Here is a 55,450-nt window from a genome sequence, read left to right as displayed (position 1 = left end):
GCCGCCACGGCGGAGCAGTTCGGCATCCCCGCCCGCGACATCGTGGGCGACAAGCGCCAGAAGAACATCGTGCAGGCGCGCCAGGTGGCCATGTTCCTGTGCCGCGAACTGCTGGGCAGTTCCTTTCCGGCGCTGGGCCGGGTGTTCGGCGGCAAGGACCATTCCACCGCCATGTACGCCGTGCGAAAAATCAAACAATTGCAGCAGAGTGACAAAGATATGCAACTTCTGGTGACCGACCTCAAACGAAAGTGCCTAACTCGGGCCGAATGAGCCCTCGCCCCCTTTCGGCTGTTCCTTCGGTTCCCACGCGGTGCATTGTGATGTTCCCGGAAATTTCAATTCATTTCCGCATGTTGAACAGGTTGTGCACTTGGACACAGGCCCTGCTACTACAACAGGAGATCCAGATATGTTTCTGAGAATCCAGAAGGAAGATGTCATCGAAGGCCTGCAGAAGGCCGCCAGCATCATCCCCGCCAAGACGGGCGCGGCCTACCTGCGCTCCATCTGGCTGAAGGCCGAGAACGGTTCGCTCAGCGTGCTGGCCACCGACTCGAACATCGAGTTCCGGGGAGCCTACGCCGCCGACATCGAACAGCCCGGCCTGGCGGGCGTGCAGGGCCGCGCCTTCGTGGACCTGCTCCGCAAGCTGCCCGGCGGCCAGATCACCCTCAAGCTGGACGGCGAGAGCGGCAACCTGCTCATCGAGCAGGGCCGCCGTAAGTACAAGCTGCCGGTCAACGACCCGGTGTGGTTTCAGAACTTCTCGGAATTCCCGGCCGACGGCTCGGTGATGTGGTCCGGCGACTACCTGCAGGAACTCATCGAGCGCATCGCCTTCTGCATCAGCGACGAGGACGCGGTGGAGGCCATCGCCTGCCTGTCCCTGAAGCCCGGCGCGCAGAACGCCATCGAGGCCTGCGGCCTGAACGGACACCAGTTCGCCATGCTGCGCTTCACCCATGACGAACTCATGGCCCTGCTGCCGCCCGAAGGCATCCTGATTCAGAAGAAGTATCTGGGCGAACTCAAGAAGTGGCTGGGCACCGACGAGGTGGAACTGAACATTTCCGAAAAGCGCCTGCACTTCCGCACCGGCGACGGCAAGGAAACCTTCAGCCTGCCGCTGTCGTACTACCAGTACCCCGACTACATGAACTTCCTGGCCAAGCTGTCCGCCGATTCCGTGTCCAGGCTGGAACTGCCCCGCAAGGACGCCATGGACGCCCTGGACCGCCTGCTGATCTTCAACACCGATTCCAACCGCTGCACCTACTTCGACCTGAACGGCAACGGCGGCGCGGGCGAAGTGATGCTCTCCGCCCAAGGGCAGGACGTGGGCTCGGCCACCGAAACCCTGGAAGGCGCCTACAGCGGCGACATCAAGAAGATAGCCTTCCCCACCCGCAACCTCATCGAGATCATGGGCCACTACCGCTCCGAACGCCTGGCCCTGACCCTGACCGGCAGCGAAGGCCCCTGCGGCATCACCGGCCCCGACGACAGCGAGTACACCGTGATCATCATGCCCATGAAGATCGTGGAAGAGACGTATTACAGCGAAGAGGAAGTGTAGCGCGCAGCGCCGCTTTGGTATCTTCGCAGGCCGTCGGAGGAAGGGGTTTACGTTTTTTTACGCCTCCGGCGGGCAGGGGCTGCCGCCCCTGCACCCTGCAAATGGAGTTTATGACGTGCCGTGCCGGATGCGAGGAGTATTCGTGCGCCCCTAGTGTCTCATTTGTGAGACAAGTTCACTAGAGAATGGGGTGCAGGGGCGGCAGCCCCTGCCCGCCGGAGGCTGAAAAAAATGGCGCGCCGCACGGTTAGAACATCCACAAGTTGGAGACGATCCCAAAGATGACCACTCCCACGGGACAGACCTATACCGCGGACAGCATCACGATCCTCGAGGGTCTTGCCGCTGTCCGCAAGCGCCCCGCCATGTACATCGGGTCCACCGATGCGCGGGGCCTGCATCACCTTGTGTACGAGGTGGTGGACAACTCCATCGACGAGGCCATGGCCGGGTATTGCTCGCGCATCGTGGTCAAGCTGCACCTCGACAACAGCGTGACCGTCAGCGACAACGGGCGCGGCATTCCGGTCGACCTGCACCCCAAGGAGGGCAAGCCCGCGGTCGAGGTCGTCATGACCAAGCTGCACGCGGGCGGCAAGTTCGACAACAACGCCTACAAGGTGTCGGGCGGCCTGCACGGCGTGGGCGTGAGCTGCGTCAATGCGCTGTCGGAATGGCTGGAAGTGACCGTGCGCCGTGACGGCAAGCGCCACCGCATGCGTTTCGCGCGCGGCGCGGCGCAGGGCGCGCTGGAATTCCTTGGCGAATCGGCCAACCACGGAACCACGGTGCACTTCAAGCCCGACGAGGAGATCTTCGAGACGTTGCAGTTCTCGTACGAAACGCTGCGCAAGCGCTTCGAAGAGCTGGCCTACCTGAACAAGGGCCTGGAAATCGAGTTCACCGACGAGCGCAGCGCGGAAACCCACGTGTTCCGCGCCGACGGCGGCATCCGCCAGTTCGTGAAGGACCTGAACTCCGGCGAGAGCGGCATCCACCCCATCATCGACGGGGAAGGCATGACCGACGGTGTGACCGTGGACTTCGCCCTGCAATACAACGCGGGGTACAAGGAAAACGTGCTCACCTTCGCCAACAACATCCGCACCAAGGAAGGCGGCACGCACCTGGCCGGGTTCAAGACCGCCCTCACCCGCGCCATCAACGGCTACATCAAGAGCCAGCCCGACCTGACCAAGAAGCTGAAGGGCACCGCCCTGTCCGGCGACGACGTGCGCGAAGGCCTGACGTCTGTGGTCTCGGTGAAGCTGCCGCAGCCCCAGTTCGAGGGCCAGACCAAGACCAAGCTCGGCAACAGCGAAATCGCGGGCTTGGTGGCCGGCATCGTGTACGACAAACTGAACGTGCACTTCGGCGAGAACCCCAAGGACGCCCGCCTGATCATCGACAAGGCCGTGGACGCCGCCCGCGCCCGCGACGCCGCCCGCCGGGCCAAGGAACTGGTGCGCCGCAAGGGCGCGCTGTCCGACAACTCGCTGCCCGGCAAGCTGGCCGACTGCCAGTCCAAGGACCCCGCAGAATCGGAACTGTTCATCGTGGAAGGCGACTCCGCAGGCGGTTCGGCCAAGCAGGGCCGCGACCCCTCCACCCAGGCCATCCTGCCGCTGCGCGGCAAGATCCTGAACACCGAGCGCACCCGCTTCGACAAGATGCTGGCCAATAAGGAAGTGAAGGCCCTCATCACCGCCATGGGCGCGGGCATCGGCGAGGATGACACCGACTACGACAAGCTGCGCTACCACAAGGTGGTCATCATGACCGACGCCGACGTGGACGGCGCGCACATCCGCACCCTGCTGCTGACCTTCTTCTTCCGGCAGTACCAAGAGCTTATCGACCGCGGCCACCTGTACATCGCCCAGCCGCCTCTGTACCGGGTGCACAGCAGCCGCTTCGAAAAGTTCATCAAGGACGACCCCGAACTCAACGCCTTCCTGCTGGAACGCATCAGCAACGACATCACCATCCGCACCGAATCGGGCTGCGCCTTCACCGGGCCGGATATCGTCTCGCTCATGAAGGCCATTGAACTGGTGTCCGGCAAGGTGTCCGACGTGGAGAACATCGGCATCGCCCGCGAACTGTTCCTGGCCTTCATCGAGTACCAAACCCGCATCGAACCCCAGTGGTTCACCGAAGAAGACCCCAACGGCCTGCGCCAGTGGCTGGCCGACCGGGGCTACTCAGTGTCCGCCGAGCACGAGGAAGCCGACGAGGGCAGCCGCACCTTCGTGGTCTTCGAGGACGCCAACGGCCACCGCACCCGCGTGGGCGCCGAGTTCTTCCATTCCAAGATGTACCGCCAGGCCTGGGATGCCCTGGCCGATATCCGCACCCGCTGCGGCAGCCTGCGCTGCTCCGTGGACCGCAAGGGCGAAACCACCGAAGCCGAGGACATCTTCGACCTGTTCCGCATCGTGCTGGACGAGGCCCGCAAGGGCATCAACATCCAGCGCTACAAGGGCCTGGGCGAAATGAACCCGGAACAGCTGTGGGTCACCACCATGAACCCGGAAAACCGCACCCTGCTGCGCGTCAACGTGGACGACGCCGAAGAAGCCAGCGAAGCCTTCGAACAACTCATGGGCGACCGCGTGGAGCCCCGCCGCGAGTTCATCGAGCGCAACGCCCTGTCCGTGCAGGAACTGGATATCTAGGGGAAGTTGCCTATGGGGAATGCGGGGCGCTGCCCCGCACCCCGCAAGGGGGCCGCGCCCCCTTGACCCCTTGTATGGGGAGTGCAGGGGACGGCAGCCGTTAGGTGAGCGCGTAGCGCGAACCTTACGGATGGCGATCGCAGCGCGCGACAGCCCCCTGTCCGCCGGAGGCGTATAAAAATCTGTTCTCTCCGGGCATAGCCGCAACGGCAACCGTCCATCGAGAAGCGAGGCAAACCAGTGTCGCAACAGGTCAGCATAGAAAAGGAGCTCAGGAAGTCGTACCTCGAGTACTCCCTGAGCGTGATCATCGGCCGCGCCATCCCGGATGCGCGCGACGGCCTGAAGCCGGTGCACCGGCGCATCATGTTCGCCCAGCACGAGCTGGGCAACGGCTACACCCGCCCGCCCAAGAAGTCGGCGCGCGTGGTCGGCGACGTCATCGGTAAGTACCACCCGCACGGCGACTCCGCCGTGTACGACGCCCTGGTCCGCATGGCGCAGGATTTCTCCATGCGCGACCCGCTGGTGGACGGGCAAGGCAACTTCGGCTCCATCGACGGCGACGCCGCGGCGGCCATGCGCTACACCGAAGTGCGCATGTCCCGCCTGGCGGGCGAATTCCTTGCCGACATCGACAAGGAGACCGTGGACTTCCGGCCCAACTACGACAACACCCTGCTCGAACCTTCGGTGCTGCCTACCAAGGTGCCGAACCTCTTGCTGAACGGTTCGTCGGGCATCGCGGTGGGCATGGCCACCAACATTCCGCCCCACAACCTGGGCGAACTGTGCGGGGCTCTGCTGCATATCGTGGACGAGCCGGGCTGCACCGTGGAAGACCTGATGGACCACGTGAAGGGTCCGGACTTCCCCACGTCGGGCTTCGTGTACGCCGGGCAGGGCCTGTACGACGCCTACACCACCGGGCGCGGCACCGTGAAGGTGCGCGGCCGGGTGGAGATAGAAGAGCGCAAGAAGGGCCTGCAAGCCATCGTCATTCGGGAAATCCCCTTCGCGCTGAACAAGTCGAGCCTGGTGGAGAAGATCGCGGCGCTGGTCAACGAGCGCAAGATCGACGGCGTGGCCGACCTGCGAGACGAATCGGACCGCAAGGGCATCCGGGTGGTCGTCGACCTCAAGCGCGGCACCATTCCGGACATCGTGGTCAACGCGCTGTACAAGTACACGCCGCTGGAAACCTCGTTCGGCATCAACATGCTGGCCGTGGTGGGCAACCGCCCGCAGCTGCTGAACCTGAAGCAGGCGCTGGAAATCTTCCTCGAGCACCGGCGCGAGGTGATCATCCGCCGCACCCGGTACGACCTGCGCAAGGCCGAGGCGCGCGCCCACATCCTGGAAGGCCTGCGCATCGCCCTCGACAACATCGACGAGGTCGTCGCCCTGATCCGCGCGTCCAAGACGCCGCAGGACGCCAAGGACGCCTTGATGGGCCGCTTCGACCTGTCCGAGGCGCAGGCCCAGGCCATCCTGGACATGCGCTTGCAGCGCCTGACCAACCTCGAACACGAGAAGTTGGTCGAGGAATACAACGAGCTGCTCAAGAAGATCGAGTTCTTCAAGTCGGTGCTGGAAAACCCCGAGGTGCTGCGCTCGGTCATCCGCGAGGAAATCAGCGAACTGCGCGACACCTTCGCCACCAAGCGCCGCACCGAAGTGCTGGAAGAAGAGCTGGACGGCATCGACATCGAGGACCTCATCCCCGACGAGGACGTGGTCATCACCCTGTCGCGCCGCGGCTACATCAAGCGCACCACGCTGGACAACTACCAGCAGCAGCGCCGGGGCGGGAAGGGCATCGCCGGGGTGCACACCTCGGAAGACGACTTCGTGCAGGACTTCCTGACCACCACCAACCACCAGTACCTGCTGCTGTTCACCAACCACGGCCGCATGCACCAGATCAAGGTGCACCGCGTGCCCGAGGGCAGCCGCACGGCCAAAGGCGTGCACATCGCCAACCTGGTCCAGCTGGACAAGGACGAACTGGTCACCAACGTGCTCACCGTGCGCGAGTTCGCCGAGGACCGGTACTTCCTGTTCGTGACCCGGCGCGGCATGGTCAAGCGCTCCAGCGCATCGCTGTACGCCAAGTGCCGCAAGACCGGCCTCATCGCCGTGGGCCTGCGCCCCGACGACGAGCTGATCATGGTGCGCGAGGTGGACGAACATTGCCACATCGTGCTCACCACCGGCGACGGCATGGCCATCCGCTTCCAGTGCGAGGACGTGCGCCCCATGGGCCGCAGCGCCACCGGGGTCAAGGGCATCGCCCTGCGCGGCAAGGACCGCGTGGTGGCCTGCGTCATCCTGGCGGAGGAAGACACCACCTCCATGATCATGTCCGTGTCCGCCAACGGCTTTGGCAAGCGCACCAAGGCCGACCTGTACCGCGTGCAGTCGCGTGGTGGCGTGGGGGTCAAGAACTTCAAGGTCACCCCCAAGACCGGCGAGGTCATCGGTGCCATGCCCGTGCGCGACGACGACGCCCTCGTGCTGCTCACCTCCACCAACAAGATCCTGCGCATGGGCCTCGACGACGTGCGCAGCGTGGGCCGCGCCACCCAGGGCGTGCGCCTCGTGCGCCTGGACGAAGGCGCGCTCGTGGTCGGCTTCGATCGCATCGACGAACGCGAAGTGGTGGACGGGGAAGAGTAGCCGGGAAGGGAAGAGGAAACGAATCGGGGGAGAGGAAGGAAACTTTTGGAAAAGTTTCCTTCCTCTCCCCCGTACCCCCTCCACTCCCTTCAAAACTTTTTAATAGGCTTCAGTATCGTCCCCCATTGAAGGTGTGCCCATGACCAGTGCTGTTGAGTTCCGGGCAACGCCCTTGGCTACCCCCCAATCAAAAAGTTTGGGAGAGGGAGCGGCAGCCGTTACACGAGCGCACAGCGCGAGTGTTACGGATGGCGACCGCAGAGCGTGGGTACGGAGAGGGAGAACCTTTTTCAAAAGGTTCTCCCTCTCCGTGATTCTGCCTTTGCTCATATTTCCCATTTTTTTCCTCACTGCTTGCGAGAAGGCGGCGCCGCCGGACGACATGGCGGACGCGCGCAAGGCGGCGGTGGAGCGGCGCTACGGCGAGGCGGAAAAGTTGCTGGAGCGGTACCTGCGCCTGAATCCGGAGGGGGAGGAGCGTTGGGAGGCGTGGCAGCGCCTGGTGCAGATCACCCTGGACGTGCGGGGCGACGACAAGGCGGCCATGGAACTTCTGGAGGCCATGTACCTTGAGTTCGGCATGGACGGCGACAAGGCGCGCGAGGTTCTGGTGCGGCTGGGCGGACTGCTGGAGACGGCCCGGCGCTGGGACCGGGCGGCGGACGTGTGGCGCAAGCTGATGGAGGTGCCGGACCTGCCGGGCGACGAGAACGCCCGGACGCACCGGCGTCTGGCGCGCATCCACGCCTCGCGGCGCGAGTTCGGCATTGCGGAGGACGTGCTGCACCAATGCCTGCAACTGAAGGCGGCGGAGGCCCGGCGCGCGGAATGTTTGTATGATCTGGCCGACATGCAGATGTCCATGGAACACTACGCGCGCGGGGCGGACCTGGCGCGGCAGATCCTGGCCATGCCCGGCGCGGACAAGGATTTGAAGGCGCTGGCCGGGTTCCTGCTGGGCGACGCGCTGGAACAGCAGGGCAGGACCGCCGAGGCCTTGGCCATGTTCGAATCCATCCGCGAGGCGTACCCCAATGAGATGGTGGTGGACACACGCATCCGCCAGTTGCGCAAGGGGCGTTAGGACGAGCGACACGGCCCGCAGGGGCCGCCACGCGGTGCGACCGCCGTTCCCCTTGGGGGGAGCGGCGGTCGCGTCGTTCGGGGCCGGGAAAAGGAGTTGGCGGCGGGCATGCCGGGGTTCGGTCTAGGACGCCACCATCACCGTGCAGGGCGCGGCGCGCACCACGTGCTCGGCGGTGCGGCCCACGTCCGGTTCGCCGGCGTTGCCGGTGCCGTGGCGTCCCATGACGATGAGGTCGCAGCACTCGCGCTGGGCCACGCCCAGGATGGTTTCGGCTGCCGGTCCTTCCACGGTGTGCTCCATGTACCGTACCTGATGGTCCTGAAGGATGTCGCGCGCGGGGCCCATCCGCTCGTGGGCGGATGACGCCGGGCACGCGGCGTACTCCGGCATGGCTCCGGCTCCGCCCGCCGGAAAGGGCAGGGCCAGCGAGGGATGCGGGTCGGCGCAGTGCAGAAGGATGACCTCCGCTCCGGTGAGGTTGGCGATGAGGGCGGCGTGGCGCGCCGCGCGGAATGATCCCTGGGTTCCGTCGATGGCCAGCAGAATGCGTGAAGGCTTGATCATGTATTCCCCCTGTCCGCCCCTGTTGGGCGTCCGGCGGCATGACGGCGCGCGGCAACGCGGCGGCACGCTGGGCCGGGCGAACGGACTTGGCTTTACCATACCGCGCGGGCGCGGGTACGGCAATGGGGGTGCGGGAAAAATGGCGTCAGTGCAGGGCTTCCGGGCATCGGGCCGGGCGCGGAAAAGGAAAACGCGGCGCAGGGTTGTCCCCGCGCCGCGCGCGTGAGATTTTTTTGAGGAAGTTTAGAATTCGAGATTGCCGGGCGTACGCGGAAACGGCACCACATCGCGGATGTTGGCGATGCCGGTCAGCAGCATCAACAGCCGTTCGAAGCCCAGTCCGAAGCCCGCGTGCGGCACGGAGCCGAAGCGCCGCAGGTCCAGGTACCACCAGTAGTCCTCGGGGTTCTGGTTCATCTCGCGGATGCGCGCCTCCAGCACGTCCAGCCGTTCCTCGCGCTGGCTGCCGCCGATCAGTTCGCCGATGCGCGGCACCAGCACGTCCATGGCGGCCACGGTCTCGTTGTCATCGTTGCAGCGCATGTAGAACGCCTTGATGGATTTCGGGTAGTTGTACACGATGACGGGCTTGCCGAAGTGTTCCTCGGCCAGGAAGCGCTCGTGCTCGGTCTGGAGGTCCAGCCCGAAGGACACGGGGTAGTCGAACTTCCTGCCGGAGGCTTGCAGCAGTTCGATGGCCTCGCGGTAGGGCACCCGGGCGAAGGGCTGGCCCGCGATGGTGCGCAGCCGGTCGATGAGCCCGTTGTCCACGAAGCGGTCGAACAGTTCGATGTCGGCGGCGCAGCGTTCCAGCACGCGGGTGACCACGGTGCGGGTCATGGCCTCGGCCAGGTCCATGTTGTCGTTCAGGTCCGCGAAGGCGAATTCCGGCTCGATCATCCAGAATTCGGCCGCGTGGCGGGCGGTGTTGGAGTTCTCGGCGCGGAAGGTGGGGCCGAAGGTGTACACCTTGCCCAGGCCCATGGCCAGCGCCTCGGCCTCCAGCTGGCCCGACACGGTGAGATTGCATTCCTTGCCGAAGAAGTCGGCCTCGAAGCGGTTGCCCGAGGGCGGCAGCGTAGCCCCCGCCACCGGCAGGGTGGTGACGCGGAACATCTCGCCCGCGCCCTCGCAGTCCGAGCCGGTGAGGATGGGCGTGTGCACGTGGAAGAAGCCGTGCTCGCGGAAGAATTCGTGGATGGCGAAGGCCGCTTCCGACCGGATGCGGAAGGCCGCGCCGAACTTGTTGGTGCGCGCGCGCAGGTGGGCGATGGTGCGCAGGAATTCGTCGGAATGGCGCTTCTTCTGCAACGGATAGGCTTCCGCGTCGGCCCCGCCCAGCAGGGTCAGGGCGGCGGCGCGCACTTCCCACTTCTGGCCCTTGCCGGGCGATTCCACCAGTTCGCCGCGCACGTCCACGGCGGCGCCGGTGTGCACGTCCTTGATCACGGCGTAATCGGGCAGGGCTTCGTCCACGATGCACTGGATGTTGGCGAGGCACGAGCCGTCGTTGATTTCGAGGAACGAGAAGCCCTTGGCGTCGCGCCGGGTGCGCACCCAGCCGCAGATGCGGATGTGGGCCACGGGGGCCTGGGCGGTAAGGGCATCGGCCACGGGCGTGCGGGCCATGGAGCTGGCGGAAGCGGTCATGCGGCGTCTCCTGGGTGGTCGGTGTGGCGGCCCGGCGTGTGGTGTGGCGGGCACGGAGCAGGCGCGCGGTGGGCGCGGCGCACGTGCACAGGGTGTACGGTGCAATGGGGGGGCGGTCAACGGGGTGGGAAGGGGAGTGAGGGGGGAGGGCTGGCGTGGGGCGAAAAGAGGCGGGAGAGGATGTCCATGCGCGCCGCTATTTACGGGCCTCAATGGACAGGCTGACAACGTAGTCCGCTATTTCCTCGCCTTTGGGCAAGGTTTCGGCGACCTGCTTGTACAAGGGGTCGTTCCAGTCCTGCATGTTCCGCACATAGTCGGGCCTGGGCGTCAGGACGATGGACGTGAAGCCGGTCTTTTCCAGCATGGCCCTGGTTTCGTCCACCAGCACCGCCCCGGCCACGCAACCCACCAGAGCCGCCGCCATTTCCCGAACGTCATCCGGCAGGGGCTTCAGGAGGGCCAGGTCGGAAACGGATATCTTGCCGCCCGGTTTCAGGGCGCGGAAGACTTCGCGCCAGACCTGGGGCTTGTCCGGGGAAAGGTTGATGACGCAGTTGGAAAGCACCACGTCAACGCTGGAATCCGGCACAGGCAGATATTCGATCTCGCCAAGGCGAAACTCGACGTTATCCAGGCCGGTGCGCTGCCGGTAGTGCCCGATGTTCTTGCGGGCCTTGGCAAGCATTTCCGGGGTCATGTCCACGCCGATAACCCGCCCGGAGGCTTTCACCTTCTCGCCCGCCTGGAACACGTCAAAGCCGCCGCCGCTGCCAAGGTCAAGCACGGTCTGGCCTTCCAGCAAGGCCGCAATGGCGACGGGGTTGCCGCAGGAAAGCCCCATGTTCGCGCCATCCGGCAGGTTGGCAAGGCTTTCCGCGTCATAGCCGATGGCTTTCGCCAGCCTGGTGGGGTCGGCATGTCCGCTGCGCTGGCTGGAACAGCAGCAGGAGCGCTGTCCCGTGGCAATGGCCGCGTATCCCGTGCGGACGGTTTCCCTGACGTGTTCGTTCGACTGGTTTTTGTCGGGCGCGCTCATGAACATGTTCTCCACGTTACGGTTTCTTGCTGTCACAGCAGGTCGGCAGAAATTCCGGCGCAATCCCGCTCTCGGCCCGGTAGGCCTGGCACTGGTCAGGGTCGCCGGAACAGCATTCGGTGGTCAGGTAGGCGATTGTTTCCAGCATCAGGGGGATGTTGGCCCTGTACCGCGTGTTGCGGCCTTCGCGCTCCATGCTGGCAAGCCCGCTGTGGACGATGGTTTTCAGGTGAAAGGAAAGGTTGGTTTTCGGGATGTCCAGCATCCGGGCGATTTCCCCGGCGACCAGACCGCCCGGCGCGTATTTGACCAGCAGCCGGAAGATGGAAAGCCGGGCTTCGGACGTCAGGACTTCAAAAATGGTGGTGGCTGTTTTTGTCTCCATTGGATGATTGTTCAATACCATTTGAATAATGTCAAGAAAAAGTGGGAATACCAACGGGAAACCCCTTGCTGTTGCCGGGTAAGAAGCTGAATGTCGTACTACGCAACCGCCCTGGTTTTTGGAAAACCTGGGTGTTTTGCATGACAGCCTCAACAACGCCACGCTATGCTGGCGGCAAGGTTTGCGCCCGGCGGAAAATTGTGGCGCCGGTGTCCGGAAGGGTTGACGAGTGGCGGCCATTTTATTATCAGGAATTATTCCTGATTAACTGCAAAGGAGCACACCCATGGAAGACAAGGTTCTGAAAGCCATGAAGGAAGCGGGCAAGCCCGTGCGCCCCGGCGATATCGCCAAGTCCCTCGCCGTGGACTCCAAGGACGTTTCCAAGGCCATCGACGCCCTGAAGAAGGCAGGCAAGATCCACTCGCCCAAGCGCTGCTTCTACGAGCCGGTGGCGTAACGCTCCGGGCAGTGCGCCCGAACGGTTGGTAGCCGCGCCTGTCTGCCTCGAAACCCCCGCCGTGGCCCGCAAGGGCAGGGCGGGGGTTTTCCACGCCAATTGTTGACAAACCCGGTGTGCTGGGGCAATGTCTGCTCCGCGCCCGGCCAAGCCGTGCGTCCCAACACGCCTGGGGCTGTAGCTCAGTTGGGAGAGCGCTTGAATGGCATTCAAGAGGTCAGGAGTTCAATTCTCCTCAGCTCCACCAGAAAGGATAAGGGTTCCGCATCGCTGCGGAACCCTTTTTCCGTTTCGGGATGGCTGTCGCCCCGTTTCCCGCCCTGTTCCGGACCCGTGGCCGCATCGGCTCAATAGGCCGTGAAGGTATCCTTGGGCCGGAAACAGATCGGACACTTCTCGAACTCTTCGCCCTTGTGGATGTATCCACAGATGGGACACAGGTAGAACTTGTCGTCGTCCGGCGCGTCAAGGTCGTTGTAGGCGTCCAGATAGCGTTCGGCGTGGACCGATTCGGCCAGCTTCGCCCGCGTGAACACGTGGACGGCCTTCGCGTTCCCTTCTTCCTGGGCCTTCTTGATGAAGGCCGGATACATGTCCGACGTCTCGTAAATCTCGCCGTTGGCCCCGGAAATGAGGTTGAGGTCGCATGCCTTGGCGGCGGGGGCGGCCACCGTGGGCTTCTGGTAGCCGGGTTCCATTTCGGCCACCAGGTCGTACTCCAGGCCGATATGGATCAGTTCGGCTGCCGCCGTGGCCTCGAAAAGGCGGGCGATCTGCGCATAGCCCTGCTCCCTGGCCGCCTTGGCAAAGGCCGTGTACTTCGCGTGCGCGCCGGTTTCTCCGGCAATGGCGGCCTTGAGGTTCTCCAGCGTGCTCCCCACGGCGGTCTTGCTGTCTGCCACCATGTTGAAATTGGTTGCATTCTTGACGGTTGGTATCTGCGCGCGGACTTTCATGGGTGCATGCTCCTTCTTGTTGGAGGCCGGGTGCGGTATGCATCCGGAAAGATACCGGAAATCGGCACGTTCCCGGACACGGCCCAATACCAGTTACCGTATTTTCTGCTCCCAATCGTTGTGCGCGTCAAGTTCCGGGCCCCGGCAGGCGCGGCATGCCAAGGCGGCGAAGCGGCGCAGAAGGGCCCTCGGCCCGAAGCAATCGGGGCCGGGCACCGCCATGATGGCGGTGCCCGGCCCCGGTCGTTTTCGTGCCTTTTCCGCAAGGCGCGGTGCCTTCCCGAGTTGGCGGTCTTGCGGGTGGATGAGCGGGTCGTATCCTGTAAATCCGGCATGTTGCCCAACAAATCGCCATGGTCCCGATCTTGCTCATGTGGCGGCGCGCGGCCCGTGCGGGGGAGGGCTCCCCCGCTCCGGGTTCCCGCCGGCGGCCCTGCCGCATGTCGGCCGCCGGAACGACACCGTATCCACACTGCGCAAGGAGATTCACATGGCACAAAAGCGCTGGCTGACCGAGGACAAGCTGGCCCTGATCATGGGGCTGTTCCTCTTCCTGCTGGGCACGCTCAACTTCGCCGGGGTGGACGCCCTGGGCTGGAGCGTGAAGACCAACGTCTGGGTTAGCCCGGACCAGATTTTCAGTTCCGCCACAGGCACCTTCAAGGGCATGCCGGGCTACGTCTGCCTGCTGCTGACCTATCTTTTCGTCACGGTGTTCCTGTCCGTGGGGGTGAAGTTCCTGGGCGGCGACGTGCCCCGGTTCGTCAAGTCGTTCACCGTGGTCTTCTTCGTCAGCGCTGGCTGCTACGCCGTGGGCCACTACGCCGTCATCGCCGCCACCCCCAACCAGGTGGCCAAGCTGGGCATTCCGTGGGCCATGGGCCTGACCGGCGAGGCGGGCTTCATCATCGCCCTGGTGCTGGGCATCATCGTCGGCAACTTCACCCCCGGCCTCGCGGCCGAGCTGAAGGAAGCCCTGCGCCCGGAAATGTACATCAAGATCGCCATCGTCATCCTGGGCGCGGAACTGGGCGTGAAGGCCGTGGACGCCCTGGGCCTGGCTTCGTCGGTCATCTTCCGGGGCCTGTGCGCCATCGTCGAAGCCTACCTGATCTACTGGGCGCTCGTGTACTACGTGGCCAGAAAGCACTTCAAGTTCAGCCGCGAATGGTCGGCCCCGCTGGCCTCGGGCATCTCCATCTGCGGCGTGTCGGCGGCCATCGCCACCGGCGGCGCCACCCGCGCCCGCCCCGTGGTGCCCATCATGGTGTCGTCGCTGGTGGTGGTGTTCACCTGCATCGAAATGCTCATCCTGCCTTTCGTGGCGCAGTGGGGCCTGTCGTCCGAGCCCATGGTGGCCGGGGCCTGGATGGGCCTGGCCGTCAAGAGCGACGGCGGCGCCATCGCCTCCGGCGCCATCACCGACGCCCTGATCCGCGCCAAGCTGGTGGCCGACACCGGCATCCAGTACCAGGAAGGCTGGATCACCATGGCCGCCACCACCATCAAGATCTTCATCGACGTGTTCATCGGCATCTGGTCGTTCATCCTGGCCATGGTCTGGAGCGCGTTCATCGACCGCAAGCCGGGCGAGCGCATGAAGTTCAGCGAAGTGCTCGACCGCTTCCCCCGCTTCGTGCTGGGCTACGTGATCACCTTCCTGATCATGCTGGCCCTGTGCGCCAGCGGGCCGGAACTGCTGAAGTTCGGCAAGGCCACCATCGCGGGCACCAACACCTTCCGCGGCCTGTTCTTCCTGATGACCTTCTTCACCATCGGCCTCGTCTCCAACTTCAAGAAGCTGTGGGCCGAAGGCATCGGCCGCCTGGCCGCCGTGTACGTGGTGTGCCTGTTCGGGTTCATCATCTGGATCGGCCTGTTCATCTCGTGGCTGTTCTTCCATGGCGTGATGCCGCCCGTGGCTTCCTAATATTCAATAATTCCGGCAAGCCGCCGCGCCCGGCGCGGCATACGCACAAGGAGCTTGACCATGCAGCTTGAAGAAAACAAGATCGCCGAGGAAATCCAGAAGATGGAGTACGAGCCGCTTCTGCCCGTGGAAAAGAAGCTCATCGCCTGGAGCCTGACCATCGGGGTGGTTTCCCTGGTGGTGCTCTACTGGGTGAGCGCCGTCTTCTTCCCCGCCGCCCACGGCGCCGCCTAACCGCCATCCCCCCTCCCGCCGCGCTCCGCGTCCGCCCGTCAGGTAGTCGGGAAGTCGGGCCGGAGCGCGGCGGGGGCATCGGAACACCGCATGTCGCACCCCCTTCACGGCAAGATCCAGCACAAGTTCCTTCTGGGCCTTGCATGCATCTTCCTGCTGCTGGGGGGTGTGTTTCTCTTTTCGCTCAACCTGCACCTGCGCGAGATGCTGCACATCGAGGCCGAGGCCAAGGCGGAACTGGTGTTCTCGCACGTTTCGTCCTTGCAGCAGTACGTGCGCGACACCCTGCGCCCCTCGGTGCGCGGGCACATCCCGGACGAGGACTTTCTGCTGGAGGCCATGAGCACGTCCTTCGTCACCCGCAAGGTGTTCGTGGACCTGAACGCCGAGCGCGACCAGTACCTGTACCGCCGGGTGTCGGTGACGCCGCGCAACCCCGCCTCGCAGGTCAACGACCTGGAGCGCGAACTGCTGCGGGGCTTCCGCGACGACAGGAACCTCCGAACCTTCCACGGCTACCGGGTCATCGACGGGGTGGAGCACTACATCCTGGCCCGGCCGGTGTATTTCGAGGCCGACTGCATGTACTGCCACGGCGACCCGGCCGACGCCCCCCGCGTGCTCATCGAGCGCTACGGGGCCGTGCGCGGCTTCGGCCACAAGGACGGGGATCTCGCGGGCATGGACTTCGTGGGCATGCCCGTGGACAGGAGCGTGCAGCAGGTGCGCGAGGCCATCACCCTGTTCGGCGGTTCGTTCTACGCCGCCGCCGCCGGGGTGTTCCTGCTCATCGTCATCTTCTTCAACCGGCTGGTGGTGGCCAACCTGCGCCGCCTGACCGGCATCTTCCGCCAGAACTTCCAGAGCCCCGGCGACCGCAACATCCTGAACCGGCTGGACGAGGGCGACGAGATCAATTCGCTCATGGAAGCCTTCGGCGCGTTCGCCACGCACCTGCGCGAGGCCCGCGTGAAGCTGGAGGACTACGCCGCCAACCTGGAGGACAAGGTGCGCGAACGCACCGAGGACCTCAGCCTGGAAGCCGCCGAGCACCGCACCGACGTGGAGCTGTTCGTGGACCTGCTGGGCGACCTCAATTGCAGCCAGAGCCACGCGGAACTGCTGCGGGGCGCGCTGCCGCGCATCGCCGCGCGCTTCGGGGCCAGCCGGGCCACCTACCTGTGCGCGCCCATGGGCCGCGAACAGTACGCCTGGCCCACTCCCCCCGGCCCCGACGACACCGCCCGCATGCCCGAGGACTGGCTGAACGTGGTCAACGCCCGCCAGGTGCGGGTGGAGCCGGGCCGGGTGTTCGTGCCGGTGAGCACCTCGGACTTCAGCCGGGGGCTCATGGCCCTGTACTGGGAGGACGGCCGCACCCCGGACCTGACGCCCGAAGTGCTGCTGGCGCTGGGCCAGCAACTGGGCATCGCCATCGAAAACCTGGACGCCATCGACGCGCTGCTGCGCCAGAACCGCCTGCTGGAACTCATCTTCGAGGGCATTTCCGACCCGGTGCTGCTGGTGGAGGAAGGCGGCACGGTGGTGCTGGCCAACACCTCGGCGCGGGCGCTGGCGGACGGGGTGCGCCCCGGCGCGCGCATCGGCGTCTGGCTGGGCTCCATCTCGGAAAAGGCCCTGGCCGACGGCGGCCTCGCGGCGGCCATCGCCGGGCGCGAGCCATCGAACCTGGAACTGGAACTGCCGGGGCCGCGCGTCATGGCCGTGAGCGTGTACCCCCTGCGCGACGGCGGCGACATGGGCCGCGCCGTGGTCTACCTGCGCGACACCACGCTGGAGAAGCGCGTGCGCGCCCAGATGCAGCAGAGCGAAAAGCTGGCCGCCCTGGGCCAGCTGGCCGCGGGCCTTGCCCACGAGATCAACAACCCCCTGGGGGTCATCAACTGCTATGCCCAGCTGTTGCAGAAGACCCAGCAGGACCCGCAGGCCCAGGAAGACCTGGAGGTCATCGTGCAGCACACCCAGAAGGCCCGGCTGGTCTTGCAGGACCTGCTGGGGCTGGCCCGCGCCAACCGCGCCCTGACCGGGCCGTCGGACCTCAACGCGGTGCTGCGCGACATGGCCCAGATCTTCCGCGTGCAACTGGAAAGCGCGGGCGCGGACATCGAGCTGGACCTCGCGCCGGGCCTGCCCCGCGTGGCGGCGGACACCACCTCGCTGGAGCAGATTCTGACCAACCTGCTGGTCAACGCCATCGACGCCATGCCCCCCGGCAAGGGGCGCGTCCGCGTGCGGACCAAAACCGCGGAGGCCGGGGCGAACGCCGACGGCCCCGGCGACAGCGGACGTGGCCGTGGCGGCGGCTACGTGCGCCTGACCGTGGCCGACAACGGCCCCGGCATTCCGCCCGGAAACCTGTCCCAGATCTTCGACCCGTTCTTTACCACCAAGGAGATCGGCAAGGGCACCGGCCTCGGCCTCACCGTGGTGCACGAACTGCTGCGCGACCTGGGCGGCATGGTGGAAGTGACGGGCGCGCCGGGGGCCACCTTCGTCATCACCCTGCCCGTGGCGCCGGAAGCGCCCGAGGAACCCGAAACTCAAGACGCGCCCGCCGGGGACGACGCCGCCTGCGCCCGCATCGAAGGAGACCGCGCATGAGCCCCGCATCGACCCCGTGCTGCGGCAGCGTGCTGGTGGTGGACGACGAGCGCGTGTTCGCCGTGGGGCTGGCGCGCCTGCTGTCCACCCAGTTTCCGGACTGGACCTTCGACGTGCGGTGCAGCGGCGAGGAGGCCCTTTCCGCCCTGGTCCACGGCGACTACGCCGTGCTGGTCACCGACCTGCGCATGCCCGGCCTGTCCGGCCAGACCCTGATGAAGGAAGCCCTGGCCCAGGACCCCTCGCTGACGGTGATCATGCTCACCGCCTTCGGCTCGGTGGAAACGGCGGTGGCCGCGCTGAAGCAGGGGGCCTACGACTTCCTGACCAAGCCCATCGACCAGGAACACCTGTTCCGGGTGGTGGGCAAGGCCATGGAGCGCGGCGTGCTGCTGCGCGAGAACAGCCGCCTGCGCCAGAAGGCCGCCGATGGCGACCTGGGCCCCATGCTCATCGGCAAAAGCCCGGCCATGCAGCGGCTGCGCAAGTCCATCGCGGCGGTGGCGGCATCCGACTACACGGTGCTCATCCGGGGCGAATCGGGCACCGGCAAGGAACTGGTGGCCCGGGCCGTGCAGTCGCTGAGCCGGCGGGCCGACGGCCCGTTCATCATGGTCAACTGTCCGGCCATTCCCGACGCCCTGCTGGAAAGCGAACTGTTCGGCCACGTGAAGGGGGCCTTCACCGGCGCGGACAGAAACCGCAAGGGCCTGTTCATGGCCGCGGACAAGGGCACCATCCTGCTGGACGAAATCGGGGACATTCCGGCCTCGGTGCAGAGCAAGCTGCTGCGGGTGATCCAGGAGGGCGAGGTGCGTCCCGTGGGCACCAACGAGGCCCAGCGGGTCAACGTGCGCATTCTGGCCTCCACCAACCGCAATCTGGAAGCCAAGATCGCCGACGGCAGCTTCCGCGAGGATCTCTACTTCCGGCTCAACGTGCTGACGATCATCGTGCCCCCGCTGCGCGAGCGCATCGAGGACGTGCCCCACATCGCCGCGCATTTCCTGTTCCGGGTGTGCAACGAGTTGGGCGTGCCGGAAAAGGAGTTCTCCAACGAGGCGTTGTCCTACCTTTCCTGCCGCCCGTGGCCGGGCAACGTGCGCGAACTGCTGAATCTGGTGCGGCGCATGGCCGTGTTCTGCCCCGGCGAGCGCATCGAGGGGGCCTTCGTGCACCGCATGGAGCACGGCGCGGACGCGGAACCGGAGGGCGGAGCGGGCTTTTCACCCTACAAGGACGCCAAGCAGGTGGCCGTGGACGAGTTCACCCGCAGCTATGTGCACCGGCTGCTGGAGCACACCCACGGCAACATTTCCGAGGCCGCGCGCCTCAGCGGGGTGGAACGGTTCACCCTGCAGAAGATCCTGAAACGCATGCACATCGACACGGCGGACTACCGCAGGGGGTAGCGCCATGGGAGAACGAGACATGGAACCGGACATCAGGCAGGACGACGCGCCCCGCGACCCGGAACTGGACCGCGTGCTGGACAGCCTGCTGCACATGCTGCGCGAGGGGGAACGCGACCGCCTGCGCGCCCGCATCGAGGCCGCCGTGGCCGCCCAGGCGCGCGGCGGGGCCGACGACGCGGCCCGCCAGCTGCGCTTCGTGCAGGACCTGGACATTCTGGTGCACGTGCACGGCCCGCAGTTCATGTATTCGCGGGGCATCGCCGAAACCCTGCGCGTGGGCGAGGACATCGTGGAACTGGCGTATGACCTTCAGAAGGCGCTGAAATAGCGCCGAATGGTCTTTTCGTCCGTCCGGCATGGTTCCCGAAAGGTGACTATCTACCCTCGCGGACAGTTCTTGCCTTTTCCCCACCAGCGGGCATCATGGCCTTTTCCGCAACCCGCAACCGCCCGCCGGGCAGGAGCGCCATGAACATCATCGCCATCAACGGCAGCCCGCGCAAGAAATGGAACACCGCCACCCTGCTGCACCACGCGCTGGAGGGCGCGGCGGAACGGGCCGCGCAGGCGGGCCGCCCCGCCGCCACCGAACTGGTGCATCTGTACGAACACGACTACAAGGGCTGCATCAGCTGTTTCGCGTGCAAGAAGATCGGCGGCAAGAGCTACGGCCATTGCGCGGTGAAGGACGGCCTGACGCCCATCCTGGAGCGGGTGGCGGCGGCCGACGTGCTGCTGCTGGGCTCGCCCATCTACTTCTATACCGAAACCGGCGAGATGCGCTCGTTCCTGGAACGGCTGCTGTTCCCGTACCTGTCCTACACGCCGGGGTACAAGGCGCTGTTCCCGCGTCCGCTGCCCACGGGGCTGGTGTACACCATGAACATCCCCGAGGAGAAAATGCCGGACTACCACATGGACCGCGCGGTAAAGGCCACCTGGGCGGTCAGCCGCAAGATCTTCGGCAGCTGCGAACTGTTCCTGTGCTCCGACACCTTCCAGTTCGACGACTATTCCAAGTACGTCTCCACCAGCTGGGACCCGGTGGCCAAGGCCAGGCGGCGCGAAGAGGTCTTTCCGCAGGACTGTGCCCGCGCCCGCGACCTGGGCGCGTTGCTGGTGGAACAAGCCATGGCCGCGGGTGAAAGCGGCGCTGCCGCCGGGGTGGACACGGACGGTGGGCGGTCGTAGGTACTACCTTCCGTCCCGCTTCATTCCGTTTGCCGCGAGGTGTCGCAATGCAGTTCACGCCGGTACGGCTGGGGCATGCCGGTTCGCCGGGCATGGTGCTGGCCACCGTGTGCATCGCCCAGTTCATGGTGCCGTTCATGCTCACCGCCGTGGGCGTGGCCCTGCCCTCGCTGGGGCGCGACCTTGGCGCGTCCGCCGTGCAGCTGGGCCTGGTGGAGCAGTTGTACGCCCTGGCCCTGGCCATGAGCATGCTGGCCTGCGGCCGCTTGGGCGACATCGTGGGGCAGCGCCGGGTGCTGCTGCCCGGCCTTGCCGTGTTCACCGGCATCACCCTGCTGCTGGGCCTCGTGCCGTCCGTCGAACTGGTCATGGCCCTGCGCTTCGTGCAGGGGATCGGCGCGGCCATGATGCTGTCCGGCAGCCTGGCGCTGGTGGCGGCGGCCTACCCGCCGGAACTGCGCGGCCGGGTCATCGGCATCGTGTCCGCGTTCACCTATGCGGGGCTGTCCATCGGCCCGGTGCTGGGCGGCTACACCACCGACCACTTCGGCTGGCGCAGCGTGTTCCTGATGGTGGTGCCCCCCGGCCTTGGGGCCACGGCCATGTGCCTGTGGCGCATGCGCCCCCAGCCCGGCGCGGACAGCGGCGCGCACATGGACTGGCCCGGCAGCCTGGTCTACGCGGCGTCGGTATGCATGGTCATGACCGGGGCCGCCCGCGCCACGTCCGTGCCCCTGGGGCCGGTGCTGATGGTGGCCGGGCTTGCCGGGCTGGCGCTGTTCCTGCGGGTGGAGGCGCGCAGCAGAAGTCCCCTGCTGGACGTGAATCTGCTGCTGCGCAACCGGTTTTTCTCGCTGAGCTGCCTTGCCGCCTTCGGCAACTACGCCGCCGTGTTCGGCGTCACCTTCCTGTTCAGCCTGTTCCTGCAGTACGCCAAGGGCCTGCCCCCGCGCGAGGCGGGGCTGATTTTGCTCATCCAGCCGGTGATGCAGGTGGTCACCGCCCCGTTGTCCGGCCGCCTGTCCGACCGGGCCGACCCCGGCCGCGTGGCCACGGCGGGCATGCTGTTCAGCGCCGCCGGACTGCTGCTGGCCATGGCCACCATCTCGCCGGGCATGCCCGTGTGGCTGCTGGCGGCGGAACTGGTGTGCATCGGCATCGGGTTCGGCATCTTCGTCACCGCCAACTCCGTGGCCATCATGAGCAGCGTGGACAAGGCCCACTTCGGCGTGGCCTCGGGCATGGTGGGGGCCATGCGCACCCTGGGCATGGCGTGCAGCATGACCGCCGTCTCGCTCATCTTCGCCCTGCACCTGGGCGAGGCCGCCATCACCCCCGCCGTGCTGCCCGAATTCCTGTCCGCCACCCGCACCGGCCTTGCCGTGGCCGCCGTATTCTCCTGCCTGGGCGTGCTGGTCTCCGTGGGGCGGGGGCGGAAAAGGGATTGACCTCGTAGCGGTTTTTTGGGCGCCTCCGGCGGGCAGGGAGCCACGGCCCCCTGCACCCCCTGAAATGATCAACGCGGCCAACGGCGAATGCCATTGGCCGCGTTTTTTGCTGGCGATAGCAGGGCGGGCTCGGGGAGATTTCCTCCCGCCCGTTTTTGCGCGCCTACAGCACGGGCAGGTAGCGCTGCAACTCGAACTCCGAGATGTGGGTGCGGTAGTCGTCCCACTCGATGAGCTTGTTGCCCACCAGATTGGCGTGGGTGTGTTCGCCCAGCACTTCCTGCATCAGGGAACTGCCCTTCAGTTCCATGGCCGCCTCGTACAGCGAGCCGGGCAGCGAGCCGATGCCGTGCTTGGTCAGGTCTTCCTCGCCCATGTGGAAGATGTTGGCTTCCACGGCCTTGGGCAGTTCGTAGCCCTTTTCGATGCCTTCCAGCCCGGCGGCCAGCATCACCGCAAAGGCCAGGTACGGGTTGCAGGCCGGGTCGGGGCTGCGCAGTTCGATGCGGGTGGCCGCTTCCTTGCCGGGCTTGTACATGGGCACGCGGATCAGGGCCGAGCGGTTGCGCTGCGCCCAGGCGATGTACACCGGGGCCTCGTAGCCGGGCACCAGGCGCTTGTACGAGTTGATCCACTGGTTGGTGACGCAGCAGAACTCGCGCGCGTGCTTCAGCAGGCCCGCGATGTACGAGCGGCATTCGGAGGAAAGGTGGTGCGGGTCGTTGGCGTCGAAGAAGGCGTTGCGGCCGTTGCGGAACAGCGACTGGTGCACGTGCATGCCGCTGCCGTTCTGGCCGAAGATGGGCTTGGGCATGAAGGTGGCGTACACCCCGTGCTTGCGGGCCATCTCTTTCACCACGACCTTGTAGGTCATGACGACGTCGGCCATCTTCATGGCCTCGTTGTAGCGCAGGTCGATCTCGTGCTGCGAGGGGGCCACCTCGTGGTGCGAGTATTCCACGGAAATGCCCATGCGCTGCAACGCGAAGATGATGTCGCGGCGTACGTCGTTGCCGAGGTCCAGCGGCGGCGCGTCGAAGTAGCCGCCCGCGTCAAGGGGCTGGGGGCACTGCGAACTGGCGAACAGGAAGAACTCCAGCTCCGGGCCCACGTAGTAGGTGTAGCCCTTCTGCGCGGCCTTTTCGGTCAGCTTGCGCAGGATGTAGCGGGGGTCACCCTCGTAGGGGGTGCCATCGGGGTTGCGCACGTCGCAGAACATGCGCGCCACCGGGCGTTCCAGGGGCCGCCAGGCGCAGATCTGGAAGGTGGTGGCGTCGGGAAAGGCCACCATGTCGCTTTCCTCGATGCGGGTGAAGCCCAGGATGGACGAGCCGTCGAAGCCCATGCCTTCCTCGAAGGCCGCCTCGAGTTCGCTGGGGGTCACCTGGAAGCTCTTCAGGGTGCCCAGGATGTCCACGAACCAGAACTGGATGAAGCTGACGTTGTATTCCTTGACCGCCCTGATGACATCGTCGCCGTTCTTGCAATTGAAAACGGGAAAGTCCATGTGCACCTCCTGCAATTGGTGCTTCGCGCCCGGGTCGCGGCCCGGCCGGCCCCGCAAGGCCGTGGTGTGTCTGGAAGTGCCGCGTCGGGTGGCGCGTGTGAAGCCGGACCAGGGGTCCGGCGGGAAACAGGTCGGGGCCATCGTAGACATAGCAGATACGCAAGGGGGGTCAATGAAAAGCCCCCGGCTTGACATCATTGTAAAACGGCATGGTTTTGAGGAAGTGAGCGGGCGGCGGGACGGGCGGCGGGAAGCGCGCGGGTGAGGGGTCGGCGTAGCCGGGATTTTCCGGGGTGCCCCTAATACCCTGCCCGGCGCTGCCGAAAAGACGGTCAGCGGGGCATGCCACGCCCCCCTGGAGCACCGCATGAGCCTGAACCTGACCCTTGGCGCGTTGCGCGCGCGGAACGGCCTTTCCCCGTACGGGGAAGGGCTGGGTGCGCTGCTGGGCACGGGGTCGGGGTCGAGTGCGCGGCTTTCGGGCCTGTCGCCGGACAAGACCGCCGACGTGTTCGGCGCGGACATCGTGCGCCGGGCATCCGTGCTGCCCGCCGCCGCGGAAGCGACTGGCGCGAATACGGACGCCACGACAGATGCGGCGTCCGTCGCTCCCTCAATTCCCACTGACGCCGAGCGCGAGGCCCTTTCCGGCGCGCTGTCCGGCAGCGTGCGCTGGATGGCCGACACGTTCGGCGACGCGGCCGCCACCGCCGTCATGGGCATCGTGTACAAGCGCATCGGCGACGGCCCGGTGACCGAGGATGCGCTGGGCGACGGCCTGCTGGACGCCCTGCGCTTCGTGGACCGCCAGTTCGGCACGGCCTCGGGCGATGCGTTCATGGCCCAGCTCAATGGCGGCGGCCTCAACGACGCGCTCAACGACTACTTCGACAACGGCCTGAACGAGCGGTTTCTGGTGGCGGGCGCGGGCAACCTGGCCGACGACGCGGTGCAGGGCGCCGAGGCCGCCAAAGCCACGCTGGTGCAGCAGGCCATGTCCGGCACCACGTCCGGCACCATGTCCGACATCATATCGGGCCTGCTCTCCGGCGCGCTGTCCTCCCTTCCCGGCCAGTCCGGCAGCCGCGCGGGCGGCCTTGCCGCCGCCTACGGCCCCACCGGCGCGGTGGTGGAAGGCTCCGCCGCCCTGGCGCCCGGCCTGCTGCTGTCCGCCAGCGTCTAGCCGCCATTTTCCCGCAATCCCTTGCGGCGCTAAGCGCACCCGGCCTGCTTGCCATGGCCCGGCAGAGGCGTATACCGGATTCCCCGCCCGCTCAATGAAGCGGCGGCGACCGGTGCCGGAGGTGCGCACCGCGACCGGTCCCGGTTCTTCCCCCACCGGATGGGCAGGGGGGCCGCGTTGCCTCGTGCCGCGCGGCCTGCTCCCGTGCGCCCATCCGGTCCGTTCCGCCACTTTCGCCTCGACCGGGTCCGCCATGTCCACAGCATCGTCCACTCCGCAGCCCCAGCCATCCGATCATCCGTCCCCCCCAGACGGCCCCTTCCGCCCGTTCCGCCCCTTCCGTGAGGTCACCCGCATTCCCTCGCTGCCGCGCTTCTGGATCAGCCAGTGCGGGTCGTACCTGGCCTACAACATGCTGGCCGTGGTCATCGGCTGGCAGATCTACGCCATGACCGGCAGCGCCATGCACCTCGGCCTGGTGGGACTGGCCCAGTTCACGCCGCAACTGCTGCTCACCCTGGTGGTGGGCGGCGTGGCCGACCGCTTCGACCGGCGGCGCATCGCCTTTTGCTGCCAGCTGGCCGAAGGGCTGATGGCCGTGGCCCTGGCCGTGGGCAGCGCCACCGGCAGCCTGACCCCCGCCGGGGTGTTCGCCGGGGCCTTCCTGACCGGGGCGGCCCGCGCCTTCGAGCAGCCCGCCATGAACGCCCTGTTGCCCGGCCTGGTGCCGGTGGTGGTGCTGCCGCGCGTGCTGGCCTTCGGCGCGGGGCTGCGCCAGGCGTCCATCATCGCCGGTCCCGCGTTGGGCGGCTTTCTGTGCGCCGCCGGGGCGCAGGTGGGCTACGGGGTGTGCGGCGCGGCGTTCCTGGTCGCGTGCGCGGCCATCCTGCTGGTGCGCCGCCCGGACACGGCCGCCCGGCGAGAGCCCATGACCCTGCGTTCGCTGTTCGGGGGCATCGACTACGTGCGGCGCAACCCGGTCATCCTGGGGGCCATCTCGCTGGACCTCTTTTCCGTGCTGCTCGGCGGGGCCACGGCCCTGCTGCCCATCTACGCCAGCGACATCCTGCGCACGGGGCCGTGGGGCCTCGGCCTGCTGCGCGCCTCCCCGGCCGTGGGCGCGCTGTGCATGTCGGTGTACCTGGCCCGCGCGCCCATGCGGCGGCGGGTGGGGCGGCGGCTGTTCGCCGGGGTGGTGGGCTTCGGCGTGGCCACCGTCACCTTCGGGCTGTCGCGCAGCTTTCCGCTGTCCATGGCCGCCCTGTCCATGCTGGGCGCGTGCGACATGATCAGCGTGGTGGTGCGCCAGACCCTGGTGCAACTGGAAACGCCGGACGAGATGCGCGGCCGCGTGGGCGCGGTGAACTCCGTGTTCATCGGCACTTCCAACCAGCTTGGCGAATTCGAGTCCGGGGTCACCGCCGCGTGGTTCGGGGCCACCGGGTCGGTGGTGCTGGGCGGGGTGGGCACCATTCTGGTGGCCCTGCTGTGGATGCGCCTGTTTCCGGACCTGCTGCGGCGCGACCAGTTGGTGAGCACGCCCCCGGCGGAACCGACCCCGCAGACAACAACGGGGGTACGACCCGAACCGGAAACGGCGGGTACCTCCGGTTAGTTCGGCTTTTTTTCCGCACCGCACGCGCAAGGGCCGCACGGCGGGCGTTTTCCGCCCGGCCATGCGGCCCTTTTCGCGTCTGCCTCTTGAGGTTGGCAGGCGGTTTCTCCAGTGTTCCCTACCGTCGCAGCCTGTCCCGCACGGCCACGTAGACCGGGATGCGCGAACTGGCCACCACCTCCTCGGCCACGCTGCCCAGCAGCAGCCGGGCCAGCCCTCCCTTGCCGTGCGAGGCGATGAACAGGCATTCCGCGCCCAGCCGCTTGGCCGTGGCAAGGATGCGCTCCGCCGCCTCGCCCTGGGTCACGTGGCCGCGCGCCCGCACCCCTTCCTGCGCGGCCCGCGCCGCGATGGCCTCCACCACGGCCCGGCCGTGCTCCACCTCCATGTCCGCCGCCAGTTGCCCTTCCGCAGAATCGGGAAAGGCCCAGTCGGTCAAGTCGGCCACGTACAGCACGTGCAGGTCGGCGTCGTGCTCGCGCGCCAGTTGCAGCGCGGTGACGGCGGCGTAGGTGCAGTAGCGCGAACCGTCCGTGGCCAGCAGGATGGACCGGAAGCCCAGCGTTGCGCCCTGCGGCACCAGCAGCACGTCGTGCTCGCTGTGGCCGATGGTGCGCAGCGGCACGTTGCCGCGCACCAGCCGCCCCAGGGCGGACCGGTCGGCCACGCCCATGGCGATGAGGTCGGCCTTCAGCCTGCGGGCGGCGTCCACGATGACCTCGAAGGGTTCGCCTTCCTCACACAGGCAGTCGATGTCCAGGCCGCGCGCGTTGGCCATCTCCAGCGCGCGGGCCAGGGCCAGTTCGCTTGGTTGGCGCAGCAGCCGCCTCAGGTCCGCCAGGGCGCTGGAGCCAAGGTCGCCGGCGTAGGGCGGCACCACGGAGAGTACCGCCACCCGGCACTTGCGGGTGGCGGCGAACTCCAGGATCTGGTCCAGCGCGTACAGGGAATGCGCATCGCCGGTGACGGGCACCAGCAAACGCTCAAGCCTGCCCATGCGCCTCCTCCCGCGCGGCCGCGCGGCCCTTCCACATGCTGCCCAGGATGATCACCGCGCCGGTCAGCAGGGCCAGGCACATGGACCCGAAGCTGATCTTGCCCAGCACGCCGAGCACTTCGGGCGACACGTCCATCAGGCCCAGCTGCACCAGGTAGCGCGGCAGGGCGATGCCCCGGCTCACGGCCACGATGAGCATGATCACGGCCATGACCATCTTGATCATGTGCTCGCGCACGTAGGTGGTGCCGATGGCCCCCAACTGCACGCCCAGCAGCGACCCGCCGAGGATGATCAGCACCAGGCGGATGTCCACCATGCCGTGCATGGCCCAGTTGATGGACCCGCCAAGGCCCATGACGAAGGCGATGACCAGTTCGGTGGCCGAGGCCATCAGCCCCGGCACGCCCATGACGTAGATCATGCCGGGCACGCCGATGAACCCGCCCACGGCGATGGTGGCGGCCAGCATGCCGGTGGCGAAGCCCACGGGCAGGGTGAACCACAGCGAAATGCGGATGCCGGAGCGGCGGAAGGTGAGCATGGGCGGCAGTTCGATGGCCTGCAACCGCAGGGCCAGGGGCGCGGTGGTTTCCACGCCGCCGCTGCGGGCGCAGCGCAGGGCGTCGCGCATGACGTAGCCGCCCACCAGCACCAGCACGGCCACGAAGGACAGGCTGACGTACAGGTCCGACCCGGCCTGGCCCCATTTTTCCAGAATGACCTGCTGGATGCGGATGCCCATCTGCACGCCCACGGCGGCGGACGCGGCCATGACCAGGCCCAGCTTCACGTCCACCTGCCCGTAGCGGAAGCGCTTGATGGCCCCCACCAGCGCCTTGGGAAACTTGTGGCACATGTTGCTGGCCACGGCCACGGTGCCGGGCACGCCCAGGCTCATCATGCCGGGGGTAAGCACGAAGGCCCCGCCCGAGCCGATGAACCCGCTGACCAGCCCGCCGATGAAGCCGACGATGAACAGGAAACAGACCCCGGTGGCGTTGAGGTCGATGAATTTGGTGGGGTCCAGGGTAAGGATGTCCATGTTTCGTCTCCTGGTACGGGCTAGGCGTTCAGCGTGGCGCGGCGCGCGGCCGGGCGGACGGTGGCGGGCTTGGTGGCGGTTTCCGGCTTGCGGGCGGCCTTGCGGGTGGCTTCCACGCCCAGCACGCTCCACAGGTTGCCGGTGAATTCACCGTGCACGTACGAGAACAGGAACACCGTGGCGATGGGCCCGGCGGCCCAGTACGAGCCCTGGGCGAAGTGGGCGGCGATGGTGTCCGCGAAGGCGAACACCCCGGCGTACAGGGCGGCGGACAGGATGCCGAAGACGATGGTCTTGCCCCAGGGCTTGCGTGCGGTTTGGGTTGCCATTGCTAACTCCCGTGTGGTGGCGCCGCCTGCGTGACGGCCCGTTGTCCCCGTTGGCGGGGGTTGTCGAGGGCGGCCGCCCTCATTCCACCGTGAACAGCGCAAGGCCGGTGCGGCCCCGCATCAGTTCGCTCTCTTCCGGTTCGCTCAGGATCAACTCGACGCGGCCATGGGCGCGCGCCGCTTCTTCCACTGCGTGGTCCGGCCGTCCTGCCGGTGCGAAGCGCACCTCGTGCAGGGCCGCCATGCCCCGCGCCCGCGCCGCTTCCACCCATTCAAGGGCCCCCGCCCGCGCCTGCCGCTCGAAGGCCGCGCGGCGATAGGCGTCGTGGGCCGCGTCGCCCACGTGCAGGAACAGCAGGCCGCTGCCCATGCGCCCGGCCAGGCTCAGGGCGTAGCCCGCCAGACGCGAGGACAGGCCGCAGCCGTGCCCCAGCACCAGAATGCGGCGGACCTGGGCCTCGCCCCGGCGGATCACCGCCCCGGCCAGCAACTGTTCGCCCGCCTCGGCAAGGGCCAGGGCCTCGGCGTAGTCGGCCAGGCGTTCCTCCACGCGCACGGCGGCGGTGGAACGCATGCGGATGCCGCCCTGCCCGGCGTCACCGCCAGGGGCGGCGCGGCGAAACCATCTACCGGGCATGGGCGGCCTCCGCGAAAAGGGCAGGGATCAACGGCATGCTCATTCGGCTCTCAGCACCGGGCGCTGGCGCTGCCCGGCGGTTGCGGTGCGGGTTTGCGCACCTTGCGCGGGGGACACGGACGGCGGGGTGGTCAGGCGGGCATGGTCGCGGGCGGCGTCGTCGCCGCCGCGCAGTTGCCACACGGCCTCGTCCGGCCGATTCCGTTCCGCAAAGGCCACTGCGACAAATGCCGACTCGATCGATTCGCGGATGGTTCCCATTTTGCTTCCTCGCGGTTTGTGTGTGTCCACGCATAAACAAGCGCCGTGCCAGAACGCGTTGATGTGGATAATGCGCTGATTTCACAATGGATATTCTTGGATGGAGGCGGGCGGACGGAGCGCTTGCGGTGTTGCAAGATGCAACGCCGACTGCTACCAGTCCGCGTAACGGGCCGGTTTCGCGCGGGTTCGTGAAAAAAGGCACAGCGTTGCGGAATGCAACGGTGCTTCACTCCGCAACGGCGATGCCGGTCAGGCCCAGAGGGAATGCGAGGAGGCGCGCATGATCTTCTTTCGACGGCAGGGCGGGGACACCCCCCCGGAAGCGCCTGGCGCGGCGGGGCAGGGGGGCGGCCAATCGGGCCAGCCGGGCGTGGCGGACCCCACCGGCCTGCGCGCCCGGTGCGCGGCTGCGGACCTGCCCGACACGGTGCGCGGGACGCTGGAGGCGGAAATCGGCCGCATGGAAAAGACCGACGCGGCCGCGCCGGAGAACGCCATCGCCCTCAACTACGTGGAATGCCTGCTGGACCTGCCGTGGAACGCGCTGACCCGCGACAGCCTGGACCTTTCGCGCGCGGCGGCGGTGTTCGACGCCAGCCACGCGGGCCTCGGCCAGGTGCGCGAACGGGTGCTGGAACACCTGGCCGCGCGCGTGCTGTGCGCCACCCAGCCCGCCGCCGTGCTGGTGGTGGACGACGAGTCCATCGCCCGCGACAACGTGGCCCACGTGCTGGCGCGCGAAGGGTACGCCGTGGACACGGCGGCCAACGGCGAAGAGGCGTTGGCCCGTCTGGCGCACCGCCGGTACGACTGCATCGTCACCGACCTGAAGATGGACCGCATGGACGGCATGCAGTTGATGGAGGCGGCGCGGCGCGCGGCCCCGGACACGCGCATCGTGGTGGTGACCGGCTACGCCACGGTGGACACCGCCGTGCAGGCCCTGAAGACCGGCGCGGTGCAGTACCTGTCCAAGCCCATCGACATCGCGGAACTGCGCGCCACCGTGCGCGAGGCTTTGGCCGGGCGCGCGCAGGGCCTCTCGTCGCGCGCGCCGGTGCTGTGCTTCACCGGGCCGCCCGGCGTGGGCAAGACCTCGGTGGGGCGGGCCATGGCCGAAGCGCTGGGGCGGCGCTTCCACCGCATGTCCCTGGCCGACCTGCGCGACGAGGCGGAACTGCGCGGCCACCGGCGCACCTACGTGGGGGCCATGCCGGGGCGGATCATCCAGGCCCTGCGCGCCACGGGCGCGCGCAACCCGGTGTTCATGCTGGACGAGATCGACAAGGTAGGACAGGACGCCAAGGGCGACCCGGCCATGGCCCTGCTGGAAGTGCTGGACCCGGAGCAGAACGGCCGCTTCGTGGACCGCTATCTGGAAATCCCCTTCGACCTTTCGCAGGTGCTGTTCATCGCCACGGCCAACGGGGTGGAGCGGTTGCGCGGCCCCCTGCTGGACCGCATGGAGGTGGTGGAATTCCACGGCTACGCCGAGGCGGACAAGCTGGACATCGCCACCCGCTTCCTGCTGCCCCGCCAGTTGCGTGAGCACGGGCTGACCGCGCCCTATCCGCGGGTGAGCCGGTCTGCCCTTGCGCGGATCGTCAACGACTACACCAGCGAGGCGGGCGTGCGCGGTCTGGAGCGCGAACTGGCCCGGCTGTGCCGCAAGCTGGCCCGGCTGCGCCTGGACGCGGGCGGGCACGCGGGCGGGGGCATGGGCGCGGACACCCTGCCGCCGGACACGTTGCAGGTGGACACCTTGCAGGTGGACGAGGCCGTGGCCGCCGCCCTGCTGGGGCCGCCGCGCTACCGGCACGACGCGGCCCGCGGCGCGCCCCGCGTGGGCACGGCCACCGGGCTGGTGTGGTCCGAGGCGGGCGGCGAGATCGTGTTCGTGGAGGCGGCCCGCATGGCCGGTTCCGGCCAGCTCATCCTCACCGGCTCGCTGGGCGAGGTGTTGAAGGAGTCGGCGCGCATCGCGCTCAGCCACATCCGGGCCGAGGCGGAACATCTGGCGGAACAACTGGGCGTGCCCGGTCTGCCCGGACTGCCCGATTTGGCCGGTCGGGCGTCCGACGGCCAGTCTGGTCAGTCCGGCCACCCCGCGCAGGACATTCACATCCATATTCCCGCCGGGGGCATCGCCAAGGACGGCCCCTCGGCCGGGCTGACCATCTGCGTGGCGCTGGTCTCGCTGCTGTCGGGCCGTCCGGCGCGGGCCGACGTGGCCCTTTCCGGCGAATTGTCGCTGTCCGGCCGGGTGCTGCCGGTGAGCGGCGTGCGCGAAAAGCTGCTGGCCGCCGCGCGGGCCGGGGCGCGCACCGTGGTGCTGCCCGCCGCCAACGAGCCGGAGGCGCGCGGCCTGCTGGCGGAATTCGCCGCGCGCGGGTCCGGCGGGCTGCCGCAGGTGGCCTTTGCCGCGCGGGTGCAGGACGCGCTGGCCGTGGCCCTGCTGCCCGCCGCGACACTCGGCAAGGGGGACAGGGGAGAAGGGGGGGACGCGCCGTGCAGTTCCTGATCCGCCGCCTTGCGGAAGGCAACATCCGGCAACTGGTGCTGTTCGGCATCTCGGTGTCCATCCTGGGCTTCTCGCTGCTGGGCGGGCTGTCGTACAACTACCTGCTCCAGATCGAGGACGCCCTGGCCCTGGCCGAGGTGGTGGACGACCTGAGCAGCGACATCCTGGAAATCCGCCGCTACGAGAAGAACTACCTGCTCTACGCCATGGAGGAGGACCACGCCGAAAACTTGGTGTTCATCGGCCGGGCGCTGGAGGTCATCGAGCGCATCGAGCCCGGCGGCGGCGGGGTACAGGGCACCGACCTGCGGGGCAGCGATGGGCTGCGCGCCCTGCGCCGCGACCTGCACGGCTACCGCGACACCTTCAGCCGCCTGGGCGAGGTGCAGCTTGCCGGGCAGCAGCGCGAGCGCGAACGCGGGGCGCTGCGCGAGGATTTGCGCGAACAGGGCAAGGCGCTGGTGGCGCAGGCCCGCCAGATCGTCACCTACCAGCGCGAGCGCATCCTGGGTATCGTGGGCTCGCTGAAGCACCAGCTGCTGCTGTCCATCGGGGCCATGGTGGGGCTGGCGGCGTTCTTCTCGTGGCTCATCGGGCGGCGCATCCTGGGGGCGCTGTCGGTCATCGAGCGCTCGGCCCGGCAGATCGTGCGGGGCAGCCTGGAACGGCTGCCCCTGCCCGCCACCAGCGACGAGACGCGCGGCGTGGTGGAGGCGTTCAACCACATGCTGGTGGAGCTGGAGCACCGCCAGAACCAGCTGGTGCAGGAAAAGAAGCTGGCCTCGCTGGGGGTGCTGACCTCGGGCATCGCGCATCAGCTGAACAACCCGCTGAACAACATCTCCACCTCGTGCCAGATCCTGTGCGAGGAGTTGCGGCATGCCGGGGGCGGAGAAGCGCCGGACCTCGACCCGGCCCTTGCCGGGCGCATGCTGGAGAACATCCATCAGGAAGTGCGCCGCTCGCGCGATATCGTGAAGGGGCTGCTGGAATTCTCGCGCGAGACGGAGTTCTCGCTGAAGCCCGTGGCCCTGCGCGACGTGGTGGGCCGCAGCGTGGCGCTGGTGGCCAGCGAGGTGCCCGCGTCCATCGCCATCGACGCCGACGTGCCCGGCGACATCGTGCTGCCGCTGGACGTGCAGCGGTTTCAGGAAGTGCTGCTGAACCTGCTCATAAACGCCATTCAGGCCGTGCAGGCCACGCAGGAGCGGGACGGCGACGCGCCCGATGGGGGCACGCCAGTCGGGGGCACGCCGGACGGGGCCGTCCCCCGCGCCGGGGCCATCACCATCACCGCCGAGCGCGACATGGCGGCGCGCCAGGTGGTGCTGCGCGTGGCCGACACGGGCATCGGCATCGGTCCGGAGCACCTTGGCCGCATCTTCGACCCGTTCTTTACCTTGAAGGACGTGGGCAAGGGCACCGGCCTCGGGCTGTCCGTGGCCTTCGGCATCATCCGCAAGCACGGCGGCACCATCGGGGTGGAGAGCACCCCCGGCGCGGGCGCGTGCTTCACCATCCGGCTGCCGCTGGGCGCGCCGGAACCCACGGGAGACGCGGCATGAACGACGCACCCGGACGGACCACGGGAGCCGTCCCCCCCGTCCCGCAACCCCATTCGCCCCAATCACCGGACACCCCCGGCCCGGCCCGCATTCTGGTGGTGGACGACGAGGCCATCGCCCGCGACAATCTGGCCCTGGTCCTGGGACGGCAGGGGCACGAGACCCTCACCGCCGCCAGCGGCGTGGAAGCGCTGCAACTGCTGGCCGGGGCGGACTTCGACCTCGTGCTCACCGACCTGATGATGCAGGGCATGGACGGGCTGGACCTGCTGCGCGCCGTGCGGCTGCGCCACCCGGACACCGAGGTGGTGGTGGTCACCGGGTATCCCACGGTGAAGACGGCGGTGGAGGCCATGCACGCCGGGGCCTACCACTACCTGTCCAAGCCCTACGACCTGGACGAGGCGCGGGCGCTGGTGCAGAAGGCGCTGGAAAAGCGCCGCCTGAAGCAGGAGGTGGCCCGCCTGCGCGAACAGCTGCGCGAACGGTCGCTGCCCGTGCCCCTGCTGGGGGCCGCGCCGTGCATGCAGGCGCTGAAGCGCACCATCGCGCAGGTGGCCCCGTCGGACGTCACCGTGCTGATCCTGGGCGAGACGGGCACCGGCAAGGAACTGGCCGCGCGCATGGTGCACCTGTTCAGCCGCCGGTCCGAGGCGCGCTTTCTGGCCATCAACTGTGGGGCGTTCAACGAGGAATTGCTGGAAAGCGAGCTGTTCGGCCACGAGCAGGGGGCGTTTTCCGGCGCGGTGCGCCAGCGCAAGGGGTTGTTCGAGGCGGCGGAAGGCGGCACGCTGTTCCTCGACGAGGTGGGCGAGATGTCGCTGCCCATGCAGGTCAAGCTGCTGCGCGCGGTGCAGGAACGCACCATCCGCCGGGTGGGCGGCACCGCCGACATCCCCGTGGACGTGCGGCTGGTGGCCGCCACCAACAAGGACCTGGCGGCGGAGGCGGCGGCCGGGCGCTTCCGGCACGACCTGTACTACCGCCTGAACGTGGTGGTGCTGCGCATGCCCCCGCTGGCCGAGCGCATGGAGGACGTGCCCCTGCTGGCCCAGTACTTCGCGGAAAAGGCCGCGCGCGACACGGGCAGGCCCGCCCCGCACATGGCGCAGGAAACGCTGGCCGTGCTGGCCCGCTACCCCTTTCCGGGCAACGTGCGCGAGTTGCAGAACATCGTCGAGCGGGCCGCCGTGCTCCGCGCGGGCGACACCATCACCCCGGCGGACCTGCCGCCCGACCTGCGGGCGCTGGCGGACGGGCTTGCGGGAAAGGGCAGCCCCCCGCTGGTGCTGCGCGCGGACGGGGCCGGGGAAGGCATGACGCCCGACGGCCGCCCCATGACCCTGGACGAGAACGAACGGGCGCACATCGAATGGGTGCTGGAACTGGCGGGCGGCAACCGGACGCAGGCCGCGAAGGTGCTGGACATCGACCGCGCCTCGCTGTGGCGCAAGCTGAAACGGTACGGACTGTAACGGCGCGGGCGGCGACTGGCGGGAGCTGGCGTGAACGGGCGGGAACCGTCTGGACGCGCCACCCCGCCCCGTGCCATTCTCGCGGCGGCCCGGCATGTGTCCGGCGCGCCGCCTCATTTCGAGACAACAGGAGAATCCGCCATCGCACCGCTTCTGGAACTGCGCGGCCTTGGCCGCCACTTCACCGTGCGCCGGGGCATGTTCGACCCCACGCCCGCCGTGCTGCGCGCCGTGGACGGCGTGTCGCTGACCCTGGACCGGGGCCGCACCTTGGGCCTGGTGGGCGAAAGCGGCTGCGGCAAGTCCACCCTGGCCCGCATGGTGGTGGGCCTGCTGCCCCCCAGCACGGGGCAGGTGCTGCTGGACGGGCGGTTGTTTGCCGGAACGGATACTGGCGCAGGCAAGGACGCGGCCACGCCCGCCATTTCGCGCGCCGAGGCCGCGCAACTGGTGCAGATGGTCTTTCAGGACCCCTTCTCGTCGCTGAACCCGCGCCGCACCGTGGGGGCCTCCATCGGCGAGGCGCTGGCCGTGGCCGGGGCATCCGGCGCACAGCGGCGCGGGCAGGTGGCGGACATGCTGCAACTGGTGGGCCTGCGGCCGGAACACGCCGACCGCTACCCGCACGAGTTTTCCGGCGGCCAGCGCCAGCGCGTGGCCGTGGCCCGCGCCCTGATCACCCACCCGGCGCTAGTGGTGTGCGACGAGCCGGTGTCCTCGCTGGACGCCTCGGTGCAGGCGCAGGTGCTGAACCTGCTGCGCGACCTTCAGGAACGCATGGGCCTGGCCTACCTGTTCATTTCGCACGACCTCGGCGTGGTGGGCCACATGAGCGACCACGTGGCCGTGATGTACCTTGGCAAGGTGGTGGAAGAGGCCCCGCGCGACGTGCTGTTCGCCGCGCCCGCCCACCCGTACACCCGCGCCCTGCTGGCCTCGGTGCCCGTGCGCGACCCGGCCCGGCGCAGCGAGCATCCGGCCCTGTCCGGCGACCTGCCCAGCCCCATCGCCCCGCCGCCCGGCTGCCCCTTCCACCCGCGCTGTCCGCAGGTCATGGACGTGTGCCGCCGCGTCGCGCCCGGCTGGCATCCGGTGGCCGAGGGGCAGCATGCCCGCTGCCATCTTCATGCCCCCTGATTCCGCGAAACGGTGAGCAGCGGGCAGCAGCCCCGCGTGTACCGGCTTTTTCCACACAGCTTGTGAAAAAACGTACTTGACGGGCGGCCCTGCCGTCACCATAGTGCGGGTGCCCCGCCGCGCGCCGCGCCAGGACGCGATTCCGTGCGGCCCCGTGCGGTCCCGTGCGGTTAGGGGCCATCGAAGACCACGAACCCCGGCCCCGGCCTTTCCCGGCGGCGGGGGAAGACGCCAAGGAGTGTCCATGTCCACGGAATTCGTCAACGCCATCAACGCCGTCAGCGAAGTGCTGATGTTCGAGAACTGGCTGCGCTTCTATTTCATCACCGAGGAAGGGGACAAGCTGTTCATCCGCGTGCCGGAAACGGCGGAAACGCGCATCCGCGAGGAATATCCCCACCTGTTCGGCCTGCTGGAACTGCTGAACGGCAAGGAGATCACCTACGAGACCTCGCGCGACGCGGTGTGCAGCTTCGTGGCCTCGGACGTGGACGGTTCGCGGATGAAGGCGGGCAGTTCGGAAAAGGTCTTCGACAGCAGCCTGTTCCAGTTCGAGATGCAGTTGTTCAACATCTGGGTGCAATCGCACGAGGAACAGCTGGACAAGAACTTCATGGACCTGCGCAAGTGGCAGGAACTGTTCGCGGAATGGAAGCGCTCGGACAAGGTCAAGGAATACATGGCCGAACTGAAGGACGCCTCCACCCGCACCGTGCCCGATTGCGATTCCGTGCAGTAGGGCGCCGTTCTCTCGCCATCGCGGCGAGAGGCAGGCACGCGAGAGGCAGGCACGCAATGACAACGGGGAGGATGCCCACGGCATCCTCCCCGTTTCTTGTCGATGGTCTGACGCGCACGGGCGTGCCGTTACACCCCCAGCGAGTCCAGCGCGGCTTCGATGTCTGGGCGGGCGGCCAGCGGGGCCAGCCAGCGTTCGGGCATCCAGCCAAGGCCGTGCCGCGCGCCGAAAAGCATGCCGATGGCCAGGCCGCGCGCGCACGAATCGCCCCCGGCCATGACGTTCTCCACGAGCCCGGTTTCCGGGTCGGCCTCGTGCTTGAGGACCGTGTGCACCACCCCCAGGAAGGCCCCCTGCATGCCGCACGACTGCCCGAAGCGGGCGATGGCGGCGGGGGTGTCTTCCGTCAGGGCCATGTCGGCGAAGGCCAGCCAGTCTTCGGCGGGCAGGGCCGCGTAGCGGGCCGCGGCGGCGTGGTCCAGGGCTCCGCGCATGTCCGCCCCGCCCAGCAGGGCGGCGGCGGCGCGGGCCATGAATTCCGCGCCGTCGGCGATGACCGGGCTGCCGTGGGTCATCAGGGTCTGGGCGCGCGCGGCATTGACCAGCCCTTCCTCGTTGTTACCGAGAACGGCCAGCAGCGGGGCCATGCGGGCCGCCCCGGCAAAGTCGTTGGTGGCGGCCCCGGTCTGTTCGGGCGCGCGGCCCGCGGCGAAGTTGGCCAGGGCCTCGCGGCTGGCCTTGTCCATGTACCCGGCGTAGCCGCCTTCCATGACGCCGCGCCAGCGCGCGGCGAAATCGGCCAGGTCGAACCCGCCCTTGCCCGCCACCGAGCGGAGCAGCAGCAGGGTCTGGTCGCCGTAGTGCGACTGGGCGCCCGCGCCCTTGCCGGAATGGTAGTCGTTGAGGGCGGGCGGCAGCAGGTCCGTCACCCGGCCCAACTGGCGCGCGATGCGCGCCTGATCGTATTCCCAGTGCGCCCCCAGCGACAGCGAATCCGCCGCCAGCGACGCCAGAATGGCGCTGCGTATCCTGCTCATGCTGCACCTCGTGCGGGTTGCGGCCCGCGGCGGCGGGCCGGTGAGCGACACCTTTTTCCAGTATACGACAGGACGCGCGCCGGGGCCAGTGGCGGCGGGCAACCGCGACGGCGCGGGGCCGGAAACGCGAAACGCACGGGGTGACCGTGCGTTTCGTGGCCCGCGAGGGATGGCGGGTCGGTCCGTTTCCATGTGCGGGGATGAGGAGGGGCCGGGGAGGCCCTTGCGGGCCTCCCCGGTGCCGGAAACCGCTCGCCCGGTTTGCCGGCGGGGGCAGAGGGGGGTCAGCTAGCTGAAGCTGACGGGGGAGGTGTCCAGGATGGACGGGGATGCCGGGGATATGCGCTGCGCTTCCCGCCAGAGGGCCGCCAGGGCCACGACGGCTTCCCTGTCTTCTTCGGGAAGGGCACCGATAAGGGCATCCAGGTGAGGAGGGGTTGCCGCTTCGCTGCGGCAAGTTTCGGGAGTGTGCATGTCTTCTGCGGCTCCTTGTTCCGTTACGCCACAAGGTTAGCAGGGACCGTGCCAAACATGCTTGTCCTGTTTGCCCGGCATGTTGGGTCGTTTTTCCGGATGGCGGGGCCGCGCCGGACGTGCAAACGGCGGCACAGAGTCCGTGCAGCATGTTGCACATGTGCACAAGTTCATGCCCGGCGTGCGCCCGCGTGCGCGTCTGCGTCCCGTGTGCTTGTCGTGAGGGGGGCGTGTGGCGTACCACGGTGCCGGAGGTGAGCATGTCCCGTTCCGGACCCGATGATGCCGCCCTGCCCGCCCTGCGCGACCTGTCGCGGCAGGCCGTGGCCCATGCCCTGGTCCGTGCCCAGACCCACGCCCAGCCCCGTGCCGTATCCGGGGGCGCGGAAAACGGCGAGCCCTGGCCCGTGGCCGTGGACGGCACGGCGGGCAACGGCCATGATACGCTGTTCCTGGCCCGGCTGGTGGGCGCGCGCGGGGTGGTGCACGCCTTCGACGTGCAGCCCGGAGCGCTGGCCCGTACGGCGGAACGCCTGGCGGCGGCGGGGCTGGACGGGCGGGTGACGCTGCATGGCCGGGGGCACGAGGAATTGGCGGCGGCGCTGGCCGCGCCACTGGTCATGCCACTGGCCGGGCCTGACACCGGGGGCGTGTGCCCGCTCCGCGTCACGGCGGCCATGTTCAATCTGGGCTTCCTGCCCGGCAGCGACCGCCGCGTGACCACCCGGCCGGACACCACCCTGGCCGCGCTGGACGGGCTGCTGCCGCTGCTGGCGGCGGGCGGGGTCGTCTCGCTGCACGTCTACGCCGGGCACCCCGGCGGCGCGGACGAGGCTGCCGCGCTGGACCAGCGCCTTGCCGGGCTGGACTGGGACCGGTGGCGGGTGGCACGGTACGAATTCGCCAACAAGCCCCGCAACCCGGAACGGCTGCTGCTGGTGTATCGGCTGCCGGACCGGGCATAGCCTTCCGCCACCCGAAAACCACGCCGCCCGCGCCGTCCATGCCATCTGGAGCGCGGCGGCCACGAGCATACCCCCACGAGCATACTGCCATGACCACCAATTCCACGCCCACCGGCGACGCTTCCGTGTTCCCCGACCCTTCCGACGACGACCTGTGGACGGCCGTGCGCGCCGACATGGAACGCCGCTTTCCCGGCCGCTATGAAGAAGCGGCCGTGCGCCGCGCCTTCGAGGCGGTGTGCGCGGGTGAGAGCGACTACCTGCCCCTGCGCGCCCTGCTCAAGAAGGTGCGCATGGCCTGCATGTGGACCCGCCCCAGCCTGGATGGCCGGGCCGAAGGCGCGGAGTAGCGGGAAGAACCCTTCCGGCGTTTCCTTTCCGCTCCCGCGCCGGCCGGATCAGGGCAGCAGGGGATGGCGGAACAGCGGGTGCGCGGCGTGACGCTCCAGCAGCCCGGCCAGCCTGGCCCGCTGCTCCGGCGAAAGCCCGGCGTGGAAGGCCATGAATTCGTCGCGCACGTGGGCGTAGGCCTGCTCGGCCAGTTGGCGCTTGTCCGCGAACAGTTCGTCCAGCGCCGTTGCATCCACCGCCCCGTCGCGGATGGCCGCGTGCAGGCGCTGGCGCAACGCCGCGTTGTGGCGGCGCAGTTCGTCCACCTTGCGTTCGTGGGCGTCCAGGCTGCGGGCCAGCCGCCGCGCCTCGTCCGGCGAAAGCTCCAGTTCGCGGGCCACCTTGCGCGCCACGCGCCGCATGTCCACCCCCGCCAGCCGCGCGGCGATGCGCCGCCTGTTGTACCACAGCACACAGAGCACGGTGGCCTTGACCGCCCCCACCCCCACGGCGAATTCCCAACTCATGCGGTGTCTCCGGATATGTTCGTGGGGGCGCCGCCCCTCGGGCTGCCCCGGCCGCTCCCGCCGGGGTGGCGTCCGCCATGGGGTTCAGTCGTGCCCGGTCATGTCCATCCGGCATGCACGAAAAAGGGGGAAGGGCCAAGGCCCTTCCCCCGACGTTGCGGTCTGCTCTTCCTTTTTTCGCCCTTTACCGAAGGGCTAGCGGTACTGCTCAAGATCCTTGAGGAACTCCGGCCGCACCTCGAACCCGCAGGCCACGGCCTGGTCGGCGAACTGCACGGCCTGGGCGAACTCGCCCCGCTCGAAGTGGGCCAGGGCCAGGTTGTTGTAGGCCGGGCCGAAGCCGGGTTCGCGCTTGATGGCCTCGCGGCTGATGGTGATGGAGGCCTCGTAGTCGCCCTGCATGTAATAGGCGGCGCCCATGGTGGCCATGGCCTGGATGAAGTTGGGATCCCACTTCAGGGCCTTCTTCAGGGCCTTGATGGCCTCTTCCGGCTCGCCGCGCTGCAGGTGCACGAAGCCGATGTTGCTCCACGGCACCGGGAACTTGGCGCGGCACTGGGCCGCCTCCTCGTTGTAGCGCAGGCAGCCGTCCAGGTCGCCGCGTTGCAGGCAGATGCCGCCCAACTGCACGTAGGCTTCGGCCAGGCGGGGCGAGTTGCGCACCGCGCTCAGGAACGATTCCTCCGCCGCCACGAAGTCGCGCTTGTGCAGCAGGGCCACGCCAAGGTTGTAGTGATGGTTGGCGCAGTTCTCGCTCTTTTCTATCTCGGCCCGCAGGTCGGCGATGTACTCGTCAATGTCATCGTACTTATCCTTCATCGACGTGACCCTCCTTGATCAGAATATTGTAGTACCACACGCAGAAATCGAACACGCCGCGGTACTTTTCGTCCTTGTTGACGATGCCGAGGGCGGTTTCCAGCGCGCCACGGCCGTATTCGTTGGTGTAGTCCTTCTTGCTGGCGGTCTGCAGAAATTCGCGCACGAGCTGCTGGGTGGTGCGCTTGGTGATGTCCTGGCGCGTGTCCAGGGGGTCGTTGGGCTTCTGGAAGGGGTCCCAGTTCTCGTAGCCGATGCGCTCCACGTACTTGCGCCGCCGGGGGGACATGGCGTCCCAGATGGCGCGCTTCTGGACCTCTTCTTCCGGCGTCAGTTCCCGCGTGGTGCTGTCGCGGAACATGGAGCCCGAGATGTTGACCATGCTCAGTCCTCCTTCCTCGCCGGGCCGACGCCGAGATAGGCGTTGTCGTACCTGGTGATCAGCGCCATGGACACGGGCACGTACACCTGGTCCAGTTCGCGGTAGCGCGACTGCACGGCCACCAGGATTTCGTGGCTGAGGCCCGCCAGCCGTTCGTGGATCTTGTCCAGGGCCACGGTGGGATAGCGCCCGCCGGGGGCGAAGCCGGTGCGGCCGCAGGTGTGGGCCACGCCGCCGATGGCGGTGGGAATGCCGTACAGGCGGCAGGTGATGGGCCGGTGGGCGTACATGACGCAGGTGTCGTCGTCGCCCAGCAGGGGACAGCGGATGCGCTCGCGCGCCACCTCGGCCAGCAGTTCGGCCGAATCGCGTCCGGCCAGCGATTCCTTGTACAGGCGGCGCTTCAGGCGCACGGCGTGGCGGTCGGCCGCGTCGGCCCGCTCGAGGATGGCGGAGCGCTCCGCCCCGAAGCCGAAGGCTTTGGCAAAGCGCTGGTTCAGGTACATGGCCTCCACAAGGCCAAGGTCGAACAGGGCGTGGCAGCAGTCGCTACAGCCAAGGCCGCAGGTCACGCAGTCGGCGTGCTGCGAACGCACGCGCTCGAACAGCGCGTCGGCTTCCGCCACCAGCTTTTCATATTTGGCGAAGATTTCCGTCAGGTCCACGGTCATCCATTCTGCTCCTTGGGGGCCGCGCGGACGCGGCCGTCATGCGAAGGCCCGACAGGTTGGCGTATCGGGCGCCTGGCGGTCTCGGTCGTTCTGAGGCCGGAATGCACATCCCAAGGTTGCCGCCGCGCCGTGGGGACGGGTCCAGGCAGGCCAGACGGGCAGGGCTGACCGGGCGAAGGGTCGCGCGGCTCCCGCGCGGGCGTGCGGATGTGCGGGAATTCGCGGTGCGGGCGGGCGGCACGCCACGGGAAGGCAACCCCCGTTTCCGTTGTGGCGCGGGGCGTGGCGCGGCCGCGTGAACACCTGCCCCTGCAACCGTGCCCCTGCACCGGGCCCTTGATGCGGCAAATGCCGCCGGACGGCGCAAACGTCGTCCGGCGGCATGACGTGCAGCAAATCCGGAAAGGCGGCGATTAGTTCTCTTCGACGGTGATCGCGCCGGCTTCGCAGACTTCCACGCAGGATTCACAGCCCAGGCATTCTTCCTCGTTCACGGGAACAGCCTTGCCATCCTGCAGTTCGTAAACTTCGACGGGGCACACGTCCACGCATTCGCCGTCGCCGGTACACTTATCGGTGTCAACAGTAACAGTCCAACCCATGTCATCCTCCAGGCGTGTTTTTCGGCCGACGACGTAGTCGGCTCTTTGGGAACAATTCCCTGTCGTGATTGCGAAAAAACCGCGTCACCACAGGGTTTGACGGCTTACCATCGAAATTGCAGATAGCTGGCGTCAACCGGGGTGTCAAGCGCTGACGCAAATTCTCATGATTGCGGGGCGCGGGGGCCGCAGCGCCACCGGATGCACTGCCGTCTAAACGGCCAGCGACACATAGTACCCCTTGCCGCCGCGCTGGATGAGCAGGGTCACCTTGCCCGCCAGCCGGTGCCGGGCGAACGCCTGGGCGAAGTCGCGGGTATTGGTCACGCGCACCCCGCCCACCTGGCGCACCACGTCGCCGGGTGACAGCCCCAGCCGGGCGGCCGGGCTGTTGGGGAGAACGGCGTTGATGCGCACGCCGCTTCCCTGCGCCTCCTGCACGCGCAGGCCCCAGCGCCGCTCGGCCAAGCGTTCCGCCGTCTCCTGCGTGAACACGGCCGGGGTCATGCGCAGGGTGGCCGTCCTGCCTTCGCGCAGTATGCCCACCTCCAGCGTGTCGCGGTGGGTGTAGTTGCGCAGCAGCATGATGTAGGCGTCCTTGTCTTCTATGGGGTTGCCGTTGATGGACACCAGCACGTCGCCGGAGCGCAGCCCCGCTTTCGCCGCCGGGGTGTCCTGCTGCACCTCGGTCACCAGCATGCCGGACACGCGCTTCAGCCCCAGCCACGCCGCCGTGCGCTGGTCGATGTCCTGCCCCAGCACGCCCAGCCACACCGGGTCCACCCGGCCCTGGCCCAGCAGTTCCTCGACCACGCGGCGGGCCTTGTCCACGGGGATGGCGAAGCCGATGCCCTCGCCCTTGGCGTAGACCGCCGTGTTGATGCCGATGAGCTCGCCCATGATGTTCAGCAGCGGGCCGCCGCTGTTGCCGGGGTTGATGGCCGTGTCGGTCTGGATGAGGTCGGTGATCATGCCCTGTTCCACCTTGATGGACCGGCCAAGGGCCGACACCACCCCGGTGGTCACGGTGTGCGCGAAGCCGAAGGGGTTGCCGATGGCGATGACCGTCTCGCCGGGCATGAGGTCGGACGAGGTGGCCATCTTCACGGCGGGCAGGTTCTGCGCGCCGGGCACGCGCAGCACGGCGATGTCGAAGTCGGTGTCCGAGCCCAGCAGTTCGGCGTCCAGCGAACGGCCATCCAGCAGGTGCACGGCGATGCCCGTGGCCCCGGCGATGACGTGGGCGTTGGTGAGCACGATGCCGGGGTGTCCGCCGTCCGGGTTGATGATCACCCCGGACCCCAGGCTGCGCCGGGTCTGGCGCTGGGTGGGCAGGCCGGGGAACATTTCCCGCGCGGCCTCGTCGTCCATCAGGCCGGGGAAGGGGTTGAAGTTGCGCTCCACCACCCGTGCGGTGGTGATGTTGACCACGGCGGGGGCCACGGCGTTGACCGCGCGCACCACCGGGGTGAGGCGCGGGCTGTTGTCCGGGATGCCGGGGGGCAGGCCGGGCGCGCGCGGCGTGGGCACGGTGATGGCCGGACGGCCCGGCTGTGAGGACACCGGCTGGTCGGCCGCCAGCGGGGCCGGAAACGCCACGGACGCGGCGGTCAGGGCGATGGTGGCGAGGGCGAGGACCGCGCCTTTGGCGGTGCGGCCGCGCAGCATGTCATGGATGGACATCATGGGTGCTCCCCGTGGGATGTGCGGTTTTCGCACGCATCACTATGCGGCCTGCGGCGGTCATCGGCAAGGGGCAGGGGCAGAGAGGCGAGGCGGAGCCGTCCGCGCCCTCCACCCCGGCTTGCCTTGCCCGGCCCACGGCGCTACCGTGCGCCGGTTCCCGTTCCACACCGACACCTCCGGGGGTTCCCATGCCGTCCATCTCGCCGCGCCTTCTCGACCTCATCGCCGCCATCGACCCCGTGGACCACGGCCACGACCCGGCCGGGCAGGCGCATCTGGACAACCTCACCAAGCCGCGCGGCAGCCTGGGCCGCCTGGAAGAACTGGCCCTGCAACTGCACCGCATCCAGGGCGGCGCGCGCCCCCTGGCCGCCGACCCCGCGCGCATCTTCACCATCGCGGGCGACCATGGCGTGGCCGCAGAGGGCGTCTCGCTGTTTCCGCAGGAAGTGACCCGCCAGATGGTGCTCAATTTCCTGAACGGCGGCGCGGGCATCAACGTGCTGTGCGCCACCGCGGGCATCGACCTGCGCGTGGTGGACGCCGGATGTCTGGGCGACGACTTCGAGCCGCATCCGCAGCTCGTCCGCCGCAAGGTGGCCCCCGGCACCGCCAACATGACCCACGGCCCGGCCATGACCCGCGAACAGTGCGAGGCCGCCCTGCTGCTGGGCGCGGACCTTGCCGCGCAGGCCGCCGCCGACGGCTGCCGCTGCGTGGGCACCGGCGACATGGGCATCGCCAACACCACGCCCTCCACCGCCCTGTACTGCGCCTATCTGGGCCTTGACCCCGAGGCCGTCACCGGCCCCGGCACCGGTCTGGACGCCCACGGCGTGGCCCGCAAGGCGCAGGTCATCCGCGCCGCCCTGGCCGCCAACCGCCAGGCCATCGCCACCGGCGGCCCCGTGGACATTCTGGCCGCCGTGGGGGGGCTTGAAATCGCCGCCCTGGCGGGCCTCATCCTGGGCGCGGCCCGCCACCGGCTGGTGGCCGTCATCGACGGGTTCATCTCCACCGCCGCCTACACCGCCGCCTGGAAGATCGCCCCCGCCGTGGCCGGGTACTGCGTGTTCAGCCACGCCTCCGCCGAACAGGGCCACGCGGCCATCCTGCGCACGCTGGACATCCGCCCCCTGCTCGACCTCGGCCTGCGCCTCGGCGAAGGCACCGGCGGCGCGCTGTCCATCTTCCTGCTGCGCAGCGCCGCCGACATCTTCGAGAAGATGGCCACCTTCGGCGACGCCGGGGTGGATGCCGGGAAGTAGGGGGAGAGAAGATATTTGATAAAAGCGAACCGGGGGAAGGGACCTTTTGAAAAAAGTCCCTTCCCCCGGACCCCCATCCCCCAAAACTTTTTGTATGGGGGTGGGGAGGAGAGCAACACCGTTTGGTTTTTTGCGTGGTTGAGCTTTCCGTTGCTTTTCAAGTGGGTAGCGTCACGGCGTACAGGGTCGTATGTGAAGCCATGCAGCGGCGGGAAACTGTAGCTTCCACACCCTTTGCCCATCGGACCAAATGAAAAGTTTGGGAGGATGGGGGGTACGGGGGGAAGGAACCTTTTTTAAAAGGTTCCTTCCCCCCGTACCGTTTTTTCATTTCATCTTTCCCGGCTACTCCTGCCCCAGCACCTGCCGGGCGTGGGCGACGACGTGGTGAGTGAGGGCGTCGAGCAGGCGGGTGCGCAGGCCCCAGCAGTGCCAGAAGAGGCGGATGGGCACGGCGCGGCCGGGGGCGAGATCGACGAGGCGGCCATCGGCGAGGTGGCTGCGGGCCTGGGGCAGGGGGATCATGCCGTAGGCAAGGCCCTGGGCCACCACGTCCACGAACCGTTCGGACGAGGGGATGTAGTGCAGGGGCAGGCGCAGCCCGTCTGCCGCGTCGCGGCCGAGCAGCCCGCGCAGGAACTGGTGGTGCACCTCGTCGGCGCGGTTGAAGATCACGGCGGGCGCGCGGCACAGGGCGGCCTCGGCGAGCCCGGCGGGGAACCAGCGCGCGGCGAACTCCGGCGCGGCCAGGCACAGGTAGTCCACCCGGCCCAGGGGCAGGCAGCGGCAGCCCTGCACGGCGGCGGCGCGGGTGGACACGGCGGCGGTCACATGGCCGTCGCGCAGCAGCAGGTGAGTGCGCTCCTGGTCGTCCACGGACAGGTCCAGCAGGGCGCGTTCCGTGCGCAGGAACGGGGCCACGGCGTCGGGGAACCACGTGGCCAGACTGTCCGCGTTCACGGCCACGGGCAGGGTGGTCCACTGGATTTCCGGTGTGTCCGGCGCGTCCGGGGAACCGGGCGGGGCGTCGCCGCCGGTTCCGCCCTCGGGCCGCAACGCGGCGGCAAGGTCGGTCTCCAGCAGGCCCACCTTGTCGCAATGGGCCAGCAGGCGGCGGCCCTCGTCGGTGGCGCGGGCCGGGGTGGCGCGCACCACCAGAACGGTGCCCAACTGGTCCTCCAGCGCCTTGACCCGCTGCGACACGGCGGACTGCGTCAGGTGCAGCACCCGCGCGGCCCGCTCGAAGCCCCCTTCGCGGATCACGGCGGCCACGGCCTCCACAAGTCGGTAGTCGAGCATGGCTGATCATTAATATTGCTTATGCAACAGCACAACAAGTAATTTCACGCATGACGCGGAACAAGGTAGAGCAGGGACGTCACGGCGGATCGCCGGACTCCAGACCTGTTTTCGGAGAGCGTCATGCACCTTGCCCCCTACCTTCAGGGCCTTGGCATCGGGGCCAGCCTAATCATCGCCATCGGCGCGCAGAACGCCTTCGTGCTGACCCAGAGTCTGCGCCGCAACCACCACATGGCCGTGGCCGCGCTGTGCGCGCTTATCGACGTGGTGCTGATCGCCGCCGGGGTGGCCGGAGTGGGCACGGCGGTTGCCGCCAGCCCGTTGCTGCGCCAGGGCGCGGCCGTGGGCGGCGCCGTGTTTCTGGCCTGGTTCGGGTTCGGGGCGCTGCGCTCGGCCCTGCGTCCCGGTATTCTGGAGGCCGACCGGGCCGTGGGCGACGGCGGCCGCACCAGCCTGCGCCGGGTGCTGGGGGCCACGCTGGCCGTGTCCCTGCTGAACCCGCACGTGTACCTCGACACCGTGGTCATGCTGGGCGGCATCAGCGGGCACTACCCGGCGGCCGAACGGGCCTCCTTCGGCGCGGGCGCGGCCACCGCCTCGTGCCTGTGGTTCTTCGCGTTGGGAGCGTGCGGCCGGGTGCTGGCCCCGCTGTTCCGCAAGCCCGTGGCGTGGCGGGTGCTGGACGGCAGCGTGTGCCTGGTGGTGTGGGGCGTGGCCCTGTCGCTGGCCCGGCAGGTCTGGGCCGGGTAGGGGCGCGGGCATGTTTCGCGGGCAGGGCAACCATGTCCGAAAACGGCTGGAAATATGGCGGCAGGGTGGTAGGCTTCGCCGAAAGAGGTGAGGACCCGTGCCCAATGACCAGCACAGCGCATGGTATGCCGCATTCAAGGCAAAGGACCCCCGGTTCGATGGCCGGTTCTTTGTCGGCGTGACGTCCACGGGCATCTACTGCCGCCCCGTGTGCCGGGCCAAATTGCCAAGGGCTGAAAACTGCACGTTCTACGCAACCGCCGCCGCCGCGGAACAGGCGGGCTTTCGGCCGTGCCTGCTCTGCCGCCCCGAAATCGCGCCGGGGGCAGCGCCCCTGAACGTGCCCCTGAATGTGCCCCTGAATGTGCCTGTGGACGCGGCCGCCTCTCTTGCGCGGCGCGCGGCGCGACTGCTGGAGGACAACTGCGGGAGCGGACACGGCGTGGAGGAACTGGCCCGCCGCCTGGGCTGCACGGGCCGCCACCTGCGCCGGGTGTTCATGGCCGAATACCACGTCACGCCCGTCCAGTACCTGCAAACATGCAGGCTGCTGCTTGCCCGGAACCTGCTGGCCGACACGGACCTTTCGGTCATCGACGTGGCCATGGCCGCAGGCTTCGGAAGCCTGCGGCGGTTCAACGCGCTGTTCAGGAAGCACTACCGCCTCGCCCCCACCGCCCTGCGGAAGCAGGCGGCAGCGCACGGGAAGCAGGGAACGGGCGTCACCCTGGCCCTGGGGTACCGCCCGCCCTACCAGTGGCAGGCGATATTGGAGTTCCTCGCGGCGCGCGCCATTCCGGGCGTGGAACTGGTCCGGGATGGCGAGTATCTCCGGACCGTGCGGTTCGCCACCGGGACGCCACGGGCGGTGTCCGGCTGGATACGGGTGGGATGCCAGCCGGGGAAACGGGTGCTGACCGTCACCATGGATGCCGCCCTGCTGCCGGTCCTGTCACGGGTGCTGGCGCGCGTGCGCCAGTTGTTCGACCTGCATTGCGATCCCGAGACGATTTACGAAACCCTGTCGTCCATGAACGACATCCGGCCTGGCCTGTGCGTTCCCGGAACCCGGCTGCCCGGCTGCTTCGACGCCTTCGAAATGACCGTGCGCGCGGTCCTGGGGCAGCAGATCACGGTCAAGGCCGCGGGAACCCTGGCGGCCCGGCTGGTGCAGGCCCACGGCATTCCGGTCGAAACCGGCATCGCGGGGCTGACCCGCGCCTTTCCCGCGCCCGAAACCATCATGGCCCTTGAGGGGGCCGGGGCCATCGGCGACCACCTCGGCCCGCTGGGCATCACGGGCGCGCGGGCGCGCACCATCCTCGCGCTGGCAAGGCTGTTCGCGGCCGGGGACGCCGATTTCGGCCACAGCGCGCCGCCGGAAGACGGCATCAAAACACTGCTGGCCGTTCCGGGCATCGGCATGTGGACCGCGCACTACATCGCCATGCGGGCCATGGGATGGCCCGACGCCTTCCCGCACACGGACCATGGCGTCAGGAAGGCCCTCGCCCCCCGGACGCCGGAGCAGATACTGGCCCTGGCGGAGTCATGGCGTCCCTGGCGCGCCTACGCCACCATCAACCTGTGGAATTCCCTGTAACCGGCACACCGTGCAAGGAGCCCGCATGCTCTATACCACACAGTATTCGTCTCCCCTCGGGCCCATCCTGCTGGCGAGCGACGGCGACAACCTGGTGGGGCTGTGGCTGGAAGGGCAGAAATACTTCGGCGGCACCGTTGCGGAAGAGCGTGTTCCCAGGGACGACCTGCCCGTGTTTGCCATGGTCCGGGAATGGCTGGACGAGTATTTCGCGGGCGGGAAGCCGGACATTGCACGATTGCCGCTGGCCCCGCGCGGCAGCGCCTTTCGCAGGGCGGTATGGGCGCTGCTGTGCGAGATTCCGTACGGCACGACCACGACCTACGGCGAACTCGCCCGGATCATTGCCGCCCATACCGGCAGGACCGGCAGGACGGGCAAGGCCGGCATGTCCGGCCAGGCGGTGGGCGGGGCGGTGGGGCACAATCCGATCTCCATCGTCATTCCGTGCCACCGGGTGGTGGGGGCCGACGGCAGCCTGACCGGCTATGCCGGGGGACTGGAAAAGAAGATCCGCCTGCTTGAACTGGAAGGCGCGGACATGGCCCGGTTGTATGTCCCCACGAAAGGGACGGCGCTCTAGAAACAGCCGCGAAGGGCACCATCGCATCACCCGTCCATAAATATACAGAAGGGGAGGACACGTTGCCGTGCCCTCCCCTTTTTGTTGTCCGTGCGGCTGCGTGAACCGGCGTGGCTATTCGCGTTCCCTCGGCGTGGCGGGCTCCACCCCCAGGCGGAAGCCCCGGATCTGGTTGCCGTTCATCACCGAGATGACTTCCTGGGCGTAGTCGGCGGGCACTTCGACAAAGGACACGCGGTCGCGGATGTCGATGGCCCCGATCATGCGGCCGGGGATGCCGGTCTCGCCGGCGATGGCCCCCACGATGTCCCGCGCGGTGACGCGCATCTTGCGGCCCACGTTCAGGAACAGGCGCACCATGCCGGGTTCCGCGCCGGTGCCCGCCGGGGTCTTTTCGCCGCCGGGCACGGCGTCGCCCAGTTCGCGGCGCATCAGCAGCTTGAGCAGGGCGGCGGCCATGTCCACGGTGGTCACGTCCTCGTCCAGGAACGATTCCACGATGTCGGTGTACTTTTCCAGCTCGCCCGCCTCGATGTGGCGGCGCACCTCGGCCAGCAGCTGGTTGGTCTTCACCGTGGCCACGTCGCTGGAGGTGGGCACTTGGTGCTGCACGATGTGCGCCTTGGTGAACTTCTTGATGTCGCGCAGTTTGTAGAAGTCGCGTCCGGAAACGAAGGTGAACGCCCGGCCGGAACGCCCGGCGCGGCCCGTGCGGCCGATGCGGTGCACGTAGTGCTCGACGGCGTTGGGGATGTCGTAGTTGACCACGGCCTCCACGTCGTCCACGTCGATGCCGCGCGCGGCCACGTCGGTGGCGACAAGGATTTCGATGCCGTTGCTGCGGAAGCGCGCCATCACCCGGTCGCGCTGCGACTGGTTGAGGTTCCCGTGCAGGCCGTCGGCTTGGTAGCCGCGCCCCTGCAGGTGCTGGGTCAGTTCGTCCACGCCGCGCTTGGTCGAGCAGAACACGATGGCGCGCTTGGGGTTGTACAGGTCCAGCACCCGGCACAGCGCCTCCAGCTTCTGGAAGGGCCGCACCTCGTAGTAGATCTGCTCGATGCTGGGCACGGTGACCTGCTTCTGGGTCACCTTGAGGAATTCGGGCGTCTTCAGGAAGCGCTGGGCCAGTTCAAGGATGGCCGGGGGCATGGTGGCGGAGAAGAACACCGTCTGCGCCTCGCCCGGCACGTGGCCGAGGATGTGCTCGATGTCGTCGCGAAAGCCCATGTCCAGCATTTCGTCGGCTTCGTCCAGCACGGCCATGCGCACCGTGGAAAGGTTGATTGTGCCGCGCTCCATGTGGTCCATGACGCGGCCGGGGGTGCCCACCACCACCTGCGCGCCGCGGCGCAGGGCCTTGAACTGGCGGTCGATGGGCTGGCCGCCGTACACGGGCAGCACGTACAGGCCGCGCTTGCGCGAGGCCAGTTGGGTGAGTTCTTCCGCCACCTGGATGGCCAGTTCGCGCGTGGGGCACAGGATGATGCCCTGGATGTCCTTTTCGCGCGGGTCGATGCGCTCCAGCAGGGGGATGCCGAAGGCCGCCGTCTTGCCGGTGCCGGTCTGGGCCTGGCCGATGACGTCGCGGCCGTCCAGGATGTGGGGGATGGCCAACGCCTGGATGGGCGAGGTTTCCTCGAAGCCCATTTCTTCGATGGCCTTCAGGATTTCCTTTGAAAGGGGCAATTCTTCAAAACGCATAGTTTCCATTGTCATTCCTTCGTGCGCGGGGCGCTCGGCCGCGCCGCGACGGGAAGTGCGCCTGCGTAATGTGCCAGCGCTTCCTGCTTCCTGTCGGGGGGCAGCCGTTTGACGTGATGCTCGGCCTTCTGTGCACTGCCGCGGTCAGGGAACGGGGCGGTGGCGATCAGCGTGACCGGGCGGCGCGAGCGCGTGTAGCGCGCGCCCCTGCCCCGGTTGTGTTCGCCAAGGCGCCGTTCCATGTCCGTGGTGACGCCGCAGTACAGCGTCCCGTCGGCACAGCGCACCAGATAGACAACCCATTTGTATGTTACCGCCGCGTGTTCCATGGAGGTACCGAACCGGGGCGCTTGCCCCGTTCGCTCCGGACCTCCCGCGCACGATGCCAGACATGCGCGAAACCGGAGGCGATGCCCGCGCCCGTGGGCCGGAATCCGCATTCCGGCGCGTGGAGCGCAAGGCGTGTTGCAGTGTTGACGATGCGGGTCCGTGACCCGCGCAATTAACAGTATGCGCAGCCCCGGCCATCCTCGCCCATATCCAGGGTGACGGTGTCGCCGGGCTTCATGTCGAACAGCCGGCAGTCGGGGGCATGGTTGCGCAACTGCTCGCGGAAGCGCTCGGTGTTCTGTTCCAGCACCGGAAAGGTGCCCCAGTGCATGGGCACCACCGAGCGGGTGCGCAGCATGGCGCTGGCCATGGCCGCCTGCCGCGCGTCCATGGTGAAGGTGCCGCCGATGGGCAGCATGGCCAGGTCGATGGAATACAGCCGTCCCCACAGCTCCATCGACGAGAAGATGCCCGTGTCCCCGGCGTGGTAGAAGGTGAGCCCGCCCGGCATGGTCACGATGTACCCCACGGGCGCGCCCGATTCGGACGAGTGGAAGGCCTGGGTCATGGTGACGCTGACGCCCTTGTGCGTCACCGTGCCGCCGATGTTGAAGCCGATGGAGTTCAGCAGCAGGCCGGGGCGCAGCCCTTCTTCCAGCAGGCGCTGGGCCGTGCCCACGATGCACCCCAGCAGCGCGCCGGTGGTGTTGCAGATCTGCACCGCCTGGCCCACGTGGTCGCCGTGGTCGTGGGTGACCAGCACGAGATCGGGCGGGGCGATGCCTGTCCACGGGGTGGACGCCGAGGGGTTGCCCTCGAAGAACGGGTCCACGAGCACGTTGGCTCCGTCGCAGGAAATCTGGAAATTGGCGTGGCCGTGCCATGTGAGGCTGTATTGCATGGTATGATCCTGCCTTTCCGCAAAAAGGTTTCCGCGTCGCGCCGCGCCGGAGCGCGGCTGTTCCCCGTCCGCGGCTATTCCCGGTCCATTTCCCGGGGGGCCTCGCCCCAGCGGGCGGCAAGGGCGTTGGGCACGCCGATCTGGTCCAGAATGCGCCCGGCAAGGTGGTCCAGGATGTCCTGCACGCTGGCGGGCCGCGCGTAGAAGCCGGGGCAGGGCGGCATGATCACCGCGCCCGCTTCGGCGGCGGCCAGCATGTTGCGCAGGTGCACCCGGCTTACGGGCGTTTCGCGCACCACCAGCACCAGCGGGCGGCGCTCCTTCAGGGTGACGTCGGCGGCGCGGTGCAGCAGGTTGCTGCCGGTGCCGTGGGCGATGGCGGCCAGCGTGCTCATGGAGCAGGGGCAGACCATCATGCCGTCGTGCGGCCACGAACCGCTGGAGGGCGGCGCGCCGAAGTCGCGCGCGTCGTGAACCACGTCGGCCAGGGCCAGCAGGTCCTCCGCGCGCAGGTCCGACTCCAGGGCCAGCACTTGCCGGGCCGCGTCGGACACCACGAGGTGCACCTGCGCGCCGCCGGGCAGGGCGCGTGCGGCGTCGCGCAGCCCGCGCAGCAGGGTGACGGCCAGGGGCATGCCGCTGGCGCCGGATATGCCGACCACGAAGCGCTTCATGAAATCTCCGGAACCGGACCCGTCCCCCCCATGGCGTCGTGCGCTGCTGCCGCGCGGCGCGCGGAGAACCGGCGCCCCGATGGTTCGGACCAGACCGATACCGTACCGGCCGGGGCGGAAAGAATCGGGCGGACGGCGATCAGGGCGGGAGGGCGACGCGATGGAGGTGGGGTGCGGATGTTTTTATCGAAAATGTGCACGGCGCGCCATGCCTGCAAGGCCGCCCGACACGATTTTTTTCAAGACCGTCACACATTGGCGGCCATGTGGCGGCGTGGACCGCCATTCGGAGCGCTCCGGTCGCGTTGCCGCCCCGGCAGGGGGGCATGCGTCCGGTGGACCCCTTGCCGGGCCGCCGTGACGGGGCGTGCCCCGCGATCACATATGTCTTGACAGTGCCGGTAGGCAAGCGATAGTTGTCCCGTTTCGCGGGCAATTAGCTCAGATGGATAGAGCGTTGGCCTCCGGAGCCAAAGGCCACAGGTTCGAATCCTGTATTGCCCACCACGCGACCGACACGGGGCGCCCTGACGATCTGCTTGATCGGGGGCGCCCCGTTTCCGTTGTCCCGGCCCCCCGGATATTCCCCCGCCCTCCCCGTTTTTGTGTCCGCCCCCTCCGCCCGGCAAAAAATAATGTGCGACTCGGAATTTTTTTTATCCGATTTTCCGGACGATAATGAGCGTACGCTCGATTTTTATACGGCAATACCATTGAATGATGGTGTGCCCAGCCACACTGATTCCCGCCACTTGCCACCCGCTCAGCCCGCGCCAGTGCTGCGCCAACAGCCCTTGCCGCAAGGCGAATGCCGGGGGCTTGCGCTCCGGGCGCCCCGCCGGGGCGCGCCGCGCGCGTGCCGGGAGCGAAAACAGGCTTCAACATGATGGAAGATGCCGGGGTTGGACAGTGGGTGAAACATCCCGCAACGCAAGGGTACTGGCCATGAATTCACCATGACGCATGCCGCCGTGCTGCGGGGTTCGGCAACAGGATGTATCTGGACTCTTGCAATACGAAAATCATATTCAATGAGGAATTATCTGGCGATATGAATCATGCAGCATGAGGAAACAAGTTCGTGATAATGTCTCAATCCTTCATACATGGCGTGGTCAGTGGTTTGTATACCGCCTTTGTGCTGTCTTACAGATATTGTTTGTATAAACAATGAAGTGTTGTGTGTCCGAAGATGTGGAGGCCGGGCCGTTTTTTCCTGAAAACATGCACCAAGTCCGAAAAAAAAGATTGATCCGTTTGTCTTGAAGTCGTGTATTCCTTGAGCTAATGCGACGATCAAGAACAAGCCCATGGGCTGGGGCCGGTGCAGGCCCTCATCATAATCCGTAAGGGAGGAGTTTCATGAACTGGGTGCAGAACTACGATCCGCTCTCGAACATTCTTTTGTCGGCGCTGGTCGCGGCCGTGCCGCTGTACGTTCTTTTCTACATGCTGGCCGTGCGCCGCGCGAAGGGTCACTTCGCCGCCGCCCTCGGCACCACCGCGGCCGTGCTGCTCGCCATCCTGGTGTGGGGCATGCCCGTGAACCTGGCCGTCAACGCGACCCTGTACGGCGCCGCGTACGGGCTGTTCCCCATCGTCTGGATCGTCATCACGGCGGTGTGGATCTACAACATGACCGTTGAATCCGGCGAATTCGAAATCATCAAGGATTCGCTGGCCCGCCTCACCGACGACCGCCGCCTGCAGGCCATCTTCATCGCCTTCGCGTTCGGTTCGTTCATCGAAGGCACCGCCGGTTTCGGCACCCCCGTGGCCATCACCGCCGCCATGCTGGTGGGCCTGGGCTTCAACCCGCTGTACGCCGCGGGTATCTGCCTCATCGCCAACACCGCCCCGGTGGCCTTCGGCGCCATCGGTATTCCGATCATCGTGGCCGGTCAGGTCTCCGGT

General features: G+C 67.9%; 50 protein-coding genes, 2 tRNA genes and 1 pseudogene (2 of these 53 only partly in view). 30 read left to right on the top strand and 23 right to left on the bottom strand.

All coding sequences use genetic code 11. The annotated features are described in order from the left end of the window. The 5 genes from ACR4XJ_RS13725 to ACR4XJ_RS13705 form a co-directional block, all read left to right on the top strand. Positions 1 to 273 carry the 3' end of a DnaA ATPase domain-containing protein gene (locus ACR4XJ_RS13725; protein ID WP_333505595.1) on the top strand. The gene continues 1,062 nt to the left of window position 1, outside the view, so 273 of the gene's 1,335 nt are visible here — the last part of the coding sequence; the start codon falls outside the window, past its left edge; its stop codon occupies positions 271 to 273. A gap of 139 nt (positions 274 to 412) precedes the next feature. Then, positions 413 to 1,579 carry a DNA polymerase III subunit beta gene (gene dnaN, locus ACR4XJ_RS13720; protein ID WP_333505594.1) on the top strand — a complete coding sequence of 389 codons (1,167 nt, stop codon included), beginning with the start codon at positions 413 to 415 and terminating at the stop codon, positions 1,577 to 1,579. A gap of 281 nt (positions 1,580 to 1,860) precedes the next feature. Further along, positions 1,861 to 4,257: a DNA topoisomerase (ATP-hydrolyzing) subunit B gene (gyrB, locus tag ACR4XJ_RS13715; RefSeq protein WP_434755725.1), complete on the top strand. Its 2,397-nt coding sequence runs from the start codon at positions 1,861 to 1,863 to the stop codon at positions 4,255 to 4,257. Between the two features lie 240 nt (positions 4,258 to 4,497). Beyond that, positions 4,498 to 6,936: a DNA gyrase subunit A gene (gene gyrA / locus ACR4XJ_RS13710; RefSeq protein WP_434755724.1), complete on the top strand. Its 2,439-nt coding sequence runs from the start codon at positions 4,498 to 4,500 to the stop codon at positions 6,934 to 6,936. 382 nt (positions 6,937 to 7,318) lie between these two features. Continuing rightward, complete coding sequence (locus tag ACR4XJ_RS13705) at positions 7,319 to 8,020, top strand: tetratricopeptide repeat protein (protein WP_434755723.1); 702 nt, start codon at positions 7,319 to 7,321, stop codon at positions 8,018 to 8,020. Positions 8,021 to 8,143: 123 nt separating this feature from the next. Here ACR4XJ_RS13705 and ACR4XJ_RS13700 read toward each other — a convergent pair whose 3' ends face one another. The 4 genes from ACR4XJ_RS13700 to ACR4XJ_RS13685 form a co-directional block, all read right to left on the bottom strand. After that, entirely contained in the window at positions 8,144 to 8,587 is a 444-nt protein-coding gene (locus ACR4XJ_RS13700; RefSeq protein WP_434755722.1) for a universal stress protein, read from the bottom strand. A 243-nt stretch (positions 8,588 to 8,830) separates the two neighbouring features. Continuing rightward, positions 8,831 to 10,216 carry an asparagine--tRNA ligase gene (gene asnS, locus ACR4XJ_RS13695; protein WP_434755774.1) on the bottom strand — a complete coding sequence of 462 codons (1,386 nt, stop codon included), beginning with the start codon at positions 10,214 to 10,216 and terminating at the stop codon, positions 8,831 to 8,833. 217 nt (positions 10,217 to 10,433) lie between these two features. Further along, positions 10,434 to 11,276, bottom strand: a complete 843-nt coding sequence (gene arsM, locus ACR4XJ_RS13690; RefSeq protein WP_434755721.1) for an arsenite methyltransferase — start codon at positions 11,274 to 11,276, stop codon at positions 10,434 to 10,436. 16 nt (positions 11,277 to 11,292) lie between these two features. Beyond that, entirely contained in the window at positions 11,293 to 11,715 is a 423-nt protein-coding gene (locus ACR4XJ_RS13685) for an ArsR/SmtB family transcription factor (protein ID WP_434755720.1), read from the bottom strand. A gap of 232 nt (positions 11,716 to 11,947) precedes the next feature. On the opposite strand from ACR4XJ_RS13685, the gene ACR4XJ_RS13680 reads away from it, so the two are divergent. Both ACR4XJ_RS13680 and ACR4XJ_RS13675 read left to right on the top strand, forming a co-directional pair. Then, on the top strand, positions 11,948 to 12,121 hold the full coding sequence (locus ACR4XJ_RS13680; protein ID WP_333505587.1) for a transcriptional regulator: 174 nt from the start codon (positions 11,948 to 11,950) through the stop codon (positions 12,119 to 12,121). Positions 12,122 to 12,292: 171 nt separating this feature from the next. Then, positions 12,293 to 12,368, top strand: a tRNA-Ala gene (locus ACR4XJ_RS13675). Between the two features lie 100 nt (positions 12,369 to 12,468). On the opposite strand, the gene ngr is transcribed toward ACR4XJ_RS13675, so the two are convergent. Continuing rightward, positions 12,469 to 13,077 (bottom strand): nigerythrin, encoded by a 609-nt coding sequence (gene ngr / locus ACR4XJ_RS13670; RefSeq protein WP_434755719.1) that lies wholly within the window; start codon positions 13,075 to 13,077, stop codon positions 12,469 to 12,471. Positions 13,078 to 13,567: 490 nt separating this feature from the next. On the opposite strand from ngr, the gene ACR4XJ_RS13665 reads away from it, so the two are divergent. The 7 genes from ACR4XJ_RS13665 to ACR4XJ_RS13635 all read left to right on the top strand — a co-directional run bounded on the left by ACR4XJ_RS13665 (position 13,568) and on the right by ACR4XJ_RS13635 (position 21,917). Continuing rightward, positions 13,568 to 15,007, top strand: coding sequence for a putative sulfate exporter family transporter (locus ACR4XJ_RS13665; RefSeq protein ID WP_434755718.1), 1,440 nt, complete (start codon positions 13,568 to 13,570; stop codon positions 15,005 to 15,007). A 60-nt stretch (positions 15,008 to 15,067) separates the two neighbouring features. After that, on the top strand, positions 15,068 to 15,241 hold the full coding sequence (locus ACR4XJ_RS13660) for a hypothetical protein (protein ID WP_007525437.1): 174 nt from the start codon (positions 15,068 to 15,070) through the stop codon (positions 15,239 to 15,241). A 90-nt stretch (positions 15,242 to 15,331) separates the two neighbouring features. After that, entirely contained in the window at positions 15,332 to 17,863 is a 2,532-nt protein-coding gene (locus tag ACR4XJ_RS13655; protein WP_434755717.1) for a c-type heme family protein, read from the top strand. Next, the gene (locus tag ACR4XJ_RS13650) at positions 17,860 to 19,275 is read left to right on the top strand and encodes a sigma-54-dependent transcriptional regulator (protein ID WP_434755716.1); all 1,416 of its coding nucleotides are present in this window, start codon (positions 17,860 to 17,862) and stop codon (positions 19,273 to 19,275) included. The genes ACR4XJ_RS13655 and ACR4XJ_RS13650 overlap by 4 nt, the downstream gene beginning before the upstream one ends. Positions 19,276 to 19,294: 19 nt before the next feature. Beyond that, the gene (locus tag ACR4XJ_RS13645) at positions 19,295 to 19,606 is read left to right on the top strand and encodes a hypothetical protein (protein WP_434755715.1); all 312 of its coding nucleotides are present in this window, start codon (positions 19,295 to 19,297) and stop codon (positions 19,604 to 19,606) included. Positions 19,607 to 19,746: 140 nt separating this feature from the next. Further along, complete coding sequence (locus tag ACR4XJ_RS13640; RefSeq protein WP_434755714.1) at positions 19,747 to 20,469, top strand: flavodoxin family protein; 723 nt, start codon at positions 19,747 to 19,749, stop codon at positions 20,467 to 20,469. Between the two features lie 47 nt (positions 20,470 to 20,516). Then, on the top strand, positions 20,517 to 21,917 hold the full coding sequence (locus ACR4XJ_RS13635; protein WP_434755713.1) for an MFS transporter: 1,401 nt from the start codon (positions 20,517 to 20,519) through the stop codon (positions 21,915 to 21,917). A 163-nt stretch (positions 21,918 to 22,080) separates the two neighbouring features. Here the strand turns inward: ACR4XJ_RS13635 and ACR4XJ_RS13630 are convergent, their stop codons facing one another. Next, positions 22,081 to 23,424, bottom strand: a complete 1,344-nt coding sequence (locus ACR4XJ_RS13630) for a glutamine synthetase family protein (protein ID WP_434755712.1) — start codon at positions 23,422 to 23,424, stop codon at positions 22,081 to 22,083. 367 nt (positions 23,425 to 23,791) lie between these two features. Between ACR4XJ_RS13630 and ACR4XJ_RS13625 the strand changes: the two genes are divergently transcribed. After that, a complete protein-coding gene (locus tag ACR4XJ_RS13625; RefSeq protein WP_434755711.1) occupies positions 23,792 to 24,607 on the top strand; it encodes a hypothetical protein in 816 nt (271 codons plus the stop codon). Between the two features lie 253 nt (positions 24,608 to 24,860). Then, entirely contained in the window at positions 24,861 to 26,222 is a 1,362-nt protein-coding gene (locus ACR4XJ_RS13620; protein WP_434755710.1) for an MFS transporter, read from the top strand. A gap of 118 nt (positions 26,223 to 26,340) precedes the next feature. Here ACR4XJ_RS13620 and ACR4XJ_RS13615 read toward each other — a convergent pair whose 3' ends face one another. The 5 genes from ACR4XJ_RS13615 to ACR4XJ_RS13595 form a co-directional block, all read right to left on the bottom strand. Beyond that, a complete protein-coding gene (locus tag ACR4XJ_RS13615; protein WP_434755709.1) occupies positions 26,341 to 27,219 on the bottom strand; it encodes a universal stress protein in 879 nt (292 codons plus the stop codon). After that, complete coding sequence (locus ACR4XJ_RS13610; RefSeq protein ID WP_434755708.1) at positions 27,206 to 28,264, bottom strand: sulfite exporter TauE/SafE family protein; 1,059 nt, start codon at positions 28,262 to 28,264, stop codon at positions 27,206 to 27,208. Before ACR4XJ_RS13610 ends, ACR4XJ_RS13615 begins: the two co-directional genes overlap by 14 nt. A gap of 20 nt (positions 28,265 to 28,284) precedes the next feature. Beyond that, on the bottom strand, positions 28,285 to 28,593 hold the full coding sequence (locus ACR4XJ_RS13605; protein WP_434755707.1) for a hypothetical protein: 309 nt from the start codon (positions 28,591 to 28,593) through the stop codon (positions 28,285 to 28,287). 79 nt (positions 28,594 to 28,672) lie between these two features. Further along, positions 28,673 to 29,230, bottom strand: a complete 558-nt coding sequence (locus ACR4XJ_RS13600; protein WP_434755706.1) for a hypothetical protein — start codon at positions 29,228 to 29,230, stop codon at positions 28,673 to 28,675. Between the two features lie 39 nt (positions 29,231 to 29,269). Continuing rightward, complete coding sequence (locus ACR4XJ_RS13595; protein ID WP_434755705.1) at positions 29,270 to 29,491, bottom strand: hypothetical protein; 222 nt, start codon at positions 29,489 to 29,491, stop codon at positions 29,270 to 29,272. A 283-nt stretch (positions 29,492 to 29,774) separates the two neighbouring features. Here ACR4XJ_RS13595 and ACR4XJ_RS13590 point away from each other — a divergent pair, with 283 nt between their 5' ends. The 5 genes from ACR4XJ_RS13590 to ACR4XJ_RS13570 all read left to right on the top strand — a co-directional run bounded on the left by ACR4XJ_RS13590 (position 29,775) and on the right by ACR4XJ_RS13570 (position 36,931). Continuing rightward, positions 29,775 to 32,015 carry a S16 family serine protease gene (locus tag ACR4XJ_RS13590; RefSeq protein ID WP_434755704.1) on the top strand — a complete coding sequence of 747 codons (2,241 nt, stop codon included), beginning with the start codon at positions 29,775 to 29,777 and terminating at the stop codon, positions 32,013 to 32,015. Next, a complete protein-coding gene (locus ACR4XJ_RS13585) occupies positions 32,003 to 33,580 on the top strand; it encodes a sensor histidine kinase (protein ID WP_434755703.1) in 1,578 nt (525 codons plus the stop codon). The genes ACR4XJ_RS13590 and ACR4XJ_RS13585 overlap by 13 nt, the downstream gene beginning before the upstream one ends. Continuing rightward, on the top strand, positions 33,577 to 35,055 hold the full coding sequence (locus ACR4XJ_RS13580) for a sigma-54-dependent transcriptional regulator (protein ID WP_434755702.1): 1,479 nt from the start codon (positions 33,577 to 33,579) through the stop codon (positions 35,053 to 35,055). The genes ACR4XJ_RS13585 and ACR4XJ_RS13580 overlap by 4 nt, the downstream gene beginning before the upstream one ends. A 141-nt stretch (positions 35,056 to 35,196) precedes the next feature. Further along, entirely contained in the window at positions 35,197 to 36,192 is a 996-nt protein-coding gene (locus tag ACR4XJ_RS13575) for an ABC transporter ATP-binding protein (protein ID WP_434755773.1), read from the top strand. A gap of 244 nt (positions 36,193 to 36,436) precedes the next feature. After that, complete coding sequence (locus tag ACR4XJ_RS13570) at positions 36,437 to 36,931, top strand: hypothetical protein (RefSeq protein ID WP_434755701.1); 495 nt, start codon at positions 36,437 to 36,439, stop codon at positions 36,929 to 36,931. A gap of 128 nt (positions 36,932 to 37,059) precedes the next feature. Here ACR4XJ_RS13570 and ACR4XJ_RS13565 read toward each other — a convergent pair whose 3' ends face one another. Beyond that, complete coding sequence (locus tag ACR4XJ_RS13565; protein ID WP_434755700.1) at positions 37,060 to 37,968, bottom strand: ADP-ribosylglycohydrolase family protein; 909 nt, start codon at positions 37,966 to 37,968, stop codon at positions 37,060 to 37,062. A 734-nt stretch (positions 37,969 to 38,702) separates the two neighbouring features. On the opposite strand from ACR4XJ_RS13565, the gene ACR4XJ_RS13560 reads away from it, so the two are divergent. After that, the gene (locus ACR4XJ_RS13560; RefSeq protein ID WP_434755699.1) at positions 38,703 to 39,407 is read left to right on the top strand and encodes a tRNA (mnm(5)s(2)U34)-methyltransferase; all 705 of its coding nucleotides are present in this window, start codon (positions 38,703 to 38,705) and stop codon (positions 39,405 to 39,407) included. 89 nt (positions 39,408 to 39,496) lie between these two features. Next, positions 39,497 to 39,757: a hypothetical protein gene (locus tag ACR4XJ_RS13555; RefSeq protein ID WP_434755698.1), complete on the top strand. Its 261-nt coding sequence runs from the start codon at positions 39,497 to 39,499 to the stop codon at positions 39,755 to 39,757. A 48-nt stretch (positions 39,758 to 39,805) separates the two neighbouring features. On the opposite strand, the gene ACR4XJ_RS13550 is transcribed toward ACR4XJ_RS13555, so the two are convergent. The 6 genes from ACR4XJ_RS13550 to ACR4XJ_RS13525 form a co-directional block, all read right to left on the bottom strand. After that, positions 39,806 to 40,264, bottom strand: a complete 459-nt coding sequence (locus ACR4XJ_RS13550) for a periplasmic heavy metal sensor (protein ID WP_434755697.1) — start codon at positions 40,262 to 40,264, stop codon at positions 39,806 to 39,808. Positions 40,265 to 40,459: 195 nt separating this feature from the next. Continuing rightward, on the bottom strand, positions 40,460 to 41,083 hold the full coding sequence (locus ACR4XJ_RS13545) for a tetratricopeptide repeat protein (protein ID WP_434755696.1): 624 nt from the start codon (positions 41,081 to 41,083) through the stop codon (positions 40,460 to 40,462). Further along, positions 41,073 to 41,465 carry a hypothetical protein gene (locus ACR4XJ_RS13540; RefSeq protein WP_333505555.1) on the bottom strand — a complete coding sequence of 131 codons (393 nt, stop codon included), beginning with the start codon at positions 41,463 to 41,465 and terminating at the stop codon, positions 41,073 to 41,075. Before ACR4XJ_RS13540 ends, ACR4XJ_RS13545 begins: the two co-directional genes overlap by 11 nt. A gap of 2 nt (positions 41,466 to 41,467) precedes the next feature. Further along, positions 41,468 to 42,136 (bottom strand): YkgJ family cysteine cluster protein, encoded by a 669-nt coding sequence (locus ACR4XJ_RS13535; protein ID WP_434755695.1) that lies wholly within the window; start codon positions 42,134 to 42,136, stop codon positions 41,468 to 41,470. A 413-nt stretch (positions 42,137 to 42,549) separates the two neighbouring features. Beyond that, on the bottom strand, positions 42,550 to 42,738 hold the full coding sequence (locus ACR4XJ_RS13530; RefSeq protein ID WP_007525515.1) for a ferredoxin: 189 nt from the start codon (positions 42,736 to 42,738) through the stop codon (positions 42,550 to 42,552). A 213-nt stretch (positions 42,739 to 42,951) separates the two neighbouring features. Continuing rightward, positions 42,952 to 44,424, bottom strand: a complete 1,473-nt coding sequence (locus ACR4XJ_RS13525) for a trypsin-like peptidase domain-containing protein (protein WP_434755694.1) — start codon at positions 44,422 to 44,424, stop codon at positions 42,952 to 42,954. Between the two features lie 188 nt (positions 44,425 to 44,612). Between ACR4XJ_RS13525 and cobT the strand changes: the two genes are divergently transcribed. Beyond that, on the top strand, positions 44,613 to 45,692 hold the full coding sequence (cobT, locus tag ACR4XJ_RS13520; RefSeq protein ID WP_434755693.1) for a nicotinate-nucleotide--dimethylbenzimidazole phosphoribosyltransferase: 1,080 nt from the start codon (positions 44,613 to 44,615) through the stop codon (positions 45,690 to 45,692). A 345-nt stretch (positions 45,693 to 46,037) separates the two neighbouring features. Here the strand turns inward: cobT and ACR4XJ_RS13515 are convergent, their stop codons facing one another. Next, positions 46,038 to 46,991 (bottom strand): LysR family transcriptional regulator ArgP, encoded by a 954-nt coding sequence (locus tag ACR4XJ_RS13515; RefSeq protein ID WP_434755692.1) that lies wholly within the window; start codon positions 46,989 to 46,991, stop codon positions 46,038 to 46,040. 123 nt (positions 46,992 to 47,114) lie between these two features. Here ACR4XJ_RS13515 and ACR4XJ_RS13510 point away from each other — a divergent pair, with 123 nt between their 5' ends. From ACR4XJ_RS13510 to ACR4XJ_RS13495, 4 genes and pseudogenes are all read left to right on the top strand, one after another. After that, on the top strand, positions 47,115 to 47,744 hold the full coding sequence (locus tag ACR4XJ_RS13510; protein WP_434755691.1) for a LysE/ArgO family amino acid transporter: 630 nt from the start codon (positions 47,115 to 47,117) through the stop codon (positions 47,742 to 47,744). A gap of 97 nt (positions 47,745 to 47,841) precedes the next feature. Continuing rightward, a pseudogene (locus ACR4XJ_RS13505) lies at positions 47,842 to 48,822 on the top strand (bifunctional transcriptional activator/DNA repair enzyme AdaA); the annotation flags it as partial. A gap of 87 nt (positions 48,823 to 48,909) precedes the next feature. Further along, positions 48,910 to 49,347 carry a DNA-3-methyladenine glycosylase family protein gene (locus ACR4XJ_RS13500; protein WP_434755772.1) on the top strand — a complete coding sequence of 146 codons (438 nt, stop codon included), beginning with the start codon at positions 48,910 to 48,912 and terminating at the stop codon, positions 49,345 to 49,347. 25 nt (positions 49,348 to 49,372) lie between these two features. After that, positions 49,373 to 49,930, top strand: a complete 558-nt coding sequence (locus tag ACR4XJ_RS13495) for a methylated-DNA--[protein]-cysteine S-methyltransferase (protein ID WP_434755690.1) — start codon at positions 49,373 to 49,375, stop codon at positions 49,928 to 49,930. Positions 49,931 to 50,044: 114 nt separating this feature from the next. On the opposite strand, the gene ACR4XJ_RS13490 is transcribed toward ACR4XJ_RS13495, so the two are convergent. The 4 genes from ACR4XJ_RS13490 to ACR4XJ_RS13475 all read right to left on the bottom strand — a co-directional run bounded on the left by ACR4XJ_RS13490 (position 50,045) and on the right by ACR4XJ_RS13475 (position 53,536). Continuing rightward, positions 50,045 to 51,640 carry a DEAD/DEAH box helicase gene (locus ACR4XJ_RS13490; protein ID WP_434755689.1) on the bottom strand — a complete coding sequence of 532 codons (1,596 nt, stop codon included), beginning with the start codon at positions 51,638 to 51,640 and terminating at the stop codon, positions 50,045 to 50,047. A gap of 2 nt (positions 51,641 to 51,642) precedes the next feature. Next, a complete protein-coding gene (locus tag ACR4XJ_RS13485) occupies positions 51,643 to 51,960 on the bottom strand; it encodes a GIY-YIG nuclease family protein (RefSeq protein ID WP_434755688.1) in 318 nt (105 codons plus the stop codon). Between the two features lie 173 nt (positions 51,961 to 52,133). After that, positions 52,134 to 52,862: a metal-dependent hydrolase gene (locus ACR4XJ_RS13480; RefSeq protein ID WP_434755687.1), complete on the bottom strand. Its 729-nt coding sequence runs from the start codon at positions 52,860 to 52,862 to the stop codon at positions 52,134 to 52,136. A gap of 74 nt (positions 52,863 to 52,936) precedes the next feature. Next, positions 52,937 to 53,536: a UbiX family flavin prenyltransferase gene (locus ACR4XJ_RS13475; protein WP_434755686.1), complete on the bottom strand. Its 600-nt coding sequence runs from the start codon at positions 53,534 to 53,536 to the stop codon at positions 52,937 to 52,939. A 430-nt stretch (positions 53,537 to 53,966) separates the two neighbouring features. Here ACR4XJ_RS13475 and ACR4XJ_RS13470 point away from each other — a divergent pair. Continuing rightward, positions 53,967 to 54,043, top strand: a tRNA-Arg gene (locus tag ACR4XJ_RS13470). A gap of 855 nt (positions 54,044 to 54,898) precedes the next feature. Next, positions 54,899 to 55,450, top strand: the 5' portion of a protein-coding gene (locus ACR4XJ_RS13465; RefSeq protein WP_434755685.1) for an L-lactate permease. Its footprint extends 1,104 nt past the window's final position; 552 of the gene's 1,656 nt are visible here — the first part of the coding sequence; it begins with the start codon at positions 54,899 to 54,901; its stop codon lies beyond the right edge, outside the window.

The organism is Nitratidesulfovibrio sp. D1 (assembly GCF_051133415.1).
Classification (GTDB): Bacteria; Desulfobacterota; Desulfovibrionia; order Desulfovibrionales; family Desulfovibrionaceae; genus Cupidesulfovibrio.
This window is presented reverse-complemented; position numbering and strand designations above follow the sequence as displayed.

What these genes read in the sequence shown, in the direction of transcription:
- ACR4XJ_RS13570 (WP_434755701.1), top strand. Translation starts at nt 36,437, where the DNA reads ATGTCCACGGAATTCGTCAACGCCATCAACGCCGTCAGCGAAGTGCTG.
- ACR4XJ_RS13630 (WP_434755712.1), bottom strand. Translation starts at nt 23,424, where the DNA reads ATGGACTTTCCCGTTTTCAATTGCAAGAACGGCGACGATGTCATCAGG.
- ACR4XJ_RS13600 (WP_434755706.1), bottom strand. Translation starts at nt 29,230, where the DNA reads ATGCCCGGTAGATGGTTTCGCCGCGCCGCCCCTGGCGGTGACGCCGGG.
- ngr (WP_434755719.1), bottom strand. Translation starts at nt 13,077, where the DNA reads ATGAAAGTCCGCGCGCAGATACCAACCGTCAAGAATGCAACCAATTTC.
- ACR4XJ_RS13650 (WP_434755716.1), top strand. Translation starts at nt 17,860, where the DNA reads ATGAGCCCCGCATCGACCCCGTGCTGCGGCAGCGTGCTGGTGGTGGAC.
- ACR4XJ_RS13555 (WP_434755698.1), top strand. Translation starts at nt 39,497, where the DNA reads ATGACCACCAATTCCACGCCCACCGGCGACGCTTCCGTGTTCCCCGAC.
- ACR4XJ_RS13620 (WP_434755710.1), top strand. Translation starts at nt 24,861, where the DNA reads ATGTCCACAGCATCGTCCACTCCGCAGCCCCAGCCATCCGATCATCCG.
- ACR4XJ_RS13565 (WP_434755700.1), bottom strand. Translation starts at nt 37,968, where the DNA reads ATGAGCAGGATACGCAGCGCCATTCTGGCGTCGCTGGCGGCGGATTCG.
- arsM (WP_434755721.1), bottom strand. Translation starts at nt 11,276, where the DNA reads ATGAGCGCGCCCGACAAAAACCAGTCGAACGAACACGTCAGGGAAACC.
- ACR4XJ_RS13645 (WP_434755715.1), top strand. Translation starts at nt 19,295, where the DNA reads ATGGAACCGGACATCAGGCAGGACGACGCGCCCCGCGACCCGGAACTG.
- ACR4XJ_RS13680 (WP_333505587.1), top strand. Translation starts at nt 11,948, where the DNA reads ATGGAAGACAAGGTTCTGAAAGCCATGAAGGAAGCGGGCAAGCCCGTG.
- ACR4XJ_RS13705 (WP_434755723.1), top strand. Translation starts at nt 7,319, where the DNA reads ATGGCGGACGCGCGCAAGGCGGCGGTGGAGCGGCGCTACGGCGAGGCG.
- ACR4XJ_RS13480 (WP_434755687.1), bottom strand. Translation starts at nt 52,862, where the DNA reads ATGCAATACAGCCTCACATGGCACGGCCACGCCAATTTCCAGATTTCC.
- ACR4XJ_RS13615 (WP_434755709.1), bottom strand. Translation starts at nt 27,219, where the DNA reads ATGGGCAGGCTTGAGCGTTTGCTGGTGCCCGTCACCGGCGATGCGCAT.
- ACR4XJ_RS13535 (WP_434755695.1), bottom strand. Translation starts at nt 42,136, where the DNA reads ATGACCGTGGACCTGACGGAAATCTTCGCCAAATATGAAAAGCTGGTG.
- ACR4XJ_RS13515 (WP_434755692.1), bottom strand. Translation starts at nt 46,991, where the DNA reads ATGCTCGACTACCGACTTGTGGAGGCCGTGGCCGCCGTGATCCGCGAA.
- ACR4XJ_RS13485 (WP_434755688.1), bottom strand. Translation starts at nt 51,960, where the DNA reads ATGGAACACGCGGCGGTAACATACAAATGGGTTGTCTATCTGGTGCGC.
- gyrB (WP_434755725.1), top strand. Translation starts at nt 1,861, where the DNA reads ATGACCACTCCCACGGGACAGACCTATACCGCGGACAGCATCACGATC.
- ACR4XJ_RS13635 (WP_434755713.1), top strand. Translation starts at nt 20,517, where the DNA reads ATGCAGTTCACGCCGGTACGGCTGGGGCATGCCGGTTCGCCGGGCATG.
- ACR4XJ_RS13530 (WP_007525515.1), bottom strand. Translation starts at nt 42,738, where the DNA reads ATGGGTTGGACTGTTACTGTTGACACCGATAAGTGTACCGGCGACGGC.
- ACR4XJ_RS13550 (WP_434755697.1), bottom strand. Translation starts at nt 40,264, where the DNA reads ATGAGTTGGGAATTCGCCGTGGGGGTGGGGGCGGTCAAGGCCACCGTG.
- ACR4XJ_RS13660 (WP_007525437.1), top strand. Translation starts at nt 15,068, where the DNA reads ATGCAGCTTGAAGAAAACAAGATCGCCGAGGAAATCCAGAAGATGGAG.
- ACR4XJ_RS13510 (WP_434755691.1), top strand. Translation starts at nt 47,115, where the DNA reads ATGCACCTTGCCCCCTACCTTCAGGGCCTTGGCATCGGGGCCAGCCTA.
- ACR4XJ_RS13560 (WP_434755699.1), top strand. Translation starts at nt 38,703, where the DNA reads ATGTCCCGTTCCGGACCCGATGATGCCGCCCTGCCCGCCCTGCGCGAC.
- ACR4XJ_RS13665 (WP_434755718.1), top strand. Translation starts at nt 13,568, where the DNA reads ATGGCACAAAAGCGCTGGCTGACCGAGGACAAGCTGGCCCTGATCATG.
- asnS (WP_434755774.1), bottom strand. Translation starts at nt 10,216, where the DNA reads ATGGCCCGCACGCCCGTGGCCGATGCCCTTACCGCCCAGGCCCCCGTG.
- ACR4XJ_RS13605 (WP_434755707.1), bottom strand. Translation starts at nt 28,593, where the DNA reads ATGGCAACCCAAACCGCACGCAAGCCCTGGGGCAAGACCATCGTCTTC.
- cobT (WP_434755693.1), top strand. Translation starts at nt 44,613, where the DNA reads ATGCCGTCCATCTCGCCGCGCCTTCTCGACCTCATCGCCGCCATCGAC.
- ACR4XJ_RS13640 (WP_434755714.1), top strand. Translation starts at nt 19,747, where the DNA reads ATGAACATCATCGCCATCAACGGCAGCCCGCGCAAGAAATGGAACACC.
- ACR4XJ_RS13655 (WP_434755717.1), top strand. Translation starts at nt 15,332, where the DNA reads ATGTCGCACCCCCTTCACGGCAAGATCCAGCACAAGTTCCTTCTGGGC.
- ACR4XJ_RS13590 (WP_434755704.1), top strand. Translation starts at nt 29,775, where the DNA reads ATGATCTTCTTTCGACGGCAGGGCGGGGACACCCCCCCGGAAGCGCCT.
- dnaN (WP_333505594.1), top strand. Translation starts at nt 413, where the DNA reads ATGTTTCTGAGAATCCAGAAGGAAGATGTCATCGAAGGCCTGCAGAAG.
- ACR4XJ_RS13610 (WP_434755708.1), bottom strand. Translation starts at nt 28,264, where the DNA reads ATGGACATCCTTACCCTGGACCCCACCAAATTCATCGACCTCAACGCC.
- ACR4XJ_RS13495 (WP_434755690.1), top strand. Translation starts at nt 49,373, where the DNA reads ATGCTCTATACCACACAGTATTCGTCTCCCCTCGGGCCCATCCTGCTG.
- ACR4XJ_RS13475 (WP_434755686.1), bottom strand. Translation starts at nt 53,536, where the DNA reads ATGAAGCGCTTCGTGGTCGGCATATCCGGCGCCAGCGGCATGCCCCTG.
- ACR4XJ_RS13490 (WP_434755689.1), bottom strand. Translation starts at nt 51,640, where the DNA reads ATGGAAACTATGCGTTTTGAAGAATTGCCCCTTTCAAAGGAAATCCTG.
- ACR4XJ_RS13545 (WP_434755696.1), bottom strand. Translation starts at nt 41,083, where the DNA reads ATGAAGGATAAGTACGATGACATTGACGAGTACATCGCCGACCTGCGG.
- ACR4XJ_RS13595 (WP_434755705.1), bottom strand. Translation starts at nt 29,491, where the DNA reads ATGGGAACCATCCGCGAATCGATCGAGTCGGCATTTGTCGCAGTGGCC.
- ACR4XJ_RS13700 (WP_434755722.1), bottom strand. Translation starts at nt 8,587, where the DNA reads ATGATCAAGCCTTCACGCATTCTGCTGGCCATCGACGGAACCCAGGGA.
- ACR4XJ_RS13625 (WP_434755711.1), top strand. Translation starts at nt 23,792, where the DNA reads ATGAGCCTGAACCTGACCCTTGGCGCGTTGCGCGCGCGGAACGGCCTT.
- ACR4XJ_RS13525 (WP_434755694.1), bottom strand. Translation starts at nt 44,424, where the DNA reads ATGATGTCCATCCATGACATGCTGCGCGGCCGCACCGCCAAAGGCGCG.
- ACR4XJ_RS13540 (WP_333505555.1), bottom strand. Translation starts at nt 41,465, where the DNA reads ATGGTCAACATCTCGGGCTCCATGTTCCGCGACAGCACCACGCGGGAA.
- ACR4XJ_RS13580 (WP_434755702.1), top strand. Translation starts at nt 33,577, where the DNA reads ATGAACGACGCACCCGGACGGACCACGGGAGCCGTCCCCCCCGTCCCG.